The organism is Actinocorallia sp. API 0066 (genome assembly GCF_020991275.1).
GTDB lineage: Bacteria > Actinomycetota > Actinomycetes > Streptosporangiales > Streptosporangiaceae > Actinocorallia.
Genome location: NZ_JAJLQY010000002.1, coordinates 340,812 through 397,099, shown reverse-complemented (window position 1 = coordinate 397,099; position 56,288 = coordinate 340,812). Strand labels below are relative to the sequence as shown.

Sequence of the window (56,288 nt, the reverse complement as noted above, 5' to 3'; positions counted from 1 at the left end):
CTGAGGACGGCGAGGCAGGTGCCGGTACCGGCGGGGAGGACAAAAAAGAGGCGGTCGTCGAGTTCGATGACGGCCTGGTTCACGCGTTCGGCCGAGTAGTGCTCGGCGGCGCCGCGGGCCAGGCTGTGGAAGCCCGAGGAGAGGGCCGCGAGGAACTGGGCGTCCTCGGGCGCGAGGTTGCGCGACGCGGCCATGACGAGGCCGTCCCGGGAGAGCAGCAGCGCGTGGTGCACGGGGACGACCCGGTCCACCAGGTCGTCGAGCAGCCAGTTCAGGTCGCTGGTCATGGTCTCTCCCGTTCGTCGGTCGGTGCGTCGGGCTGCTCGTCACGGCCCATCGTCCAGCCGTACTGGAGCGAGGACATGAGGGCGCGGCTCGACTCGGGATCGGGCTCTTCGAAGTAGTCGTCCTCGGGCGCCTGCGACGGCACGGGGGTGCGCAGCTGCGGGGCCATGCTCTGCTGCCTGCGGCGGCGTGGGAGCCGTCCGCCCTGCTCGGGCGGGAGGTCGGGTTCGAAGCGGTGGTCGGCGGCGCGCGGCGGCGCGGTCAGCTGCGGCTGGGGCCGCTCGGGCGCGGCGGCGAGGGCGGGCGCCGGGGCCGCCGTCGCGCGGTACGGGGCCGCGTCCACCTGGCGCCGGGGCTGCGTGTCCTGCACGATCAGGCCCGTCGGGATGAGCACGACGGCGGTGGTGCCGCCGTAGGCGGACGGCTGGAGCGACACCCTGATGCCGTGCCGTGCCGCGAGCCGCCCGACGACGAACAGGCCGAGCCGGTCGGAGTCGGCGAGGTCGAATTCGGGTGGTTCGGCGAGCCTGCGGTTGAGTTCGGCGAGCTGGTCGGGGTAGAGGCCGAGGCCGCGGTCGATGACCTCGACGGCGAGGCCGTTCGCGACGGTCTCGGCTTTGACGACCACCTCCGTGCCGGGCGGCGAGAACACCGTCGCGTTCTCGATGAGCTCGGCCAGCAGGTGGATGACGTCCGCGACGACACCGCCCGTGATCGCCGACGACCGGGCGACGACGGGTTCGACACGCGTGTAGTCCTCGACCTCGCCGATGGCGGCGCGGACGATGTCCTCGATCGGTACGGGGTGGTCGAAAGCGCGCACGGTCGGCTCCCCGGACAGGATCACCAGACCCTCGGCGTGCCGCCGCATCCGGGTCGTCAGGTGGTCGAGCTTGAACAGGTCGTCGAGTTCCTCGGGGCTGGAGGCGCGCCGCTCCATCATGTCGAGCAGTTGGAGCTGACGCTGGAGCAGGCCCTGGCTGCGCCACGACAGGTTCACGAACACCTTGCCGATGCTCTGCCGCAGCTTCGCCTCGCCGATCGCGACCTCGACCGCGGTGTGCTGGACCGTCCCGAACGCCTCCGCGACCGACACGACCTCCTGCGTCCTCGGCGTGCCCGGCAGGCGCGCTTCGGCGACGGACCTGTCGATGTTCTCGCCGCGCCGCAGCCGGGCGACGACGTCGGGCAGCCGCTCGTCGGCCAGGGTGTGCGCCGCCTTCTCCAGGCCCCGCAGGTCGGCCGTCATGCTCCGGGCGAACCTGACCGACAGCAGCAGCGACGCGATGACCGCGAGCAGGCCGATGCCGCCCGCCGCCCAGAAGCGGACCATGATCTGCCGGCCGATCGGCTCGACCTCGGCGTTGAGCAGCGCGCTGACCTCACCGATGTTGAGGTACCACGCCTGCGAGGCGACGCCGACCGTCTGCTGCCACTCGGCGACCGTCGGGCCGCCCTTCACGTTGACGCCGCCGATGACGATCTTCTGTTCCAGCTCGGTCAGGCTCGCGTACTCGGGCGACCGGGCGAACTCGTCGGCCTTGGCGCGCATCGGGCCGTCCAGGGAGGTCACGCCGAGCCGGAAGAACTTCCCACGGCTGTCGGCCCATCCGCTGAACGCCTGGCGCTGGACGGAGTCGAGCCGCCCGTTCTGCGGCAGGCTCTCCAGCAGCGACGTCTGCCGGAGCATGAGGTCGAAGGAGCTGAGCTGGTCCAGGACGGCGTTGCTGTTGCGGTAGACGTCGATGTCGTCGATGCTCACCATGACGCCGAGCAGCTGGAGCACGGTGTCCACGATGCTGCTGTAGCCGATGATGATCTCGATCTCGCTGGTCTGGCCGACGCCGAGGCGCAGCGTGGACAGCACGACGAGCGAGTCGTCCAGTGCGCGGGCACGGGTCTTGGTGACCTCGTCCATCGCGTCCTGGGTGTCGGGCGCGAACGCCTTGGCGCGGAAGGCGGCGACCATCGTGTCGGTGTAGGCGCTCTTCTCGGTGAAGTCCGGCCCGTTGACGGCGGCGGCGGCGCGTTCGCTCTGGATCGCCTCGACGACCTTGGAGGCGGGGTCGCCCAGGTTGTCGTACTGGGTCTGGAAGTCGAACCTTCGCAGGGCGTCGTTCAGCGTCGTCGTCGCGGCGAAGGCGTACAGCACGATCAGCGAGAAGAGGGGAAGGACCAGCACCAGGGCGAGCCGTCCGCTGACCGGAAGGACCCGCGGTCTGCGCACGCCTTTCCCGGCGCGCACGGGCTTGGCGGGCTTCCCGCCTCTGGCCGATGAACGTCTACCGCGCACGGCGCACCCCGTCCTCCTCGGTTTGGAGCGTCATTCTCGTATGAGGCAACGTAGTTATCGGACCGGGTCGGCGACCATCAGCCTGCCCGACTTGGGATGGAATCGAATGCAAACTTAGATCTCGCTCCGCGTCAAGCGAGCCGGTCGACCAGTCCCCACGCGAGGGCCGTTTCCACGTCGAGGGACGCGCCGGTCAGCGCCAGGTGCAGCGTCCGCCACCGGCCGATCCGGCGGGGCAGGCTCACCGTGCCGCCCGCGCCCGGGATCAGGCCCATCGCCACCTCCGGCAGCCGGAACGTCGTTCCCGGGGACGCGACGACGGCGCCCGCGAACGCCGGAAGCTCGACGCCCGCGCCGACGCACGTGCCGTGCACCCGCACCGTGACGCGCTCGCGCAGCCGGTGCAGCGGGAGGGCGGCGCCCGCACGGGTGCGGATGAAGTGCGCGGTGGCGAGGTCGGGCGCGGTGCCGAACTCGGCGAGGTCGCCGCCCGCGCAGAAGACGGGGCCCGCGCCGTCCAGCAGGACCCGCCGGATGGACGTGTCGTGTCCGGGCAGGGAGAGCGCCTCCACCAGGGCGTCGCGCACCTGGCGGCCGTAGGCGTTGCGCCGCTCCGGCCGGTTCAGGGTGACGTGCAGGAGCTCGCCGTCACGGCTGAGCAGGACGGGTTCGGCCACCTCGGCCGGAGGTTCGGCCGGGCCGCGCCCGGCCAGCCAGGACGCGAACTCGCCGCCGCCGAGCAGCGTCGAGTAGGCGAACGACTCAAGGTCGAGCGCCTGCGGCACGTCGAGCCTGACGCCCGCGCGCAGCACCGCGCCCAGCACGGACGCCGCCTGGGGCCGCGCCGCCGCCTTCTCGTGCAGTTCCGCCAGCGCCTCCGGTGGATCCGCGACGCCCACGTAGGGCCTGGGCAGCGCCCGCCCGGACCGCGCCAGCGTGACGTCGAGGTGCGGGGCGAGCACCCGCGCCGCTTCGAGCGGCTGCGCCGTGGCCACCAGCCCGACGAGGATCCCCTCGTACGCGGCGAGCCGCTCGACCGCGCGCCCGAGCACGCCCGCGCCCCGCACCCCGCCCAGATCCACCCCGACCACACCCGGAAACCCGTTCTCGCCCACCGCGAGTTCCTTCACCGCACCCTCGGCCAGCTCCTTCACCGACACCACCGCCACCGCGCTCACGACACCTCCCCAAACCCAAGATCACCGCTGGTCCCGAGTGTAACCCGGCCGCGACCCCGACGGGCCCGGCCTGTGGATAACCCGGTTAGCCTCAGGTCAGGAGGGTGTTGTGGAGGATTTTGCGGACCTGCGGGCCTGGGCGGCGAGCGGCGTCGTGCCGCTCACCGGACGGGCCGGGGAGCCCCCGCTCGTGCCCCCGGGATCGGCGGCGCTGACCGCCGAGCGGCTCGGCGCGCGGTTCACGGCGGCGACGGGCGTCGTCGTGGCCGGGGCGCGGCTGCTCGGCGAACGGGCGGCGGTCACCGGGCGCGGGCGGCGCGGCGACGTCTCGGTGGGCGGGAGCTGTCGGCTGCTGCCCACGCGCGACGGGTGGGCGGCGGTGTCGTGCGCGCGGGACGACGATCCGGCGCTGCTGGGCGCGCTCGCCTTCGCGGAGCCGGATGAGGGGGTGTGGACGGCGGTCGGGCGCTGGCTGCGCGACCACACCGGGGCGGAACTCGCGGAACGGGCGGCGCTGCTCGGCGTCGCGGCGGGTCCCGTCCGGCGGCCGGACGTGCCGCGTCTCCCCGAGCCCGGAGCGCCACGGCCGGTCGCGGGGCTGCTGGTGGTGGACTTCTCCGCGCTGTGGGCGGGGCCGCTGTGCGCGTGTCTGCTCGGACTCGCCGGTGCCCGCGTGGTGAAGGTGGAGACGCCCACCAGGCCGGACGGCGCCCGTCGAGGGAACCCCGCCTTCTACGACCTCCTGCACGCGGGCCACGCGTCGGTCGTCCTCGATCCGGAGACTCCCGACGGGAGGCGGGCGCTCGCCGCCCTGGTGGAGGCCGCCGACATCGTCATCGAGGCGTCACGGCCGCGCGCGCTGGCACGCTGGGGGCTGGACGCGGAGGCCGCCGCAGCGTCGGGCACCACGTGGGTGTCGATCACCGCGCACGGCAGGGGGCTCGACCGCGTCGGGTTCGGCGACGACGTCGCCGCCTCGGCCGGGCTCGTCGCCCGTGACGCGCGCGGCCCGGTCTTCGTCGGCGACGCCCTGGCCGACCCGCTCACCGGGCTGACGGCCGCCGTCCTCGCCGCCTCCACACCACCGGACGGGACGGGAGTCCTGTGGGACGTGTCCATGACGGACGTCGTCGCGGCCACCCTTCCGTGCGTTGCTGAGGGCGTGAGCCTTCGCGTCGAGGGAGAGCCCGGTAGGTGGACGATCCCCACGCCGTCCGGTGCGCTTCCCGTCTCGCCGCCGACCCCGCGCACCGCCGTCCCCGGCCCGGCGTCTCCGTCCGGCGCCGACACCGTGGCCGTCCTCCGCTCGCTCGGGGTCTCACCGCCCTGAACTGCGGCGGGCGTAGGGTGACCGGATGGGCGGTGTGCTGTTCCGGGACGCCGAGGTCGACGGGACGAGGCGGGTCGACGTACGGGTCGCTCAAGGGGTCGTCCTCGAAGTCGGGCCGGGGCTCGCGCGCGCGGGCGAGGACGAGGTCGTCGCCTGTGCGGGCCGGGCTCTGCTTCCTGGCCTGTGCGACCACCATGTGCACCTGCTGGCGCTCGCGGCGGCTGGCAGGTCGGTGCGCTGCGGCCCGCCCGAGGTGCGCGACGCGGCGGCGCTGAAGACGGCGCTGCGGGCCGCCGCGCCGGGCTCCGACGGCTGGATCAGGGGCGTCGGGTACGCCGAGTCCGTCGCGGGCCTGCTCGACGCCGGGGGCCTTGACGCGTTCCGTGCCGACGTGCCCGTCCGGGTGCAGCACCGCAGCGGCGCCCTGTGGATCCTCAACACGGCCGCCGTCCGCGCTGCCGGGCTCGTGGCGGGCGACGACCCCGGGATCGAGCGGGACGGCGCCGGAGAGCCCACGGGCCGGCTGTGGCGGGCGGACGGCTGGCTGCGCTCCAGGCTGCCCGACGCCGACGACGGTTCGGCGCTCGCCAAGGTGGGCGGCTCCCTTACGCGCTACGGAATCACCTCGGTCACCGACGCGACACCCGACCTCGCGTCCGGGGCCGTCGCCAGGCTCGCGCAGGCACGCGCCTCAGGGGCGCTGCCACAACACGTCAGGCTGCTCGGGGCGCGGGAGCCGCTGCCCGAGGGCATGAGCGCGGGCCCCGAGAAGATCGTCATCGCCGACTCGGCTCTGCCGACACCGGAGGAACTCGCCACGAGGATCGCGGCGGCGCACGAGGCGGGCCGCCCGGTGGCCGTCCACTGCGTGACGTATGCGGCGCTCGTCCTTCTCCTCATCGCCTTCGACACGACCGGGGTGCGCGTAGGAGACAGGATCGAGCACGCCGCGCTCGTCCCCGCCGACCTCCTCGACCGGATCAGGCGGCTCGGCCTACGGGTCGTCACCCAGCCCGGATTCCTCGCCGACCGGGGCGACGACTACCTACGCGACGTCCCTCCTACGGACCACCCCGATCTCTACCGCTGCGCCACCCTCCTTGAGGCCGGAATCCCTGTGGCGCTGTCTAGTGACGCCCCCTACGGGCCGCTCGATCCGTGGCTCGTCATGCACGCCGCCGTCCGGAGGCGCGCCCGCTCCGGCGCCGTCGTCGGGCCCGCCGAGCGGATCCCCGCACGCCGCGCCCTGGACGCCTACCTGGCGCCCGCTGACGATCCGGGCGGGCCGGCGCGCCGGATCGTCCCCGGGCTGCCCGCCGATCTCGTGCTGCTGCGCGCGCCGCTCGCCGACGCGCTCGCCGCGCTTCCCGACAACCCGGTGGTGGGTGCCTGGTTCGCCGGACCAACCCCGACGTGCGGGACTTTGGCACCTTTTCACTAGGGTCGGGAATCAGGCGCGGTCAGTCTTCGATTACTACGGAGACGACAAGGACGGAAGGTGCGACATGGCCGGAATACCGGAGATAGTCACTATGGAGCGGCTGGACACGTTCCTCTTCCGAGGCACCGCGACGCCGACCCGGCACACCCGCGTGTTCGGCGGCGAGGTGGCCGCCCAGGCCCTCATGGCGGCGGGCCGGACCGTTCCGGCCGACCGGCTCGTCCACTCCCTCCACGCCTATTTCCTGCGCCCCGGAGACCCCGCGGCGCCGCTCGTCTACCAGGTGGACCCGATCCGTGACGGCGGCAGCTTCACCACCCGGCGGACGGTCGCCGTCCAGCACGGCAAGCCGATCTTCCACCTGTCGGCGTCGTTCCACCGGCCCGAGGAGGGGTTCTCCCATCAGCCCGCCAAGACCGACAGGCCCGAGCCCGAAGAGCTGCCGTCCGACCGCGAGGTGCTGTCGGCGGCGGACACCGCGACCCGCGAGTGGTTCGCCACGGTGCACGGGGACAGCCCGCTGGAGATCAGGTTCGCCGCCGAACTGCCCAGGTTCGCCGCGCTGCGCGGCGAGAGCGCGCCGCCCGTCCAGCGGTTCTGGTTCAGGACCCGCGAGGCGCTGCCCGACGACCCGCTGCTGCATGCCTGCGCCGTCGCCTACGCCTCCGACCTCCTGCTGTTGAGCAGCTCCGTCGCGCCGCACGCCACGACGCTCGACAGCGGCGGCCTCCAGTTCGCCAGCCTCGACCACACGCTGTGGCTGCACGCCACGCCGCGCGCCGACGACTGGGTCTTCTACGACCAGGAGGGGCTGTGGGCGGGCGGCGCCCGCGCGCTGTGCCGGGGCTCGCTGACGGACCGTTCCCACCGGCTCATAGGCAGCGTCGTGCAGGAGGGGCTCATCCGGCCCCTCCGGTAAGTCGCGGACCGGCCGCGATCATGCGGCTAAGGTCCCCGGTAGAACGTCCGCGTACGAAAGGAACCTCATGGCGCTCGGCTGGAAGCTCGTCTTCGACGCCGCGGATCCGCACCACCAGGCCGTCTTCTGGGCGGACGCGCTCGGCTACGAGGTCGAGGACAACAGCCCGCTCATCGAGCACCTGCTGAAGTCCGGCGCGATCCCGCCGGACCTCACCGTCGAGTTCGCCGGGCGGCTCTTCTTCCGGGACGCCGCGGCCGTCCGGCACCCCGACGACCCGTTCGACCCGGTGAGCGGGACGGGCTACGGCCGCCGCCTGCTGTTCAACCGGGTGCCCGAGCCCAAGACGGGCAAGAACCGGCTCCACGTGGACGTCCACGCGCCGGAGGGCGAGCGGGACGCCGTGGTCGACCGGCTCGTGGGGCGGGGGGCCACGGTGCTCAGGCGGGTCGCCGAGCCCGCGGGTTCCTGGACCGTCATGGCCGACCCCGAGGGCAACGAGTTCTGCGTGTCCTGACCCCTGCGGCGGGAGCCCTCGGGTGAGGGCCCCCGCCGCGCCCGAGTGACGGGCAAGGAGGCGCCGTTCAGGCGGCCTCCCAGCTCAGAAGAAGTGGCTGTCTCCCAGCCCGGTGAAGGCGTCCTGGTCGTGGCATCCCGGCAGCGGCGGGAAGACGAAGTCGCAGCCGGGGCCCCCGGAGACGGCGGTGGCGGCCGTCGGCGCCGTCGCGGGAGCCGCGTGGGCGGCGGCGGGCAGGCCGAGCCAGACGCCCGCCGCGACGATGACCCCTACCGTCGTCCGGCGACCGAGACGTACATTACCCATCGCAGAACCTCCATTACAGAGAGTAACCGATGGATGGAGTATGTCACGTGCTTCCGAATTGTCGCGGCGGGGCCCCCGGACAGCGGTGGACCCCTTCCCAGGGGAAGGGGCCGTCGAGTGATCGTCAGGGAAACGCGGGCTCACCAGTAGTAGTAGCCCCAGCTGTCCCCGTACCACCAATCGTCGAAGTCGCAGTAACCTCCCCATCCGTCGCACCAGTACGGGCCGCCGCCCGCAGGAGCCGTCACGGGTGCGGTCGAAGCGGTCGTAGCGGACGCGTTCGCCGCCGGCGCCGCCACGAGGACCCCGCCGACCAGTGCTCCCGCGACCATGAGCCCGCGAGCGAAGCTCGAAGCACTCATCACGAACCCTCCTCACTTGGAGTGACCATCACCTCCACTGTCACATGACAGACCGTGATCAACTCAAGGGATTGCGCCCACCCAAACCCTTCTGTCGCCTCCATTTGGCATAAACCACGAAAAGCGCCTATTCCCGAGATTCAGCCCTTGCGCTCCGCCAACCCAACCGACCCACGCCCCGGACGGGCGAACGCGGCCCAGATTCTGTCGGGCCGGTTCCGGGCCTTCTGCCGCCCGCAAAGCGGTGTTAGCGTCGCGCACATGCGACGGCAACCCTCACTGCGCGGCAGGCGCGTCCTCATCACCGGTGCGGCCCGCGGGATCGGCGCGGCCCTCGCCCGACGGCTGCACGGGCGCGGCGCGCGCGTACTGCTCACCGGGCTGGAACCGGAACTCCTCGCCGAGGTGGCCGCCGACTGCGGCGACGCCCCCTACCGGCCCGCCGACGTCGCCTCACGCGCCGATCTCGCCGAGGCCGTCGCCGACCTCGCCGGGCCCGTCGGCGGGCTCGACGTTGTGGTGGCGAACGCCGGGATCGCCAGACAGTGGGCCGTCGCCGAGGGCGACCCCGCGGTCCTGGAGACGACGCTCCGGGTCAACGTGATGGGCACCGTCCACACGCTGCAGGCGGCCGTGCCGCATCTCTCCCACCCCCGTGGTTACGCCCTTCTCGTCTCCTCTCTCGCCGCCGCCGTCCACGCGCCCCTCCTGGGCGCCTACAGCGCGTCCAAGGCCGCCGTCGAGGCGCTGGGCAACACCCTGCGCCAGGAACTCGCCCCGACCGGCGCCCGGGTGGGCGTCGCGTACTTCGCCGAACTCGACACCGACATGACCCACCGGGGCTTCGGCACCGAGGCCGCCTCGCTGCTGCGCACCCCGACCTCCTTCATCAGCGGCGTCACCCCCTTGTCCGTCGGCATCGACGCCCTGGAGCACGGCATCGCCTGGCGCGCCCGCCGCGTCTGCGCCCCCCGCTGGGTGGGCCCGCTGCTCCCCTTCCGCGCGATCGCCCAACGCGTCCTCGAAGTCTCACTCCCCGCGACGCTCCCCCACGCCGTGGCCCTCGCCACCACCGAGGACGCACCCTTCACCACCCCCCAACCCACCGACGACCCCGCCCCCCTCCCCTAACCCCGCTCAAGTCCACCGGGCCCCTCAGCCAGCCCCCACTCAGCCCAACGAGCCCCTCAGCTAGCCCACTCGCCACCCCAACGAGCCCTCAGCTAGCCCCCGCGCCAGCCCGACGGACCCTCAGCGGATCGCGGGAGGCGCTCCGGTCGTGGGGCAGAGGGCTTTGAGGGTCAGAGGGCTTTGAGGAAGGTGGCGGCCAGGGGGGCGGCGGTGCGGCCGCCGTCGCCGCCGGACGGGACGAGGACGGCGAAGGCGAGGTCGCCCCGGTAGCCGACGAACCAGGCGTGGGCGGCGCCGGTGGCGTCGTACTCGGCGGTGCCGGTCTTGCCGTGGGTGCCCGGCGGCAGCCCCGCCGACGCGGCGGTGCCGGAGGTGACGACGGCCGCCATCAGCGGGCGGAGCACGGACACGACGGCGGCCGGGAGTGGCCGCGGGTCGGGGACGTCCTCGCCGGCCTGGGCGTAGGCGCCCACGGGGAACATGACGGGCGAGCGCCACGTGCCGTTCGCGACGGCCGCCGCGACCGCCGCCATGGTGAGCGGCGACACCAGGACCCGGCCCTGCCCGATGGCCGCCTCGGCGAGGTCGGCGGTGCCGGACGGCGCGGGGAAGCTCGGCCGGGCGGCGTTGAACGCGAACGGCCGGTTGAAGGCGAACAGTTCGGCCGCGTCCGTCATCCCCGCCGCCTGTGCCCGGTTCACCCCGAGGTCGGCGAACGTCGTGTTGCAGGACCTGGCGAACGCCGTCCGCAGCGTTGTGGTGCCGAGGTCCAGCCCGTCGTGGTTGGTGATGGTGCGCTGCCCGATGAGCTTGCTCGCGGGGCAGGAGACCGAGGAGGACGGCGACAGCCCGGACGACGCGAGCGCGGCGGCCGTGACGATCTTGAAGGTGGAGCCGGGCGGATAGGCGCCCTGCGTGACTGCCTGGCTGCTGACACCGTCGGCCAGGGCGAGGACCGCGCCCGTCGAGGGGCGCAGCGCGACCAGCGCCGTCGGTTTGGGCGCCTCCTTCACCACCTTGTCGGCGGCGGCCTGCGCCTTGGCGTCCAGCGTCGTCTGGAGCTTGGGCGCTTTCGGCTCGCTGAACACCTTGATGGGCGTCCCGTCGAGGAAGACGCCCCAGCCCGTCGCGCCCGACCCCGTCTGGTACTGGCCGCGCAGCCTGTCCACGTACTGCGTGACGGACGACGTGGGCGAGATCGGCGAGCCGTCGGCGTAGACGGCGTTGCCCGTCGGCGCCTCCGTCTCCCGCAGCTGTAGGGCGCCGCCCCGCGCCAGTTCGGGGGCGAGCGTCGCCGGGCCCCACACGACCCGCCAGTGCCGCTCCACGACCCGCAGGCGCAGGCTCGACTCCACGGCCCACTCCCCCGGCGGCAGCTCGCGTACCGCCGTGAAGTCCGCCTTCGCCTCCTGCTCCCCGACGCGCACCACCGGGCGGGTGCTGAGGTTCAGCGACCTCACCTGGAGCGCCTTGCTGAACTCCCGGTGCTGGGTCACGAAGTCGCTCGGCGGGTGCGCGACGAGCGTCCGCATCGCGTCGAAATCCCCGGCCCGCCAGTAGGCGAAGTACTCGGCCGCGACGTCCCGTGGATCGCCCTTCACCCGCAGATGCAGGTACAGACCGCCGCCCGCGCCCGCGAGCAGCGCCGTCCCGAGGATGATCGCCAGCCAGCGCACGCCACGCCTCCAGATCTGAGAAGTTCAGCTGAGGCAATCTAGGACATCGCACCCGTTTCACGACAGGGATCTTGAACTTCTCCTTTCCCGATCGGGCTTTTCCGCCGCCTTCGGGCCCTGCAATACGATGGCGGGAGCAGACGCCCACGGAGGGGATGGAATGTCGGGGAACGTACGGCCGATCACGCTCATCGGGGACCCGGTCCTCCATCGGCCGCTCAAGGAGGTGACGGAGTTCGACGACGCGCTGCGCCAGCTCGCCGACGACATGTTCGCGAGCATGTACGCGGCCAACGGCGTCGGGCTCGCCGCCAACCAGATCGGCGTCGACCTGCGGATCTTCGTCTACGACTGCGTCGACGACCACGGCGAGCAGCACAAGGGCGTCGTGGTGAACCCGACGGTCGAGTTCCCCGACCGCGACCGCACCCTCGACAACGACTCCGAGGGCTGCCTCTCGGTGCCGGGGCCCTACGCCGACGTCGCCCGTGTCGACCACGTGCACTGCCACGGGTTCGACCTCGACGGCGACCCCGTCTCGCTGCACGGCACCGGGCAGCTCGCCCGCTGCTTCCAGCACGAGACCGACCACCTCAACGGGAAGCTCTACGTCGACCGGATCCCGGCGAAGGCGCGCAAGCAGGTGCTGCGCGAGTACGAGGCGCGCAAGGCCGAGGCCGCCGCCTCCTCCTGACCCGCCCCGCGCCGCGCGCCGCGCCAGGCGGAACGCGCGGGCGGGCGTGACGGCTCTTCATCCGGGTGAGAGGGTCTCGCGCAACAGCCGAGTGAGGCCCTCCACCCTGGTCAGTGACTCCTGGTAGAGGCCGCGTGCCTCCTCCAGCTGTTCCAGTGCGGTGCTGATCGGCACGTCGTCGTCGCCGAGCAGGATCTCGGCGAACAGCACCTCCGTCGCGGCGAGCACGCCGGTGGCCGCGCCCCGGGTGACGCCGCCCTTCATCTCGGTGAGCTGGCGCACCGTCCGCATCAGCCGTTTGAGCACCATCGTGGGGTGCTGGCCCGGCGGCGCCACCGAGCGGTACCCCGCGTCGAACCGCTTCCAGTCGCGGTACATGCCGCCGGGCCCGGCGAGCTGCTCGACCGTGGCCAGCAGCCGCCCGACGGCGTACGCCGCGTCGCCGTGCGCCTGGGCTTCCTCGCCGGGGCGCAGCACCGCCAGCGCCCGCCGCACCGCGCCCGGCTCCATGTTGTTCGCCTCGTGCCTCATCGTGATCCCCTCTCGTGTCGGTCGCGCCCATCCTCGCCCCCACCCACCAGGACAAATCCCACCGAACACCATTCTGTGGATAAGTTTTTTTCGCGACCGGATCACGGCCGGGCGCACGGCGTCACCCTGCCGCCCGCCCGCGCCGGAACGCGCGGAAACACGACGGCCGGGGCGGGGCCGCGACGCACGTCCGGCTAGGGTGTGGCGACGGTTCGGGCAGCGGGAAGCGGAGGTCAGGCGTGGTCGAGTTCGGCGATGCGATGGTGGAGTTCTGGCGCGAGTACCACCTGTGCACGTTGACGACGCTGCGGCCCGACGGCACCGCGCACGTCGTCCCGGTCGGGGTGACGCTCGACCCCGAGGCCGGGCTCGCCCGGATCATCTGCGACGGCGGGTCGCGCAAGGCCCGCAACGCCGCGCTGCCGGGCGCGCGCGCCGTCGTCTGCCAGGTGGACAAGGGCCGCTACACCACGCTGGAGGGCACCGCGACGGTGCGCCGTGAGCCGGAGGCGGTGGCCGAGGCCGTCCGGCGCTACACCGAGCGCTACCGGACGCCGCGCGAGAACCCGAACCGGGTGGTCATCGAGATCAGGATCGACCGGGTGATCGGCAGCGTGAAGTGACCGTCCACTTCATCGGCGCGGGCCCCGGCGCGGCCGACCTCGTCACCGTCAGGGCGCAGCGGATCATCGAGCGGGCGCCGGTCTGCCTGTACGCGGGGGCTCTCGTGCCCGCCGAGCTGCTCGACGGGTGTCCGCCCGGCGCGCGCAAGGTGGACACCGCGAACCTCGATCTCGACGCGATCCTCGCCGAGCTGACCGCCGCGCACGCGGCGGGGCACGACGTGGCGCGGCTGCACTCGGGCGATCCGTCGGTGTTCAGCGCGATGGCCGAACAGATGCGCCGCCTCGACGCGGCGGGCATCCCCTACGAGGTCGTGCCCGGCGTTCCGGCGTTCGCGGCGGCGGCGGCCTCGCTGCGTCGTGAGCTGACCGTTCCCGGCGTCGGGCAGACGGTCGTCCTGACGCGGACCGCCGCGCGCGCGACCCCCATGCCCGAAGGCGAGGACTTGCCTTCGCTGGCCCGTAGCCGCAGCACGATGGTGCTGCACCTGGCCGTGCAGCGGATCGACGAGGTGGTCGCCGACCTGGTGCCGTCCTACGGCGCGGACTGCCCGGCCGCCGTCGTCGCCTACGCGTCGCGGCCCGACGAGATCGTGCTGCGCGGCGCCCTCGCCGACCTGCCCGGCCTCGTGCGCGACGCGGGCGTCCGCCGCACCGCCGTCATCATCGTGGGCCGGGTGCTGGCCGCCGAGGGCTTCCCCGACAGCCACCTGTACTCCACTACCCGCGTCCGCCACTGACCGCTCCCGGTGGCCCGCCTACCGCGCGCGCCTGATTGGGTTGGGCCATGAGATCCGTGCTCGTGCTGGGCGGGACGGGCGAGGCCAGGAGGCTGGCTGACGCCCTGTCGGCCGTCCCCCGCCTTCGGACGGTCTCCTCTCTGGCCGGGCGGGTGGCGCGACCTGCGCTGCCCTCGGGCGAGGTCAGAACGGGCGGCTTCGGAGGCCCCGAAGGGCTCGCCGCGTGGCTGGCCGCCGAGCGGATCGACCTGCTCGTGGACGCCACCCATCCGTTCGCCTCCGGTATGACGGCCTCCGCCGCCGAGGCGGCCTCCCGTACGGGCGTCCCCCTCCTCGTGCTGCGCAGGCCCGGCTGGGAGCCGGTGCCCGGCGACCGGTGGCGGTGGGCGTCCGACGTCGCCGAGGCGGCCCGCGCGCTTCCGGGGCTCGGCCACCGGGTGTTCCTGACCACCGGCCGTCAGACCATCAGCGCGTTCGCCCACCTCGACGACCTGTGGTTCCTCGCGAGGTCGGTCGATCCTCCAGCACCGCCCCTGCCCCGCAACCTACGGACGGTCCTGGATCGCGGCCCCTTCACCCTCGACGGGGAACTCGGCCTCATGCGTGAGCACGCCATCGACGTCCTCGTCACGAAGGACAGCGGCGGGCCCATGACGTCGGCCAAGCTCGCCGCAGCGCGCGCGCTGGGCGTGCCCGTCCTCCTGGTCCGGCGCCCACCGCTGCCCGAGGGCGTCGCGGTGGTCTCCACGACGGAGGCCGCCGTCGCCTGGGTCCGCGACCGCACCCCTCAGGCGGGGTAGCGGCGCGGCGTGTAGACGACGGTACGGCCCGCCCGCTCGACGGCCCTGGTGGTCGACGAACCGATGATCACGAGGGTGCGCATGTCCACGTCGGCCGGGGCGAACTCTGCGAGCGTCGTCACGGTCAGGCGCTCCTGCGCGCCGCCCACGTCCCTGCCGAGCACCACGGGCGTCTCCGGCGCGCGGTGTTCGAGGAACAGCGCGCGCGCTTTCTCGATCTGCTCACGCCGCGTCTTGGACGCCGGGTTGTAGAGCGCGACGACAAGGTCGGCCCTGGCGGCGGCGGTCAGCCGTTCGGCGACGACGTCCCAGGGCTTGAGGATGTCCGACAGCGAGATCACGCAGAAGTCGTGCCCGAGCGGCGCCCCGGCCCGCGCCGCGACGGCCTGCGCGGCGGTGAGGCCCGGCAGGACGCGCACCGGCACCCCGGCGAACCGATCCCGCTCGGCGACCTCCAGGACGGCGCTGGCCATCGCGAACACGCCGGGGTCGCCCGAGGACACGACGGCGACCCGCGCGCCCTCCAGGGCCAGTTCCAGCGCGTGCGCGGCGCGTTCCGCCTCGACCCGGTTGTCGGTCGGGAAGCGGCGCTGCCTGGGGTTGGGCGGCACCCGGTCCAGGTACGGGCCGTAGCCGACGAGGGTGTCGGCGGCGGCGAGCGCGTCCTGGGCCTCGGGTGTCAGCCAGGGCCGTCCGGCGGGCCCGAGGCCGACGACGACGACCTCGCCGCCGCCCTTGGCCGCCCTGGACGGCGTCAGTTCCTGCCGCACCGGGACGTGCGCGTTCATCGGGCTCGGTAGCAGGGCCAGCGAGAAGTAGGGCGCGGAAGCCGGATCGACGTCTGCGAGCCGCTCGATCCGCTCGGATCCGGTCGTGGCGCGCTCCACATACCAGGCTTCGTCGAGCCGTCCCGCGGCCTCCAGGGCGGCGCGCACCTTCGGGAACGTCCTGCCGAGCTTCAGGACGGCCACCGCGTCGCTGCCAGCCAGGTGGCCCGCCAGCGTCTCCTCCGGAAGGGTGCCGGGCAGGACCGTCAGGGTCTCCTCGCCCTCCACGAGCGGACGGCCCAGCGCCGCCGAAGCACCGCTGACCGACGTGACGCCGGGGACGACCTCGGCCTCGTACCTGTCGGCGAGCCGCTTGTGCAGGTGCATGTACGAGCCGTAGAAGAGCGGATCCCCTTCGGCGAGGACCACGACGTCGCGTCCCGCGTCCAGGTGCGCGGCGAGCCTTGCCGCGCACTCCTCGTAGAACTCCTCCAGCGCGCCCCGGTAGCCGCCGGGGTGGTCGGTCGTCTCCGTCGTCACCGGGTACAGCAGGAGTTCCTCGACCTGGCCCGGACGCAGGTAGGGGGCCGCTACCGACCTCGCGATAGAGCGGCCGTGCCGCGCCGCGTGGTAGGCGATGACCTCGGCCGCGCCGATAAGGCGGGCCGCCTTGACCGTCACCAGTTCGGGGTCTCCAGGGCCGAGCCCGACCCCGTAGAGCTTGCCGGTGCGCATCACTCCTCCTCGCTGGCGATGGCGTTGACGGCGGCGACGGCCATGGCGCTGCCGCCACGACGGCCGTGCACGACGACGTAAGGCAGGCCGCTCGCTGCGAGCGCCTCCTTGGACTCGGCGGCACCGATGAACCCGACCGGCACGCCGATGACCAGGGCCGGTGTGCCAGCACCTGCGGCGACCAGCTCAAGCAGCCGGAACAGGGCGGTGGGGGCGTTGCCGACGGCGACGACCGCGCCGTCGAGGCGGTCGCGCCACAGCTCCAGCGCGGCGGCGCTGCGGGTCGTCGCCAGCGCGGCGGCGAGGCCGGGAACACGGGGGTCGTCGAGGGTGCAGACGATCTCGTTCGCTACCGGCAGACGTCGGCGGGTGATCCCTGAGGCGACCATCTTGGCGTCGCACAGGATCGGCGCCCCGCCGAGCAGCGCCGCGCGGCCCGCCGCGACGCCGCCGGGCGACCACGCGACGTCCCGCACCAGGTCGGTCATCCCGCAGGTGTGGATCATGCGGACCACGACGCGGGCGACGTCGTCGGGCAGTCCCGCGAGGTCGGCCTCGGCGCGGATCGTCGCGAACGAGCGCCGGTAGATCTCCGCGCCGTCGCGGATGTACTCCATCAGTTCAGTCCCTTCGTGCCGCCCGGACGGCGGAGGCCGCCGCCACGAGCGAGGACAGTACCCGTCCCTCACCCACGCGGTAGCCGCCCCCCGTCGCCACGACGTCCACGACCTGCCCCTCCGGCCTTCCGCAGCGCCGTTCACAGCCCGACCAGTGCACCCGGCCCTCCCCCGGCACCATCACGGCCACGGCGTCGGCCCGCACGTCGGCCAGCGCCTTGGCGCATCCGGGACGGCCCGTGCACGCCGTCACCCCGGCGAGCGCGTCGCGCCCGGCGGTGACGAACCCGTGCGCGGCCAGCCTTGCGACGGTTTCGGGGCCCCCCGTCACGACGACGCTCCTCCACGGCGTCACGACGATCCCGTCCCACTCCGTGAGCAGCCCGACCTGCTCGGCCGACAGCCTTCCGAGCGGCGCCCCGGCCACCACCACGCCGTCCGCCACGAGCCCCAGCCTTGCCGCGCTCTCCTGCCAGCCCGTGCGCGAAGCACCCTGTGGCGGCTCGCCTTCGAACCCGCCCGCCTCCAGCGCCGCGATGACGGCGGGGACGGCTTCGGGCAGCTCGGTGAGCCGCCAGGCCGACGAGCCCATATCGGCCCTGACCAGGAGGAAAGACTCAGCCGCCGCGAGCAGCACCGCGACCACACCGGACGCCGCGACGCGCAGACCCGTCTCCACGCCCGCCAGACGGACCGTGAAGCGGTCGGGGCCGACGGCGCGGGCGGCGACGTCGGCGCGCGGCGGCAGGTCGCCACGGCCGTCGTCGAGCGCGAACAGGAACCGTCCCGGCAGCGCCGCCAGCGCCGGACGGGCGCACAGCGCCGCGTCGAGGGCGCCGACGAGCGGGCGGACGTCGGCCAGGCCGCGCCCGTCGAGGCCGCTCAGCGGGGAGGCCATGATGTTGCGGACCCGCTCGTGCGTCGCGGACGGCAGCAGCCCGGCCGCCGCCAGCGCCGCCGCGAGGCCGCCGACGCGGGCCGGATCGACGCCGCGCAGTTGGACGTTGGCGCGCGAGGTCAGCTCCAGGCCGCCGGAGCCGAACCCCTCGGCCGCCCGCCCCAGCGCCGCCACCTGCGCCGACGTGGCGCGCCCGCCGGGCAGCCGGACCCGGACCAGCGCGCCGTCCGCCGCCTGGTGCGGGCGCAGCGCGCCGGGGCAGGCGTCGGGTCTGTCGCGTCCGGTGCTCACGCGGCCATGGTGCCACTTCACCGCGAACCAGGCGCAACCGGTAGTGTCAGGGACGACGAGGCGCGCGAGGAAATCCGGTGCGAATCCGGTGCTGTCCCGCAACTGTGACCAGGTCCTCTGGGAGCCAGACACTCCGGCCCGTCGCCCGACCGTCGACCGGGGCGCGGACCCCGAGGGAGGACCCGTCGCCCATGAGCGATCCCGTCGTCGTGCTGCTCTCGACGTCCGATACCGACCTGCTCAGCGCGCGCGCTTCCGGCGCCGCCTACCGGCTCGGTAACCCATCACGTCTCTCGGCGGCCGACCTTCCCGCGCTGACCGAGGGCGCCGCTCTCGTCGTCGTCAGGCTGCTCGGCGGACGGCGGGCGTGGGAGGAGGGCCTCGACGCGCTCCTGGCGGGCGGACTCCCCGTGGTGGTCCTGGGCGGCGAGCAGGCCGCCGACGCGGAACTGATGGAGCTGTCCACGGTGCCGTCGGGCGTCGCGGCGCAGGCGCACACCTACCTGGCGCACGGCGGCGCGGGCAACCTGGGCGAGCTGTACAGGTTCCTTTCCGACACCGTCCTGTTGACCGGCTACGGGTTCGAGCCTCCTCAGGAGGCTCCGGTGTGGGGGCTCCTGGAGCGGGAGGCGCGCACCGAAAGCGGGCCCGTCACAGCGGTCCTGTACTACCGGGCCCACCACGTCGCCGGGAACACGGCGTTCGTGGAGACCCTCTGCCAGGCGATCGAAGACAAGGGCGGCAGGGCGCTGCCCGTCTACTGCGCCTCCCTGCGCGCCGCTCCCGAGGACCTCCTCGCGACGCTCGGCACCGCCGACGCCCTCGTCGTCACCGTCCTCGCGGCGGGCGGCACCCGTCCCGGCGCCGTCTCGGCGGGCGGCGACGACGAACTGTGGGACGTCGGCGCGCTCGCCGCCCTCGACGTGCCGATCCTCCAGGGCCTGTGCCTCACCTCCAGCCGCGCCGAGTGGGCGGCCAACGACGACGGCCTGTCGCCGCTGGACGCCGCCTCCCAGGTCGCCATCCCCGAGTTCGACGGACGGATCATCACCGTCCCGTTCTCGTTCAAGGAGATCGACGAGGACGGCCTGACCGTCTACGTCGCCGACCCCGAGCGGGCGTCCCGCGTCGCGGGCATCGCGCACAGGCACGCGCTCCTGCGGCACGTTCCACCGCACGAGAAGCGGGTCGCGCTGATGCTGTCGGCCTACCCGACCAAGCACTCGCGGATAGGCAACGCCGTCGGCCTGGACACGCCCCGCAGCGTCGTCAGGCTCCTCAAGGCCCTCGGTGAAGCCGGATACCGCGTAGGCGAGATCCCGGGCGTTGCCGAGCAGGATGGCGACGCGCTCATGCACGCCCTCATCGCCGCCGGAGGCCAGGACGAGGACTGGCTGACCGAGGAGGTCCTGGCCGCCAACCCCGTCCGTATCTCCGGCGCGGACTACAAGGCGTTCTTCCAGACCCTGCCTGCGGACCTGCAGGCGTCCGTCATCGAGCACTGGGGAGAGGCGCCCGGCAGCCTCTTCACCGACAAGGGCGACATCGTGCTCGCCGCGCTGGAAGCGGAGAACGTCGTCGTCATCGTGCAGCCGCCGCGCGGCTTCGGCGAGAACCCCATCGCGATCTACCACGACCCGGACCTCCCGCCGAGCCACCACTACCTGGCCGCCTACCGCTGGCTCCAGGACGTGTTCGGGGCGCACGCCGTCGTCCACGTGGGCAAGCACGGCAACCTGGAGTGGCTGCCCGGAAAGGGCGCGGGCCTGTCCGCCGAGTGCGGCCCGGACGCCGCCCTGGGCGACCTGCCGCTCATCTACCCCTTCCTCGTGAACGACCCGGGTGAGGGCACCCAGGCGAAGCGGCGCGCGCACGCCGTCCTCGTAGACCACCTCGTCCCGCCGATGGCCAGGGCCGACGGCTACGGCGACATCGCCCGCCTCGAACAGCTCCTCGACGAGCACGCGGGCATCGCCGCGATGGACCCGGCCAAGCTCCCGGCCGTCCGCGCCCAGATCTGGACGCTGATCCGCGCCGCGAAGCTCGACCACGACCTGGGGCTTGAGGACCGGCCACACGACGCCGAGTTCGACGACTTCCTGCTGCACGTGGACGGCTGGCTCTGCGAGATCAAAGACGTGCAGATCCGCGACGGCCTGCACGTCCTCGGGGAGGCGCCCGAAGGCGAGGCGCGCGCGAACCTCGTCCTGGCGATCCTGCGCGCACGGCAGATGTGGGCGGGCAGGCAGTCGCTGCCCGGCCTGCGCGAGGCGCTGGGGCTGGCCGAGGACGGCAGCGCGGGCCGCGCCGAGACCGACGCCGCCGAGGAGCTCGCGGGACGGCTCGTGCGGGCCGCCGACGCCGACGGCTGGCGCGACCCGGCCGCCGCCGTCAGGGAGGTCCTGGGCCGCGACGACGAGGCCGTCACCGCCGTGCTGCGCTTCGCCGCCGACGAGGTGGTGCCGCGCCTGGCCCGTACCACCGACGAGATGACGCACGTCCTGCACGCCCTCGCCGGGGGCTACATCCCTGCGGGCCCCTCGGGTTCTCCGCTACGCGGCCTCGTGAACGTGCTCCCGACGGGCCGCAACTTCTACTCCGTCGACCCCAAGGCCGTGCCCAGCCGCCTCGCGTGGGCGACCGGGCAGGCCATGGCCGACTCCCTCCTCGACCGCTACCGCGAGGAGCACGGGCAGTGGCCCACCAGCGTCGGCCTGTCGGTGTGGGGCACGAGCGCCATGCGGACGGCAGGGGACGACATCGCCGAGGTGCTCGCGCTGCTCGGCGTCCGCCCCGTCTGGGACGACGCCTCGCGCCGCGTCACCGGCCTTGAGGCCGTGCCGCTCGCGGAGCTGGGCAGGCCGCGCATCGACGTCACCGTGCGGATCTCCGGCTTCTTCCGGGACGCCTTCCCGCACGTCGTGGCGATGCTGGACGACGCCGTCCGGCTCGTCGCCGAACTGGACGAACCGGACGAGGACAACCACGTGCGCGCCCACGTCCGCCGCGACCTGGCCGAGCACGGCGACGGGCGGCGCGCGACGCTGCGCGTCTTCGGGTCGCGTCCCGGCGCGTACGGGGCGGGCCTGCTGCCGCTCATCGACAGCCGCAACTGGCGGGACGAGAAGGACCTCGCCGAGGTGTACGCGGTGTGGGGCGGCTTCGCCTACGGCCGTGGCCTGGACGGGGTGCCCGCGCGCGCTGACATGGAGGCCGCCTACCGGCGGATCGCGGTGGCCGCGAAGAACGTGGACACCCGCGAGCACGACATCGCCGACTCCGACGACTACTTCCAGTACCACGGCGGCATGGTCGCGACGGTCAAGGCGCTGACCGGCCGCGCCCCCGCCGCGTACGTCGGCGACAGCACCCGGCCGGACGCGATCAGGACCCGCTCGCTCACCGAGGAGACGGCCCGGATCTTCCGGGCCCGGGTGGTGAACCCGCGCTGGCTCGCCGCGATGCGCAGGCACGGGTACAAGGGCGCGTTCGAACTGGCGGCCACAGTCGACTATCTCTTCGGCTATGACGCTACTACCGGAGTGGTAGCCGACTGGATGTACGACCAACTCGGCAAGACGTACATTCTGGACCCGGAAAACCGCGCTTTCCTCGAGCAGTCGAACCCGTGGGCCCTTCACGGTATGGCCGAGCGGCTTCTTGAGGCGGCGAACCGGGGCATGTGGGCCGAACCGGACCCCGAGGTCATCGCGGGCGTCCGCCAGGCGTTCCTCGACACCGAGGGTGACTTGGAGTCGGGCATGGAGTGACCGGAATCCGGTTAAGGTCTCTGTGTGACGGATCAACTCCGAGGAGGCGTCACGCATGAAGATCGAACTCGGTGTGACGGCCGCCGCCGCCCTGGTCGGCTGGGCCTTCCGGGACGTCCCGGGCTCGCTCGGGGCGCTCGATCCAGGCCCGCGCGTGCTGCGCTCCCCGCACTACCGCGACGGCAGGTTCCACAACCTCCACGAGGCCGATCCGTCGCTGCCCGAGCCCGGTTCCGCCGTCCGCGAGTACGTGCGGGGCGAGCAGCGCACGCCGCTCGCCCCGATCCCGGTGGTGCGGCCCCGGTTCGGGGCGCCGGAGCCGCTCACCGTCCACTGGCTCGGGCACGGCACGTCGCTGGTGGACATCGAGGGCCGCCGGATCCTCTTCGACCCCGTGTTCTCCGAACGCTGCTCACCCAGCTCCCGGATCGGCCCCAGGCGGGTGCACCCGATGCCGGTGGCCGTCCGGGATCTGCCCCGCCTCGACGCCATCGCCATCACGCACGACCACTACGACCACCTGGACACCGCCTCGGTGCGGGCCCTCATCCGCGCCCAGGACGCCCCCTTCGTCGTGCCGCTGGGCGTCGGGGCCCATCTGGAGCGGTGGGGGGCGCCACGCGAGCGGATCATCGAACTCGACTGGGACGAGACGGCCGTCGTCGCCGGGCTGCGCGTCACCGCGACGGGCGCGCACCACTTCTCCGGCCGGGGCCTGCGCCGCAACCCCACACTGTGGTGCTCCTACGTGGTGGCCGGATCGGAGAAACGCGTCTTCTACAGCGGCGATTCGGGCTACTTCGAGGGGTATGCCACGATCGGCGCGGCGCACGGCCCGTTCGACGTCACGCTCATCCAGGTCGGCGCCTACAGCGCGTCCTGGCCCGACATCCACATGACGCCGGAGGAGGGCGTCACCGCGCACCGCGACCTGGGCGGCCACCTCATGGTCCCGGTGCACTGGGGCACCTTCGTGCTCGCCCCGCACGCGTGGAACGACCCGCCCAACCGGGTCAAGGCCGAGGCGAAGCTGCACGCGGTACGGCTCGCCATCCCCCGTCCCGGCGAGCGCGTCGACGTCAACGCGCCGCCCGAACCGGACGGCTGGTGGGAACCGTTGGCTTGAAGAGCCTCAGCCCCTGCCGACGCTCGGCGCGGGCTCCCCGGCGCCCCGCCCGGTGATGTCCCGCACCAGCAGGCAGCCGAGCGCGCCCACCAGCACGACGATCACCGGGAACACCATCGTCGGCTTCACCGCCGTCACGAACGCGCGCTCGAACACCTCCGCCGCCAGGCGCTGCACCTCCGGCGGCGCGCCCGCCGGGCCGCTGTGCTGGCCCACGCCCAGCTCAAGACCGGCGCGCGCCGCGCCCGCGAAGCCCTCGACGAACTCCGCGCGGTCGCCCTCGGGCACCTGCCCCGCGACGGCGCGCGCCTCGTCGGCCAGCGCCACCGCCATCCGGTTCTGCAGGATCGCGCCCGCCGTGGCGTTGCCGAGCACGGAGCCGAGCTGCCGCAGCGTGTTGTTGACGCCCGAGGCGGCCCCGGCCTGGGCGGGCGACACCGAACGCATCGCCTCGGTGGACATCGGCGCGAACACACACCCGATGCCGATGCCCGCCACGATGAACGGCCCCAGGAACACCGTCCAGGGGCTGTGCGGGCCGATCACCACGATCAGCCACGCCATGCCGATCGCGTAGACCGTCAGGCCGAACATGAGGATGCGCTTGCCGCCGAGCCGGTCCGACAGCCGCCCCGCGTACGGCGCGATGATCATCGACATGACCGACGACGGCGCCAGCACCAGCCCCGCCTGGATCGCCGAGTAGCCCAGCACCGACTGGAGGTAGATGGAGATGGGCAGGAACAACCCGATCATGCCGATGGACACGGCGACGCCGACAAGGCCGAGCACCGTGAAGTTGCGATTACGGAACAGCTCGAACGGCAGAAGCGGCGCGTTGTCCTGCCGTCGCCACTGCTGCCACGCGAAGACGGCGAGCACCGCCGCCGACACCGCGAACGACGTCAGGATCCAGGCGTTCCAGTCATAGCGCTGCCCCTCGGTGAGCGCGAAGACAAAAAAGAACAGCCCGACCGAGGCGAGCGCGACACCCGTCCAGTCCAGCGGGGTGCGCGCGGTGTGCCGCACGTCGGGGATCACCGCGAACGCCAGCACCAGCACCACAACGCCGATCGGCACGTTGACAAAAAAGATCCACCGCCAGTCCAGCGCGCTCACCAGCAGGCCGCCGACGGTCGGGCCCGCGATCGTCGCCAGGCCCGCGACGGACCCCCAGATGCCCATCGCGGTGCCGCGCCGGTCCGCCGGGAACGTCGCGATGATCAGCGCCATCGTCTGCGGCATCAGCAGGGCGGCGCCGAGCCCCTGCAGCACGCGCGCCGCGATGAGCTGCCACGCCTCCTGCGAGACGCCGCACAGCAGCGACGCGACGGTGAAGACGGCCACGCCGGTGACAAACATGGGCCGCTGCCCGCGCAGGTCGCCCAACCGGCCACAGGTGATGAGGAGGACGGCCAGGATCAGCACATAGCCGTTGACCACCCACAGGACCTCGTCGAACGAAGCGTCCAGGTGCGACAGCATGTTGGGGATCGCGATGTTGACGATGGTCAGGTCGAGCAGCGTCATGAAGAAGCCGAGCGACAGCGTCAACAGGATCGCCCAGGGGTTGCCGCGCCAGCGGCCGAGGAGCGAGGTCACGCCGGAAGACGATACGGCACCGTGCCGGGCCCGTCCGGAGCACCGAACGGACGCCCCCTCAGGGCCGCCAGAACGGCCAGGGCAGCCGCCGCTCGGCATCCGCCGCGACGCGAAGCAGCGTCGCCTCCTCCCCGTGCCGCGCGACCAGCTGGAGCCCGACCGGAAGGCCGTCCGCGGTGAACCCCGCCGGAACAGTGATCGCCGGATGCCCGCTCAGATTGAACGCCCACGTCAGAGCCACATTCATCCGCTCGCCCGGCCCATCGTGCCCGTGTGGTGGATACGGCACCGTCGGCGTCACCAGCACGTCGGCGGCCCGGAAGAAGTCCGCGAGCCGCCCGTCATTGACGCCCCGCACCGGGGCGGCGGAGGGGTGCGGGGAGGCGGCACCTTGTTCCGGGGTCGCTTGCCCGTCGGCCCTGACAGCCGGACTCGCGGGCGGCACCGGCGGAGGGGCCGGGGCGGCGGAGGGTCGGGAGCGTAGGGCGGTCCAGGTGGAGGCGGGGTCGGTGAGGCGCAGTGGGGTGGGGTGCAGGTCGAGGGTGTCGGAGAGGGCTTCGGCGGCGGCGCGGGCGACGGCGGCCACCTCCGGGTCGCAGTGGGCGAAGCCGAGGGTGGTGGACCATCCGGCGCGCAGGCGGCGCGGGAAGGGGTCGAGGGCGGTGCGGGTGTCCGCGAGCGCGTCGAATGCGGCCGCGACGTCGGCGACGGTCCTGGCGATCGGGCCGGGCGCGGTGAGCCCCGCCCGGTCGCGCGGCGCGAGCCTGCCCGTGGTGAGCTTCAGCCCGACGACACCGCACCACGCCGCCGGGATGCGCACCGACCCGGCGCCGTCGCTCCCGGTCGCCAGCGGCACGATCCCCGCCGCGACGGCCGCCGCCGACCCGGCCGATGACCCGCCCGCCGTCACCTCCGCACACCACGGGTTCCGCGTCGCCCCGTTCGCCGTCCACCCCCACGTCTGCCACGAGGTCCCCTTGCCCGGCACCGACGTCAACCCGATCGGCACACACCCCGCCGCCACCATCCGCCGAGTCTGCTCCGCCCCCAACCCCTCCACCGCCTTCACCCCGATCGGCACCCCCGCGAGAACCCCCGAAGGCACCTCCCCACCCCGCCCCACCGCATCCCCCCACACCTCAACAAACGCCAACACCCTCGGATCCCGCTCCCCCAACACCCGCAACGCCGCCCCCACCACCTCTTCCACCGAAACCACCCGCCCCCGAACCAACCCCCCGATCTCCACCCCGCTCAACCCCAGATACTCCTCAACCTCCACCCCGACCCCCTCCCGTCGTCCCCGCCCACCCTGCCCCACCACCCCTCCCCGCCGCACCCCAATTTCCCCGGCGCCAACCCACACCCGCACTCGCCTCCTGACCCAACACACCACCCAGGCCACCCTCACTCACCCCGAGCACATCCCCACTTCACGGGCCCGCCGCTCCCACCGCACCCTTGGCTTCCCCCGCACGATCGCAGCCCGACCCGACCGCGCACGGGCGCGTTTGATGTGCCCCGCTGATTCCGGACAGCTCCTTTTGCGGTCGATTTGAGCCGCCCCGAAGGTTCGAGAGTGGCGGAGGGGGTTTTGCGGTCGGGTGGTTGTGGATTGGGGGGCGGGTTTTGTCGGGGTGGGTGGTTACGATCGGGGGATGGTGGATCTTCTGGGGTATCGGCGGCGGGTTGTCGGGTGTGTGGTGGGCGGAGCGGTGGGGGACGCGGTCGGGGCGGCGGTGGAGTTCCTGTCGCTGCGGCGGATTCGGGAGGTTTATGGCCCAAGTGGGGTTCGAGGGCCGGTAGGGGCTTATGGGGTGGACGGGGCGGCTATCACGGACGACACGCAGATGGCGTTGTTCGCGCTGGAGGGGCTGGTGCGGGCGGGTGCGGACGGGGATGTGGTGGAGGAGGTGTTCCGGGCGCATCGGCGGTGGTACGCGACGCAGGTGCTCCACGCACCCGTGGTCGGTGTGGCGGCGCTGCCGGGGGCGGGGAGCGTCGAGATCGACGGCGGGCTCGCGTTGCAAGGGTGGCTCTATGCGCAGCGGGCGCCGGGGAACGCCTGCCTGTCCGGCCTGCGGTCGGGGCGCCGGGGGACGCGGGAGCTGCCCGCCAATCCGGACTCGAAGGGGTGCGGGGCCGTCATGCGGGCGGCGCCGTTCGGGCTGGTGCCCGCCTGGGACGCCGCGCGCGCCTTCACGCTCGCCGCCGAGTGCGGGGCGCAGACACACGGGCACCCGACCGGGCATCTGGCGGCCGGCGCGCTCGCCGCGATCGTCCGCGGCCTGCTCGACGGCCTCGACGTCGCCGAAGCCGTGCGACGCGCACTCGTCCTCCTGGAGACGCCCGGCGGAGAGGAGACGCATCAGGCGCTTACGCGGGCGGTAGCCGAAGCGAGCAAGGGAAGCCCATCCGCGGAGCTGCTGGAAGGGCTCGGTGAAGGGTGGATCGCCGAGGAGGCCCTTGCGATGTCCGTCTACTGCGCGCTCGTCCACGAGGACGATCCGGAGGCGGCGCTGCTCCTGGCCGTCAACCACTCGGGCGACAGTGACTCGACGGGGGCCATCACCGGGAACCTTCTGGGCGCCGTCCACGGGGTCTCCGCGTTCCCCGCCTCCTGGGTCTCCGTCCTGGAGGGGAGGGAGGCGATCGAGCGGCTCGCCGGGGAGTTCACCGCGCGCTTCACATCCTGAGAGTCCCGGACCTCCCGAGCGGGTACATCTCGCCCGCCATTGGATGAGCCGGACACCCCCCTGGAGGCGCACCCCCATGTTCATGGCACTGCTGTCGGACGCGGCGAGAGACGATCTGCACCGCGTGGGAACGAGCGTCTACCACCGCCGCGGGCAGGATCTCGCGCGCGCCGGGACGGCCCTGGACGCCGTCCACGTGATCGACTCCGGCTGGGTCAAGCTGTGGGCGCCCCGCGATGGCGCCGAGCAGATCCTCGACCTCATGGGCCCCGGCGCGCTCCTGGGCGACGTGGAGTTCACCGGCGACCGCCCGCACCTGTGCCACGTCACCGCGCTCACCGACGTGCGCGCCACCGCCGTCTCGCGCGACGCCTTCGCCGCGCTCGCCGAGGACCACCCGGAGATCTACCGGGCGCTCGCCCGTTCCATCACCGCGCGCTTCCGCGACGAGTACGCGCTGCTCACCGCCCACCAGGCCCGGCAGCGCCTCGGCGTCCTCCTGGGCCGCCTGGCCGACCGCTACGGCCGCACCACCCCCGACGGCCTGGTCCACGTCGCCGTCCCCCTGACCCGCACCCTCCTCGCCCGCTGGGCCCGCCTCACCACCGCCGCCAGCGGCCGCATCGTCACCCGCTCCTTCGGCTCCGACGTCCAGTTCCGAGCCGAGGGCCTCCTCCTCCGCCGAGAATCCCTCACCACCCCCGAAGAAGACCTCTAACCCCCGGCCACCACCACCCCCGAACACCACCACCACCGATCACGCACCACAAGCCCCTGCCCCGCCCCACGAACGACCGCCGCGCTCAGACGCGCCCGCAACCGCGTCGCACAGACACGCACGCGTCACGGTAGGCAAACACGCGTTGCGGTAGGCGAGCACGCATCGCGGTGAGCGCGCACACGTCGCCGTGAGCGGGCGCACGTCGCGGTAAGCGGGCACGCATCGCGGTGGGCGGGTGCGCGTTGGGGTGGGGGTGGGGGTTATTGGGGGGTGAGCGGGCGTACGTCGCGGTGAGCGGGCGTACGTCGCGGTGAGCGGGCGTACGTCGCGGTGAGCGCGCACGCATCGCGGTGAGCGGGTACACGTCGCGGTAGGCAGGCGCACGTCGCGCTGATCGGGCGCGCATCGCTGTGAGCGCGCACGCATCGCTGTGAGCGGGCGCACGTCGCCGTGGGCGGGCGGGTGTTGGGGTGGGTGGGTGGGGAATTGGGGGGTTATTGGGGGCGGAGGCGGGTTCGGGCGGTGGGGGTGAGGGGGCGGTAGGAGCCGGAGGCGTCTCGGTAGTAGGCGGTGCCTTGGTCTGGGATGGCTTCGGTGCGGAGGCGGGTGGTGAGGAGACGGGCGTAGGGGCTCGCGTCGATCTCGTCGACGACGCGGATGAGGTCGGGGCCGCGGTCGGGGAAGGCGGCGGTGAAGTCGGCGGCCGTGACGGGGGCGCGGAGGGTGACGGCGGCGGCGAGCAGGTCGTGGCGGCCCGCCGGGATGGCGTAGGCGACGGCCAGGTCAACGCCGGGGACGTCGCCGATGCGGTCCCGGATGATGCCGCACGGGACGGGTCCGGCGGCCGTACGGGCGATCTCGGCGGTCCGGCCGACCATCCAGTGGTCGCCGTCGGCGTCCCGCTGGAACAGGTCGCCCGTCGTGATCCAGGAGTCGCCCGGCGCGAACACACCGCGCAGCAGGTCGGGCGCCGTACCGCCCTCGGCCAGCAAGATGCCCGTCTCGCCGGGCCCGCACTCGACGGCGAACCCGTCAGAACCAGGCACGAGTTCCAAACGTTCCAGGTCGTACTTCGCGATCCGGACCGGTGCGCTGCCCGGCAGCGACCGCCCGACCGCGCCCGGCTTCTTGCCCGTCAGGTTCACCATGATCGCCTCGCCCTCGGTGCTGGCGTAGAACTCCAGCACCCGGGCGGGCGCGAGGCGCGTCTCCAGACGACGCCACAGGCCGCGCGGCATACCCGAGCCGATGAACAGCCGGACGGAGTGGTGCCGCTCCCCCGGGTGCGGGGGCGCCTCGACCAGGCCGTGCAGAAGGGTCCACGTGTAGGACGCGACGGTGACGCCGTAGCGCCGCGCCTCGTCCCAGAACGTCGCCGGGTCGTAGCCGCTGGCCAGCGCCAGCCGGGAGCCGCCCGCGACGGCGCCGCCGAGCGACATGAGCAGCGCCGACGGGTGCGAGATGGGCGCGAGGCTGTACACGGTGTCGGCGGGCGACAGCGCGGCCGACGAGGCGGTGCCGAAGGCCGACAGCGCCCACCGCCGGTTCGTGATGCGGATCGCCTTGGTGTGCCTTCCGTCGCCGCTGAACAGGATGAAAGCGAGGTCGCCCGCACGGCCCGGGTTGGGCCGGTACCAGCCGGGCACCTCGACGAGGTCGGTGTCCATCCGGTCGAGGTCGGCGGCCGCGTGGTCGGCCGCCTCGGGGTCGGGGCCTCGGTCGGAGCCGCCGAGCAGGAACACCTCGGCGCCCTCGACGAGCCGCGCGTGCACCGGGTCGGCGACGACCCTGCGCACCTGGCCGAGCTCGATCTCGCGCGGCAGGTCGCCGTCCGGGCGCAGCATCACCGCGACGGCGCCGAGCCGGCTCAGCGCCGCGACCAGCGCCAGCGCACTGGGCCGGTTGCTCATGAGGACGCCGACGTGCTCACCCTGACGGATCCCGATCGACAGCAGGCCCCGCACCACGGCGTCGATCCTGCGTTCGGCGGCCGCGCGCGTGTGGGCCCTGTCCTCGTAGAGGAACAGCACCTCGTCCGGATTGCGCCGCGCCTGCTCGTCCAGGAGCAGGCCGAACGACATGCGGGTGTCGGGTTCGATGCGCTCCAGCCGGCGCAGCCGGGGCAGCAGCTCGGCCGCCTCCTCGCCCAGCCCGACCAGCCCGTGGACGGCGCTGGCGACGGCCCCCGCCGCCGACCTGACGGCCCCGGAGCCGACCTGCACGGCGAGTTCGAGGCCGTAGCCCATCTTGCCGCGCATGCCCTGTTCCTCGTCCTTCACCGGACCTATCTCTTGAGGGATCATTCCCTGGCCGGAACGCCAGTGGATCCAGCCCGCCACGACGGGCCACGTCGTGCCCGCGGCGTGAGATCCTGCGACCAGGCCGAAGTGACCGGTCCGCTGGGTCGCCTCGTACACCTCCGCGCGCGGCGCCGCCCGCACGATGCCGCGCACCATCGCGGTCGGCGCGATCTCGTCCACCTCGCCGACGAACGCGAGGACGGGGCAGCTGATGTCGGCGAGCGAGCTGAGGCGTCCGCCGATGACAAAGCCGCCGCGCAACATCCGGTTGTGCGCGACGAACTGGCGCAGGAACTCCGCGAGCGCGGGGCCGGGCCACGCCACCCAGCCCTCGCCCTGCATGAACCTGCGCTGCCGCTCGCGCGGCGCGAGGACCTCGCGGTCGTGCAGTTGGAGCAGGAACTCAAGGCGGTTGCGCACCGACTTGGTGGGGCTGAGGATCTGGAAGCCGTTGCGGGTCACCCAGCCGGGGATGGAGAGGTTCGGCAACTGGCCGAGCAGGTCGACGACGGGCCTGCGCGGGAACCAGGCGGGGACGCCGAACGGGTTGGCCGCGTCGAGGTCGGCGGGGCTGCCGAAGGTGACGAGCGACTCGATGCCCTGGCTGCGGCGGTACGCGGCGGTCTGGTAGGCGAACATGCCGCCCTGGGAGTATCCGGCGAGATGCACGTCCCGTCCGGTGATCTCCTGGATCCTGTCGATCGCGTCGCTGATGGCCAGCACGTGGTCGCTGATGTCGCGCTGGAGGCCGCCCGGCTCGTCCTCGGGATGCCCGAAGTCGACGACCCACGGGTCCACGCCGAGGTCGTGCAGGACGCCGACGGCGCTCGCGGTCGGCGCGATGTCGTAGATCTCGGCGGTCAGCATCAGCGGCGGCACGAGGAGCACGACCGGCCGGTCCCCGAGCGTCTCGGGGAAGTAGCGCCGGAGCTTGTACACGGGCTGCTCGGCGACGATCTCGTGGGGCGACGCCTGCTCATCGGTTCTCAACCCCCCGAAGCGGGCTACCTCCAACGCGTTCTGCGCGGTGGCGGTCAGACCGCGGGCGAGCCGCGTGCCGAAGCGGGCGAGGTCCTTGGGCGCCGGTGCCTTGAACAGGGACGTCACACCGGCCATCGTCGTCGCTCGACCCCTTCGCGGTCAACGCCCCTGACCGCGCGTTAGCGACGCCCGTCACATCACGGTGCGGACGCACACCGTCACGGAGCAGCAGGGGAAGCGGTAAGCAGTTATTTACATCACATGTGGGTAGGCAGCACGGGAACGGCGTGCGAGCATCGCCCTACCCCGGCCGAGGAGACCCCCCATGGAGCCCGTGACGTTGGTGATCGAACGGCACCCGCACGCGAGCCTGCGCGCCCGCGCGGTCCGCGCGGGCGCCCGTGCCGCGGCCCGCCGACTGCTGCCGCGCGTCCCCGGCGGGCCCATCGACTTCCGGCGCGCCGCCGCGATCGACCAGTTCGCCGGACGCGTCCCGCCGCCACGAGGCACCCGGGTACAGCGGATCAAGCTCGAAGGGTTCGCCGCCGAGTGGGTGCACGGACGCGGCGTCGGAGCAGACCGATCCAAGGTGATCCTCTACTTCCACGGCGGAGGCTGGATCTCGTGCGGGCTCAACACGCACCGTCGGATGGTCGCGCGGTTCTCCGAGGCCGCCGGCGTCCCCGCGCTCTCCGTGGACTACCGGATGCTGCCCGAGGTGACGTTCGCGGAAGAGGCGTTGGACTGCGTCGCCGCTTACAAGTGGCTGCTCGACCAGGGCGTCCGGCCCGAGGACGTCATCTTCTCCGGCGACTCGGCGGGCGGCTACATGACGTTCGCGGCGAGCCTGCTCGCCCGCGCCGAAGGGCTCCCCATGCCCGCCGGGCTCATCGCGCTGTCCCCCATGGTCGACATGGACCTCACCGCCAAGGCCGCGCACCCCGCCGCCGCCCTCGACGCGTTCAGCGTCATGCCGCTCCTCGACCGCTTCATCACCCAGATCCTCGACGGGCTCGACCCCGGAGACCCCTCCGTCTCCCCCGTCAACGCCGACCTGACCGGGCTGCCTCCCACCTACATCTGCTGCAGCTCCAGCGAGGTGCTGGTGAGCGACGCCGAAGTGATGGCCAGGCGACTCGCGTCCCACGGCGTCCCCACGACACTCCAGACGTGGGCGCACCAACTGCACGTCTTCCAGATGTTCGGCCCCCTCCTGCCGGAGTCCAGGGCCTCCATCGACGCCTACGGCGACTGGGTGCGCACCGCGCTCGGCCGGGCCGCCGCGAAGAAGGAGACCGCCGCGTGAACCAGATCTTCGACGACCTGCGCGCCGAGTACGCGGCGCTCGACTCCCTCGTCAGCGGGCTCACCCCCGCGCAGTGGGAACTGCCCACACCCGCGCCGGGCTGGACGATCGCCCACCAGGTCGCGCACCTCGCCTGGACGGACGCCCAAGCCCTGCGCTCGGCCACCGACCCCGAAGGGTTCCTCGCCGACCTCGCGCACGCCACCCCCGACCTCATCGAACGCGGCGCCGACCCCGCCCAGTACCTGCCCGGCACCCCCCTCGACGCGTGGCGCGAAGCCCGCGAGGCCGCGCTCGCCGCGCTGCGGGCCGTGCCGCCCGGCGAACGCATCCCCTGGTTCGGGCCGCCCATGGCCGCGCCCAGCATGGCCACCGCGCGGCTCATGGAGACCTGGGCCCACGGACTCGACATCGCCGACACCCTCGGCGTCACCGTCGCGCCCACCCACCGGCTCAAGCACGTCGCGCACATCGCCGTCCGGGCCCGCGACTACGCGTTCTCCGTACACGGGCTGCCCGCGCCCGCCGAACCCTTCCACGTCGTGCTGACCGGGCCGTCCGGGGAGCAGTGGACGTGGGGGCCGAGCACCGCCGCGCAGCGCGTCACCGGGCCCGCGCACGACTTCTGCCTCCTCGCCGTGCGCCGCCGCCACCGCGACGACCTCCGCGTCGTCGCGTCCGGACCCGACGCCAACACATGGCTCGACGTCATCCAGGCGTACGCCGGACCACCCGGCGAAGGCCGCACCCCGGCCCGCGCCGGGGCCGCCGAAACGAGTACGCACTAGCCCGCGGGTTCCTGTAGGGTTATCCGTGTCGCCAAGGGGAACCGGCCGGAAACGGCACTGAAACCCGAGGCAGGCACGCGGAAGTGGCTCAGTGGTAGAGCATCACCTTGCCAAGGTGAGGGTCGCGGGTTCGAATCCCGTCTTCCGCTCGGAGAGGCCATCGCCTCGCGGTGGAGTGGCCGAGAGGCGAGGCAACGGCCTGCAAAGCCGTGTACACGGGTTCAAATCCCGTCTCCACCTCCACGGACGATTAGCTCAGCGGGAGAGCGCTTCCCTGACACGGAAGAGGTCACTGGTTCAATCCCAGTATCGTCCACGAGCCGGCTGCGGCTGTTCGTTCCTCGCTTCGCTCGGAACTTCCCGGTGGCCGCTATCGTCTGTCGGGGGGACGACCCCCCGAGCCCCCCGATGTGGGGGCTTCGCCCCCACGCCCCCGGTTTCCGGTCTGGGGGTTTCTGCATTTCACGGATGAGTTTCTCCTTTTCCGTGTGTTTCCTTGAGCCGTTGCGCTGACGCGGCCGCTTCGGGAGCGTTTTTCCTGCCCTGGGGTCTAAGGCACTCGTCCGCTCTCGCGACGGTTCTCCTGTGTGGGAAGCACGGCTCTCCCGTGTTGGGGCGCATGGCTCTTTGTGGCTTGTGGGGGCCGGGTGAGGGGGCGGGTTTTAGGTTATTGGGGGTCGGTGGGGGGGCGGCCGAAGAGTTTTTCGATGCTTCGGCGTTCGCGTTTGGTGGGGCGGCCGGTGCCTCGGTCTCGGATGCCGATGGGGGCGGTCATCTCTCGGGGGGGTGGGGGTGGTGACTTGTCTTCGTAGCACTCGACTGCGACGGGGGCTCCTACGCGCTTGGTGATCAGCCTTTTTACGATGACGACGCGTTCCCGGCCGTCGGCGCGCACCCTTACTTCGTCGCCCACGCGGACCGCCTGTGCTGGTTTGGCCCGTGCTCCGTTCACTCGGACGTGCCCGCCACGGCAGGCGTCGCCGGCCGCCGACCGGGTCCGTGACAGTCGAACCGACCAAACCCAACTGTCCACCCGAACGCTCCCCGCGCCCTCAACGCCCATGTCCCAACCCTAGCCAGCCCCCACCTCCACCCCAACCCGCGTGTGGACGGCTCCCGCCCCCTGACGCCGTGGGGTTGGTTCTGGGTGGGGCGGGCGGGTAGGGGTGGATCTGACAGGGGGCGATACGGCGGCGAAGGGGTGGGCGGTGTTGGGGGTGGCGGTGATCTTTGGGGTGGTGGTCATCAGCTCGGTGGTGAGCTGGCCGTTCAGCGTGTTCTTTGACGTCGAGCGGTGAGTGCGGTGCCGGGGGCGGCGCGGCGGCTGCTGCCGTTGGTCGGGCCTGCGCTTGTCGTCGGGGTGGTGTGCGCGCTGGTGCTCGTGGGGGTGAGCGCGGCGGCGCACCTTGTGGAGGAGGTGCTGTGGGGGCCTCGGGCTTGGTGGTGGACGGTCGTGGTACTGACGGCGGGTGGGCTGCTGACCGGGCTGATCGTCCGGTATGTGCCGGGGCACGCGGGCCATGACCCGGCGACGGAAGGGCTGGTGGGGAACGCGCCGCTGCCGCTCAAGGCGGTGCCGGGCCTACTGGCCGCGCTGTTCGTGACGCTCGCGTTCGGGGTGAGTCTGGGGCCGGAGGCGCCGACGATCGGGGCGAACGTCGCGCTGGCGGCGGCGCTCGGCGTCAGAGTGATGCCCAGGGTGCCGGGCACGGTGTGGGTGGCGCTGGCCCTGGCGGGCACGATCGGGGCCATGTTCGGCACGCCCGTGGCTGCGGCGCTGATGCTGTCGGAGATTCCCGCGCGGAACCCGCAGGAGCCGCTGTGGGACCGGATGGTGGCCCCGGTGGTGGCGGCCGCGGCGGGGGCGCTCACCGTGCACTTCCTCGAACCGGGGATGGCGTTCGCGCTCGACGTCCCGCCGTACGTGAAGGCGCATGCGGGCGATCTCGTCACCGCCGCGGTGATCGCCGCCGTCGGGTGTCTGCTCGGTATGGCCATGGTCTACCTGCTGCCGCGCTTCCACCGGGTCGCCCACACGGTGCGGAACCCGGTGGTGCTGCTGACGCTCGGCGGCCTCGTGCTGGGCGTCCTCGGCGTGATAGGCGGCCGGATCACCCTGTTCAAGGGGCTCGACGAGATGCAGGAGCTGGCGCGGGACCCGGCGGCGTATCCAGCGGGGCAGCTCGCGCTCATCATCGTGGTGAAGACGGCGGCGCTGCTGGTCGCGGCGGCGGTGGGGTTCCGGGGCGGGCGGATCTTCCCGAGCGCGTTCATCGGGGTGGCGCTCGGGCTGCTCGCGGCGGCGCTGCCGTGGCCGGACGTCCCGCTGGCGCTCGCGGTGTCGGCGGGCGCGATGGGCGTGTGCGTGGCGGTGTCGCGGAGCGGGTGGCTGAGCCTGTTCCTCGGGGTGGTGCTGGGCGGGAGCGTCGCGCTGGTGCCGGTGCTGTGCGTGGCGATCCTGCCCGCGTGGCTCATCGCGACGGGACGTCCCGAGATGCGGGTGGCGCCGGAGGCCGCCGCGACAGGACGAGCGTGAGGACGGAGGTGACGATCACCAGGTCGAAGACCATCTGCACGGTGGTGAGGACCTTGGCCCAGGTGGCGACGGGCACGATGTCGCCGTAGCCGACGGTGCACAGCGTCGAGACGCTGAAGTACAGGGCGTCGAGCCGGGTGGTGAGCCCGGTGAACTCGTGTGCCCGCGCGTAGTAGAGCAGCGCGAAGAAGACGACGACGAGGTCCACGATGCTGAGCAGCAGCGCGATCTGCTCGGCGGCCGGGCGCCTGCCGTGCGCGACCCTGCGGGCCTGGCGCAGCAGGATCGCGGTGACGACGCTGAGCGACAGGAACAGCAGGACGCCGCGCGCCGCGTACCCGGACGACACGTCGCTCTGCCGCACCGGGATCGCGAAGAACACCACGGCCCCGCCGACGAAGGCCGCGAGCGCCTCACCCCACACCACGAGCCTGCGCAGCGGCGTCCTGTCTTCCCCCATGGGCGCACCTCCCACAGCAGGAGGTACCGGGCGGCGGGCCCGCCGCGCGCGGGGCCACGCGCGCGGGGCGGGCAAAGATCAGCGTGCCTTGACCGACTCCAGGGCCAGCGCGAGCAGGACGACGTCACGGGGCTCGTCGAGCTTGCGGCCGGTGACCTGCTCCAGGCGGCGCAGCCGGTTGAGGACGGTGTTGCGGTGGCAGTACAGCCGCCGGGCCGCCTCGGCGGTGGAGCCGACCTCCAGCCAGCAGGCGAGCGTGTCGAGCAGCGCGGAGGACTCGTGTGACGGCAGCGCGAGCACCTCGGTCATGATCTGGCGGCGGAGCAGTTCGGCGAGGTCGGGCGCCGCCTTGACGAACGAGCGCAGCAGGTGGTCGTCCAGGGCGACGACGCCGCGTTCCTCGGAGCGGCGCCCGGCGAGCGCGGTGTCGGCGAGGCGGCGGGCGAACGGCAGGGAGGCGAGGCCGCTGACGGCGGGGCTGAGCCCGACCGGGCCCTGGACCGCCGCCTCCAGCGCGGCGGCGACCTTGCCGAGGTCGTCGCAGCGCAGCGCGACGACGGCGATGTCGCCGTCGTGCCCGGCCGACCAGACGACGCGGCAGCCCGCCATGAGGTCGGGTTGGCGGACGCCGCGCCTGGGCCGCGCGTACCGGGTGACGGCGACGGCGTACGAGCCGTTCTCCTCAAGGCCGAGGGTGTCGCGGATGGCGTCGATGAGGGGCTGTTCGGGCGCGGGCGTCTCCAGGAGTTCGCCGAGCAGGAGGCGGGCCCGCTCGTCGGCGAAGCGCGCCTGGTCGGCCTGGGCCTCGCGGTAGGCGTCGGCGGCGACGTCGGCCTGGCGTTCGATGCCGGCCCAGATGTGCATGCTGCTGCGCATGAGGAGGTCGAGCTGTTCGGGCGCGTCCCGCCTGATGACCCGGACGAGCTCGTCCCAGACGAGTTGGACGGCGAGGTGGTAGGACTTGATCACCTCGTCCAGCGGGACGCCCTGGGCGGCCCGGCGACGGCCGGTGCGCGCGGCCTGGAGCAGCTCGCGGCGTTCGGGTCCGGGTTCGGGGATGCTGGCCAGGCCGTAGGCGAGGCCGAGGCGCACGGATTCGAGCTGCTCGGCCTCGGGCACCAGCCGGGCGGAGACCGGGCACTGCGTCCTGATCCGCTGCAGCAGCCGCGCCTCAAGATCGGCGGTGTCGTCGGCGAGCCGCCGCGCCGCCAGGCCCACGACTTCCTTGTGGGTGTGGTTTCGCTCGATGAGTCCGAGTGCGCCCATGTGTGCCCTCCCTGAAACGGGACCTCAGCTTGCCCAGGGTCTTCACGAACGCGCAAGGGGTGATCGCGGCCATTTCTGGCGACGGTGGCCTCCCGGCTCGTCCGCGCACCCTACCCGACCTGCCCTGATGCCTCTTTGACGGCCCGTGTGAGCCCGTCCCGCAAGGTCCAAGACCAGGGATTCACCTGTGGCGACCGCACAATGCGGGAACGGTCCAGTGGGGTCAGGCGCCCCCGGGCGCCGCGAGATCTTGTGACGATGCTCGAAAGCCGTCCCGGATCAGGACCCCCACCCGGGGACAAACCCCTAAACGCACACCACACGTGATGGAACCCCCATTTCCGGCGTCATAAACGTCATACGTATGAGCCATTCCGTGTTCATCACCACTTCGTGCGGATCTTCCCTCCCGTCAGACCTTTTTGAGATCTTGGGTTTTGCCCGAACATGACCCGCTTCGTCCAAAATTCCCCCGCTTTGGCCGGGTCATGAGGGCAGAAGGGAAGACTCGTGAAGCGAGTCCTCACGGTGGCGGCCTGCGCCGCCGCCCTCGCCCCGCTCGCCCTGACCGTCACCGCCTCCGCCGCCTCGGCCACCCCGCCCGGCATCCCCAGCCTGACGACGGCCCGCAACCAGCTCAACGCGCTCACCGTGGCCAACGAGGGCAGCTCCTCCGGCTACAACCGCAACCTGTTCCCGCACTGGATCACCATCTCCGGCACCTGCAACACCCGCGAGACCGTGCTCAAGCGGGACGGGACGAACGTCGTCACCAACTCCGCGTGCGCCGCCACCTCGGGTAGCTGGTACAGCCCGTACGACGGCGCCACCTGGACCGCCGCCTCCGACGTGGACATCGACCACATGGTCCCGCTGGCCGAGGCGTGGCGCTCCGGCGCGTCCTCCTGGACCACCGCCAAGCGCCAGCAGTTCGCCAACGACCTCAGCCGCCCGCAGCTGTGGGCCGTGACCGACAACGTCAACCAGTCCAAGGGCGACAAGGACCCGGCCGCCTGGAAGCCCCCGCGCACCGCGTTCTACTGCACGTACGCCAAGTCCTGGATCGCGACGAAGCACTACTGGGGCCTCACCCTCCAGAGCACCGAGAAGACCGCGCTCAACACGATGCTGAACGCCTGCTAGTCATACGTAACACGTAGCGTGTCCGCGCCCCCACGCGGAGATGAATTAAGACGGCCCGGGGTGTACCACCCCGGGCCGTCCGGATGAAGCGGTTACTTGCCGCCCGCCTCCACGGTGACGGGGTCGGGCTTGTAGGACTCGCCCTTGGTGTCGCCGCCCACCTTGGCCAGCGCCTTCTTGATGTAGTCGTTGGTGTAGGGCAGGCCCTCGGGCTGCTTGGTGATGACGGTGTCGCCGTCGGCGTTCTTGGTGCCGAGCGCCAGGTCGACGGTCCGCTTCCAGTCGCCGCCGTTGACCACGCCGATGCCCTCGGGCGACGGCCAGATCAGCTTGTTGGTCTCGACCGTCTGCCACAGCTGGTGGCTCGCCCCGAGCTTGGAGCCCTTGGCGACGACGAGGTCACGGCACTCCTCGGGGTTGTCGCGGCAGTAGATCCAGCCCTTGATCGTGCCGGTGAGGAACTTGACGGTCGTCTCCTGGTAGCCGGTGTCGTTCAGCCGCTCGGTGGACGCCCACACCGCGTCCTGGAGCATCGCGGTGCCGACCTCGTTCCAGTCCAGGACGGTGAAGTCCGACGGCTGGTACAGCTTCTTGGTCTTCGGGTTCTCCGCTTCCAGGAGCTGCGCGTACTCGTTGTAGGACATGGCCTGGGCCGCGTCGATGTCGCCGCGCAGCAGCGCCTGCATGTCGAACTGCTGCTGGACGAGCGTGACGTCCTTGCCCGGGTCCAGGCCCGCCTTGGTCAGCGCGGCGAACAGCTCGAACTCGTTGCCGAAGCCCCAGTTGCCGACCTTCTTGCCCTTGAGGTCGGCGGGCGTCTTGATGCCGCTGTCGGCGAACGCCACCTGGTAGGTGCCGGACCGCTGGAAGATCTGCGCGACGTTGGTGATCGCCGCGCCCTGCTCGCGGGACGCGAGGGCCTTGGGCACCCAGGAGACGGCGTAGTCGGCGCGGCCCTGGGCGAGGACGGTCTGCGGGACGATGTCCACGCCGCCCTCCAGGATCTCGACGTCCAGGCCCTCTTCCTTGTAGAAGCCCTTGTCCACGGCCGCGATGTAGCCCGCGAACTGGGCCTGCACGAACCACTGGAGCTGGAGCTTGATCTTGGTCGGCGTGGTCGTGTCGCCGCCGTCGGCGGGGTCGTCGGCGGTGCCGCAGCCCGCCAGCAGCAGCGCCGCGGCGAACACACCGGTGAGGATCTTCTTCACTGGTTTACTTCCTCCGGGGGATATGAGGGGGGATGGGAGGTCCGTGGGGCGGGATCAGGAGGACGCGCGCCGCCAGGGCGTCGCGAGCCGTTCCAGCAGGAGCGCCGCCGCGTAGAACAGCAGCCCGAGCGCGCACGCGCCGACGACGAACGCCCAGGCCCTGGGGTAGGCCGTGTTGGACGCGGCGGCGGTGATGCGCGAGCCGAGGCCGTTCTGCAGGCCGCCGAAGTACTCGGAGACGACGGCGGCGATGACGCCGAGGGAGGACGCCTGCCGCAGCCCGGTGAAGAAGAACGGGGCGGCGCCGGGCAGCCGGACGAGCCGGTTGAACGCCCAGGGCGAGGCGGCGTAGGAGTCCATCAGCTCGGTGTGCGTCGGGTCGACCTCGCGCAGGCCGCGCAGCGTGTTCAGGAAGATCGGGAAGAACACGACGAGGGCGACGATGGCGCGGCGCGGGATGCTGCTCGTGGATTCGAACATGTTGTTCAGGATCGGCGCGAGCGCGATGATCGGCAGCGCGTTGGCGGCCGCGACGACCGGCGCGGACACCTCGCCGAGCAGCCCGAACCTGCTGGCCAGCAGGGCGGCGCCGAGCGCGAGGAGGGTTCCGGCGACGAGCCCGACGAGCACGTTCATGCCGCTGGCCGAGCCGGTCCGCACGATGACGTCGAAGGAGCGCAGGAACTCCTGGAAGATCGCGGACGGCGCGGGCAGCACGAACGGCGCGACCCTGCCGACCCGGACGAAGACCTCCCAGGCGAGCAGCGCGGCGACGCCGACGATCACGGGCGCGGCCAGCGCGCGGGCCCTCACTTCTGCTCCGCCTGGACGGGCACGGACGGGCCGCGCAGCGCGCGCCGCACCTCGGTGACGGCGGCGAAGAACTCGGGCGACTGCCTGACCTCCTCGGTCCGCGCGCCGAGCGACACCGGCACGATCTCGGTGAGCCGTCCGGGCCGCGCGGTCATGACGGCGACCCGGTCGGAGAGGAACACGGCCTCGTCGATCGAGTGGGTGACGAACACGACGGTCGTCCCGGTCTCGTCGCAGATCCGGAGCAGTTCGCCTTGTAGCCGTTCCCTTGTCATCTCGTCCAGGGCGCCGAAGGGCTCGTCCATGAGCAGCAGGGGCGGGCCGTCGGCCAGCGCGCGCGCTATCGACACCCGCTGCTGCATGCCGCCCGAGAGCTGGGCCGGGTAGTGCCCGGCGAACTCCGCGAGCCCGACCAGGTCGAGCATGGCCGCCGCGCGCCGCCGTCGCTCGCCCTTGCCGACGCCGCGCAGCTCCAGCGGCAGCTCCACGTTGCGCTGGACGGTGCGCCAGTCGAACAGCCCGGCCTTCTGGAAGACCATGCCGTAGGAGCGGTCCTTGCGGGCGGCGGAGGCGGGCTTGCCCGCTACGGTGACGCTGCCCGTCGTCGGGGGCGCGAGGTCGGCGATGAGGCGCAGCAGGGTGCTCTTGCCGCAGCCGGACGGGCCGATGAGCGAGACGAACTCCCCGGCCGCGACGGACAGGTCGGCGGCCGCGATCGCGGTGACCTCGCCGGGCCGTCCCGCGTTGAAGACCTTCGTGACGCCGGAAAGTTCGATCATGGTGTCGCTCCCCTCGCGGCGAGGCGCTGGGCGAGCGTCAGCAGACCGGTGACGGTCAGGCCGAGCAGCGCGGCGCCGAGCATCGCGGTGTAGACCTTGGCCGGGTCGGTGGTGGCCTCCCGGGAGTATTCGATGACGAGGCGGCCGATCCCGCCGCGGGTGCCGGTGGAGATCTCCCCGACGACGGCGCCGACGACGGCCGCCGCCCCGGCGAGCTTCAGCGCGGGGAACAGGTACGGCAGCGAGGCGGGCAGCCGCAGCTTGACGAGCGTCGCCCACCAGGACGCCGAGTAGCTGTCCATCAGCTCAAGGGCCTCCGGCGTCGGCGACTGCAACCCCCGCAGCAGCCCCACCGCGACCGGGAAGAACGCCAGATAGGCGGCGATGACGGACACCGTCCCCCACTGCGGCATGATCGCGCCGCCCCACCCGGCGATCGCGGGCGCGAGCGCCACCAGCGGGACGGTCTGCGACAGCACGACGTACGGCAGCAGGCCGCGTTCGGCGAACCCGAACCGCTGCATCAGCACCGCGAGCAGCCCGCCGACGACGACCCCGGCCAGCAGCCCGACCGCGACGATGCCGAGCGTCGTCAGGCAGGCCGACAGGAGCACCTCCCAGATGGGCGCGCCGCCGCGCAGCTCGGGCTGGCCGAGCCGGGCCAGCACCGTCCACAGGTGCGGCATCGCCTGGTCGTCCGAGCGCGGCAGGAACCGCACGCCCGCGACCGAGACGCCCTCGTCGGGGGCGAGTGCCTTGTAGAGCTCCCAGGCCCCGGCGGCGAGCGCCGCCAGGGCCAGGGAGCCGAGCGCGCGTCTCACAGATGCTTCACCGCTGGGATGATCTGCTCGCCGTAGGCCGCGAGGGTGTTCTCCTTGTCGTCGTGCTGGAGGTAGACGGCGAACTGGTGGACGCCGAGGTCGGCCAGTTCCTTCAGCCGCTCCAGATGGGCTTCGACCGGCCCGAGCAGGCAGAACCTGTCGACGATCTCGTCGGGCACGAAGTCGGTGTGGCTGTTGCCCGCCCTGCCGTGCTCGGCGTAGTCGTAGCCCTTGCGGCCCTTGATGTAGTCGGTGAGCGCCTGGGGCACTCCCCCGCCGTCCGTGCCGTACCTCTCGACGATGTCAGCGACGTGGTTGCCCACCATGCCGCCGAACCAGCGGGTCTGCTCACGCTGGTGCGCCACGTCGTCGCCCACGTAGGCGGGGGCGGCGACGCAGAAGGTGATCGCCTCAGGGTCGCGGCCCGCCTGCGCGGCCGCCTCCTTCACCGCGCGGATCGTCCAGGCGGTGATGTCGGGGTCGGCGAGCTGGAGGATGAACCCGTCGCCCACCTCCCCCGCGACGGCCAGGGCGCGCGGCCCATACCCGGCGACCCACATGGGCAGCGACCCGCCCTGGACCCACGGGAAGTGGATCTCCTGGCCGCGCACGTCCGCGACGCGTCCCTCGGCCATGTCGCGGATCGCGACGGTGGACGCGCGCAGTTCGGCGATCGTCGTCGGCTTGAGGCCGAGCGTGCGGACGGCCGAGTCACCACGGCCGATCCCGCAGACGGTTCGATTCCCGTACATCTCGTTCAGCGTCGCGAAATGCGAGGCGGTGACGGACCAGTCGCGGGTCTTCGGGTTGGTCACCATCGGCCCGACGACGATCCGCTCGGTGCGGTCGAGGATCTGGCTGTAGATGACGAACGGCTCCTGCCACAGCAGGTGCGAGTCGAAGCTCCAGACGTGGCTGAAGCCCGCCCGCTCGGCCTTCACCGCGAGATCCACGACGGCCGGCGCCGGCGGGTCGAGCTGGAAGACGACTCCGATGTCCAATGGTGTTCCCCCCTCGATAGGTGTGCGGCCTAGGCCAGGTACTGGGACAGGCCGCGGCGCAGGTACTGCCCGTGTCCCTTGCGCCCGCCGTAGACGCCGTCCGCAAGCAGGACGCTGCCCCTGCTGATGACGGTGTCGACCTTCCCGGCGATCTCGTAGCCCTCGAACGCGGAGTGGTCCATGTTCATGTGGTGGGTCTCGACGCTGATGCGGGTGCGGCCGTTCGGGTCGTAGACGACGATGTCGGCGTCCGAGCCGGGCGCGATGACGCCCTTGCGCGGGTAGAGGCCGAACATCCGGGCCGGGGTGGTGGCGATCGTCTCCACCCAGCGCTCAAGGCTGAGCTGGCCGTCCACGACGCCCTGGTAGAGCAGGTCCACGCGGTGCTCGACGCCGCCGATCCCGTTGGGGATCTTGGAGAAGTCGCCGACGCCCAGCTCCTTCTGGTCCTTGAAGCAGAACGGGCAGTGGTCGGTGGACACGACCGACAGGTCGTTGGTGCGCAGGCCGCGCCACAGGTCACGGCCGTGTGACTCGTGCTTGGAGCGCAGCGGCGTCGAGCACACCCACTTGGCGCCCTCGAAGCCGGGCGCGCCGAGCTGGTCCTCCAGCGTCAGGTACAGGTACTGCGGGCACGTCTCGGCGAACACGTTGCGTCCGGCGTCGCGCGCCTCGGCGACCCGCGCCAGCGCGCCGCTGGCCGACAGGTGGACGATGTACAGCGGGGTGTCGCGGGCGACCTCGGCCAGGTAGATGGCGCGGCTCGTCGCCTCGGCCTCCAGCGCGGCCGGACGGGTGATGCCGTGGTGGATCGGGTCGGTCTCGCCGCGCGCGAGCGCCTGCGCCACGAGGACGTCGATCGCGATGCCGTTCTCGGCGTGCATCATGATCATGGCGCCGTTCTCGCGGGCCTTCTGCATGGCCCGGAGGATCTGGCCGTCGTCGCTGTAGAAGACGCCCGGATAGGCCATGAACAGCTTGAAGCTGGAGATGCCCTCCTCGGCGACGAGCGCGTCCATCGCCTTGAGCGAGTCGTCGTCCACGCCGCCGATGATCTGGTGGAAGGCGTAGTCGACGTGGCAGTTCCCGGCGGCCTTGGCGTGCCAGGCGGCGAGCCCGTCCTGGACGCGCTCGCCGGTCCGCTGCACGGCGAAGTCGATGATCGTGGTGGTGCCGCCCCAGGCCGCGGCCCGCGTGCCCGTCTCGAACGTGTCGCTCGCGAACGTCCCGCCGAACGGCAGCTCCATGTGGGTGTGCGCGTCCACCCCGCCCGGGATGACGTACTTGCCCGTCGCGTCCACGATCTTGTCGGCCGTGGTGATCGCGCCCGGCACGGTGAGCGACACGATCCGCTCGCCGTCCACGAGCACGTCGGCGTCCACGGCGCCGGACGGACCGATCACTTTGCCGCCCTTGACCAGGAGTGTGGTCATACGTATTGCCTCCTCGGATACGTGCGCGGACGCTACGGAGCGGTCAGGTCGCCGTAGGCGTCCGGGCGGCGGTCGCGGTAGAAGGCCCAGCGGTCGCGCACTTCGGCGAGCAGGCCCAGGTCCAGGTCGCGGACGATCAGTTCGGCCTCGTGGCCGTCGCCGACGTCGCCGACGAACTTGCCCTCGGGGTCGACGAAGTAGGACGTGCCGTAGAAGTCGTTCTCGCCCAGGTCCTCGACGCCGACCCGGTTGATCGCGCCGACGTAGTACTCGTTCGCGACGGCCGAGGCGGGCTGCTCCAGCTTCCACAGGTACGAGGACAGGCCCCGGCTGGTGGCCGACGGGTTGAAGACGATCTGGGCGCCGTTCAGGCCCAGCGCGCGCCACCCCTCGGGGAAGTGCCGGTCGTAGCAGATGTAGACGCCGACCTTGCCGACCGCAGTGTCGAACACCGGGTAGCCGAGGTTGCCGGGCCGGAAGTAGAACTTCTCCCAGAAGCCCTTCACCTGCGGGATGTGCGTCTTGCGGTACTTGCCCAGGTAGGAACCGTCGGCGTCCACCACGGCGGCGGTGTTGTACAGCACGCCGGGCTGCTCCTGCTCGTACATCGGCAGGACCATCACCATGCCGAGCTCGGCGGCCAGCGCCTGGAAGCGCTCGGTGGTCGGGCCCGGGACCGACTCGGCGTACTCGTAGTAGGCCGGGTCCTGCACCTGGCAGAAGTAGGGCCCGTAGAACAGTTCCTGGAAACAGATGACCTTGGCGCCCTGGGCGGCGGCCTGGCGCGCGTACTCCTCGTGCGCCTTGATCATGGATTCCTTGTCGCCCGTCCAGTTCGTCTGGACCAGGGCCGCACGGATGACTTCGGACATCACTCTCCCCTTATCGAAGCCGTAATAGCGGTTATCCCATGCCCCTTAAGAGTTCGGAAGCTATGGCCGCAATGGGACACCCGGATTTCCCACACGTTCCGGAGGTGTTAATGACGCCATCCCGGACTCTCCGGTAATGGAGGGACGAACAACTCAGGCCGGGGATAAATGGCTTCGATTAGGAGGAACCGCTAAACGCGGGCGAGCAGCGCGTCGCAGTGCCCGACCAGCCGGGCCCGCAGGGGTTCGGCACGGGCCGCGAAGTCACGCTGGAAGGCCGCGTACTCGGCGCGTCCCTCGGCCGTCTCGACCGCGACGGGCGGGTAGCCGAGCGCCGCCATGTCGTACGGGCTGGCCCGCATGTCCACCGCGCGGATCTCCCTGGCCAGCGCGAAGCAGTCCGCGACGAGTTCGGCGGGGATCAGCGGCGAGAGCTTGTAGGCCCACTTGTAGAGGTCCATGTTCGCGTGCAGGCAGCCGGGCTGCTCCTGGTCGCGCTGGCCCTCGCGGGTCGGCTGCACGACGTTCAGGGGCCGCGCGGGCGGGGTGAAGAAGCGGAAGGCGTCGAAGTGGCTGCACCGCACCCCCCTGCGGTCCACCACGGCGGCGACCTCCTCGGGCGGCAGCCGCAGCGGCCAGGCCGCGTGCCTGACCTCGTCCTGCTCCAGCCGGTAGACCATCGCCCACTCGTGCATCCCGAAGCAGCCCAGGTGCGCGGGACGGGAGGCCGTCGCCGCGAGCAGGTCCCGGATCCAGCCGATGGCGGCGGCCCGCTTGGGCAGCAGCGTGTCCAGATCCAGGGTCGCGCCCTCAGGGGTGTCCTTGTAAGCGGGACCGAAATCCCTGGCCCCGGCCAGGACGACGCCCGCGCCGGGGTGCCAGCCCATCAGCCGACCGGGACGGTGCCCGTAGTACGTGAAGAGGAAGTCCTCCACGGGATGGGCGCGCCCCGCCCGCCGTCCGGCCAGGTAGCCGCCGATCATCCCTTCCAGCCGGGCCCGGTGCGCCTGCTTTCGGGCACGCCAGAGGGGGGTTTCGAGAACGAGAGCCATGCTCCGCATCGTAGGAGACCCTGCACGGCGCGTTCGCACCTGGTAAAACGAATGCATGAGCAGCTGCACGTGCACGCGCGGTCACCGCCGGCGTTGAACGGCGCGGTCGCGGACCGAAATCGGGCGAGGAGCGTAGATGATCCTGCGGGCCTTCAACGGGATGCCTGCCCAGTGGCTACCGGGCGTCGAGTGGCGCGCGGCCGAGCCCGGCGGCGGGCTTGAGGTGGCGTCGCTGCCGGACGGCGAGGTGGCGGTGCGCAACGCGCGCCACCCCGACAGCCCGGCGCTGATCTTCAGCGCCGACGAGCTCACCGCGTTCGTCGAGGGCGCCAGGGACGGCGTGTTCGACGACATCGCGCGGGACCTCCCGGAACGGGACCACAGCGAGGGGCCCGACGAGGCGCTGCGCTCGGCCTGAGCCAGCCGCCACGGCCGGGACCGAGGTCCCGCCGCAGACTCCGCGCGCGCCCGCCCCGCCCTCCCCGGCGCGAGCGGGTGCGCGCGGGACCCCACTCCCTGACGGGCGTGGCGGGCCGCGCTCACCGGCCCCTGACCGGGCGGACACGCGGCCCCGCGCGCGGGGCCGTGCCCGGCCCGGGGTTAGGCTCGCGGCATGACCTTCCTCGACCCGGCGGTCAGCGCCTACGTGCTCGACCACTGCACCCCGGCCGACGACGTCCTCCAGGACCTCGCCGACGAGACCCAGCGGGTGCTGCCCGACTTCGCGGGGATGCAGGTCTCCCTGGACGAGGGCCGGTTCCTGTCCCTCCTGGTCGGGCTCTCCGGGGCGCGCGACGCCCTGGAGGTCGGCGTCTTCACCGGCTACTCCTCGATCTGCATCGCGCGGGAGCTTCCCCCGGACGGCAGGCTGCTGGCCCTGGACGTCAGCGAGGAGTTCACGTCCATCGCGCGCCCGCACTGGGCGCGGGCGGGGGTCGCGGAGCGGATCGAGCTGAGGATCGGCCCCGCGCTCGCATCCCTCGCGGAGCTGCCCGAGACGCCGTCGTTCGACTTCGCTTTCATCGACGCGGACAAGACCGCCTACCCGGACTACTACGAGGCGATCCTCCCCCGGCTGCGTCCGGGCGGCCTCGTCGTGCTGGACAACGTGCTGCGCGAGGGCCGTGTTGTGGACCCGACCGCCCGCGAACCCGCCGACCTCGCCATCAAGGCCCTCAACGACACGATCGCCGCCGACCCCCGCGTCACCTCGGTCATGCTGCCCGTCCGCGACGGCGTCACCCTCGCCCGCAAGCTGTCGTAGTACTAAGAGCTCCCTCAATACGCGACGGCCGGGCCGAGACATGCTCGGACCGGCCGTGGAGTCGTGTGGTCTTAAGGGTGGTCGCGGTGGTCGCCGCGGCGTAGGTGGGCGAGCCAGGGGCCGAGGAGCGTGTCGGTGTCCAGGCCCGCGGCGCGTAGTCGGGCGATGGCCCGGTCGGCGCGCAGCCAGTCGGGCTCGCGGGTGACGGCGGGCGCGGGCCGGTCCGGCAGCATCCGCCGGGCCAGCAGCACAAGCCCGGTCGCCAGCAGGACGACGACCATGAAGAGCACCGGAAGCACCGTGCTCTCGGTGATCGGCATGCCGGCGGCGGTCATCCGTTGCCGACTTCCTGCTGGCGGGGGACGAAGTCCTCGGTCTCGACGGGGCCGCGTTCGGCGTCGCGGACGAGCACGTCCTCCAGCGCGGTGCGCACGGTGGCGAGGCCGTCGACGAGGCGGTCGTGCGCCCGGCTCAGCTCCGCGATCCGGGCGCCGACCTCGGCGTCGAGCGACTTGCCGACCCGTTCCTCCAGCTCCATCGCGCGCTGCCGGGCCTCGCCGAGGACGCGTTCGGCCTCGACGGTCGCGGCGGCGAGCCGTTCGCGCGCCTCCGCGGCCATCAGGTCGGCCAGCTCCCGCGCGCCGAGCAGGGTGCGTTCCGCCTGTCCCGCCGCCTCGGCGCGGCGCTGGTCGGCGCACTCGGCGGCCAGCCGCAGCATCCGGGTGACGGCGCCCTCCGAGGGCGCGACGGACGCGCCGCCTGCCGTCTCGGTGCGGGCGCGCAGCTCGCGGCGCACCTCGAACACAAAATCGTCGACCTCACGCCGGGAATATCCGAAAAGTCGGATGCCGAATCCCGGTTCCTCACGAACTGCCATGAGCCGGAGGCTAGGCACCCGTGAGCACGCCCGCCGGTCGGACGTGCGGGGGGACCGGAATCTTTGCCGACTCCCGGTCTCGTCACGGGAAACGACATAGGATTCACCGCAAGCGACGCCGCCGACACGGACGGAACCCCGCCGACCCATGCCCACCACGAGGCTCTACCAGGCCGTCCTGCGCGATCCCGGCCCCACCCTCGCCAAGCGCCTCCGCCGGGCGTTCAGCACGTGGCTCGCCGGACTCGGCTTCCCCGACATCCCGATCAGCCCGCACTACGCGGCGACGTCCGGCGGCGTCCGCGCCCGGATGGACGCGCTGCGCGGCTGCGGCAGGTTCACCCTGGAGGACGGGCGGCTGCGCACCCGCGTCACCTACGCCCAGACGGTCGAGCGGATGACGGGCTGGGTCGTCGTCACCGTCGAGCAGTACGCGGGCGAACCCACCGAGGCGTTCGCGCCCGGGTTCCTGCCCGCCTACCTGGCCACCGAGCGCATCACCGACGGCGGCGTGCAACTGCCCGCGCAGGCCGAGGAGCACGACGAGGACGGCACCGTCTACCTGCTGGCCGATCTCGCCGAGCGCAACCGCAGGGTGCCGGTCGTGGTGGTCGCGGTGGAGGGGCGCGGCAGCGCGTCGGGACGTGCCAACGCCGAGTACCTGGCCGAGCGGGTCGCCGGGGTCGCCCAGGTCGTCTGGCTGGCCGACCTGCGCGCGCAGGACCGTTTCAACGACTGCGTCGGAGGCGACCTCGCCGTCTACGGCGGCGGCATCCGCACCTACCTCGCGGGCTTCAAGCCGGTCGAGGAGGAGGCCGACAGGCACCGGGTGATGGGCGGCAAGATGGTCCGCGCCGAGGGACCGCCCGCGCTGGACCGTGCCGCCGGGTACATCATCGGCGAGACGGCCGGCATGAAGCTGCCCGACGAACTGCGCGAGCCCTACCGGGTCGTCGGGCGGATCGTGCAGGGCGACGCGGAGCCCGAGGCGCTGCACGAGGCGGCCAGGCCGCAGCCGGTCCGGTCGGCGTTCATCGACCACGAGCTGTACCGCAAGATGATGGACCTCGCCAAGGCGTCGGCGGTGCGCGCGCCCGTCCCCGCGCCGCCCAAGTCGCGCCCGCCGGTGCCCGCGCCGCGCGCGCCCGAGCCGGAGCCGGAGCCGGAACCCGGGCCCGCCGAGCCGCCGCCGGGCGTCGATCTGGACGTGCTGGCCAGGGGCGTCGCCGACCGGGTCGCCGACCGGCTCGCGGGCCTCGCCGACACCGTCGCGCAGACGGTGAGCGGCAGGCTGCACGGCGAGCTGGAGAGCATGCTCGACCTCGTCACCTCCGATCCGCAGGAGCTGGCCCGGCACATGCGGACGATGAACAGCCACGTGGAGAGCCTGACCCGCGAGCTCAGCGAGGCCCGCGCGGGCCGGGAGCGGGCCGACTCCGGCAGGGCCGAGGCCGAGTCGGAGTCCTCCCGGCTGGAGGACGAGATCGAGCGGCTCGTCGCCCAGCAGCGCTGGCTGGAGCAGGACCTCGCCGAGGCGACCGCGCGGGAGCGGCGCCTGGCCGTCCGGGTGCGGCGGCTGGAGACGGAGCTGGCCAAGGCCGCCGGGCCGGTCGAGATCGCCGACGAGACCCCGGAGTCGCCCGCCTCGCTGGTGGACGCGCTGCACTTCGCCGAGTCGCTCACCCACGTCGTCATCGGCGAGACCATGCACGAGGCGGGCCTGCTGGACCTCGCGCACCCGACGCTGCGGCGGGTGTGGGCGGGCAAGGCGTGGGACGCGCTGTGCGCCCTGGACGAGTACGCGCGGGCCCGCTCGGCGGGCGGGTTCCAGGGCGGGTTCCGCGACTGGTGCCTCGCCGAGACGGGAGGCCGCCGCGTCATCTCGGCGAACCTCCTGGCGATGAAGGAGTCCGACTCCGTCACCGGCCGCGACAAGTTCTCCGCCGTCCGTACCTTCGCCGTCCCCCCCGAGGTCGACCCGTCCGGCCGCGTCTTTATGCCCGCCCACATCAAACTCCGCAAAGCGGGCACCCCCGCCCCCCGCATCCACTTCCTGGACGACGCGGGCGGCACCACCGGCCGAATCTGGGTCGGCTACGTAGGCGACCACCTCCCCAACACCAGGACCAACTGACGGGAGCGCAGGGTGGTTCGGCCCAGTTAGGCTGCCGGGATGACGACCCCGGAGACGGTGAACCGCGAACGGGTGGCGCACGGGCTTTCCCTTCTCGGGCAGGGGCTCGGGCCCTACGTGGACCGTCAGATGCGCAATCGGCGCGGGCCTGAGTGGCTCGCCGCGTTGGAGAAGGCGGACGCGTACCGGACGTCCCATCCGGTCGCGCACACGCTGGGTGATCCCGAGTTGCTGTTGCGGCTCGTGGTGGAGGAGCCGTTCTTCCACGAGATCATTCCGGCGCCCGGCGTGAAGGTGGCGCAGGTGTTGCGGTCGGTCGTGCACCGGGCCGGGCACGAGGGTGTGTTCAGCGACGGCGAGGCGGGGCAGGCGCTGCGCACGATGGCGCAGTTGCTGCGGCTCATCGGGGCGCGCAAGCTCGCGGTCGAGACGCAGCGGCTGGTGACGCCGGAGCCGCCGCCTCCGCCCCGCGAGGCGCGGACCACGGTGCCTCGACCACGGCTGCCGAAACTGCCGAAACTGCCGCGGCTGCCGAAGCTGCCGGGCGGCAAGGCGCGGTCGGGGGGCGGCGGCGCGCAGATCCGGCTGACGACGTTCCTGGTGGCCGGGCTGGCGGTGTTGGCGGCGTTCCAGGTGCTCGGCTCCCGTGACTCCCCCGACGACCCGTACGAGGGCGCCTGGGCGTCCCGCGAGGTGGGCGCGGAACTCGTCCGCGAGAACGCCGTGACGCTGCCGGACAGACACCATCTTGTGCTGCTGGAGGCGACGCCGAAGGAGAAGCCGTTCCGGGGCGACGTGTACTACCAGGCGGGCTCCCTGCACGCGTCCGACCGTCGGCTGGCGGTGCTGCCGAAGGACGGCCCGGCGGGGTACGCGCGCTGCCGGGACGCGCGCGAGCACGTGTCCCGGGCCGACGGCGACGTCCTCACCAAGGGCGCGCGGCTGTGCGTCGTCACCGACACCGGGGCCGTCGCGCTGCTGACGGTCACCGAGCGCCGCACCGAGCCGGACCGCTCCCTCACCTTCGCGCTCCGCGTCTGGAAGGGCCCACGGCCGGACTGAGCGGCGTCAGGCGTCAGGCGTCGGGCCAGAAGGCGGCGTAGAGGGTGTCGTCGCGGGCGACCGACCAGCCCGCGCGGCGCAGGTGGGCCAGGACGGCGTTGACGTGCTCGGCCGTGAGGTGTTCGCGGCCGGACGGCCAGTCGCGTTCGATCGGGCCGAAGCGCTCGCGGAACGCGGCGTCCGCCCAGGGGCCGCGCACGGTCGGCACCGGGCGCCAGCCGGAGTCGCCGAAGCACGGGTGCTCGTCGACGTCGAAGGGCTGGTCGTCGGCGGGGCGGACGGCCTGCCACAGGTCGCTGGTGGAGCGGGCGCGCAGGTGGTCGACGTCGACGTCCTCGTGGGCGCGGCAGACGAGTTCGACGTAGTAGTCGAGGCAGCGGCGCCTGTCGTCCACGGGGAGGCCGAACGCGCGGGCCTCGCCGTAGGTGCGGGCGCTGAAGGCGGCGTCCAGGGTGCGCACGCCCTCCTCGGCCTCCGCGTAGTCCATGAGGTAGAGGTCGGTGCCGTGCACGCCGAGCGCGAGTTCCGTCCGGGCGGCGGGCGTGCCCGACATTTCCGGCGGACGGTAGTCGGCCTTGTCGCCGGGGAAGAGGGGTTCGCCCTCGTAGACGCCGAGCAGCCTTCCCGAGCCGCGCGGCCGGGCGAGGCGGCGCGGCGGGGTGCCGGGCAGCCACGAGCCCTCGGCCCCGCAGCTGTACAGGGTGACGTTGCCGCCCGAGCCGTAGAACGCGACGCCCCAGCCGCGCTCCAGCCAGCCGTCCACGGTGGTGAGCAGGTGGACCCGCCCGGACGGGCTGGTGAGCCCCGCCGCGCGCCAGGCGTCCAGCGCCCACTCGCGGGCGAGATCCTCCCCGACGACCCGGACGGGGCGCGGCGGGCCGGGCGGCAGGGGGTGGGTCGCCAGTTCCAGGAGGGGGGACATGGCCACTCCTTCACCGTTCTGGTTTCTGGAGGCGGGATCGGGCGGCTCGGCGGCGGTGGGCGGGCCGGGCTCTGGCGGGTGCGGCGGCTGCTCGATATTCTGTTCTATCGCATGGATGTTCGGTCGCGCCACATCCGGAGGCCGACGTCCACCTGTTCCATGAGGTCGAGTCCGGAGATCTCGGTCAGCGGGAACCACGCGGCGCGGTCGGTGGAGTTGTCCGTCTCGTGGCGGAGTGTGCCGCCGGTGCGCTCCACCTCGTACAGGACGCGCAGGCCGTGGAAGTCGACGACCCTGCCGTCCCAGGAGCGGGTCGGCAGGTGGAAGGAGTGGACGCCGAGCAGTCCCGTGATCCTGCCGGTGTAGCCGGTCTCCTCGGTGAGTTCGCGGAGCACCGCGACGGCGGGGTCCTCGCCGTGTTCGAGGCCGCCGCCGGGCAGGATCCAGCGGGGGACGTCACCGCCGATGAACCGGGCGAGCAGGATCGCGTCCTGCTCGACGACCACGGCGTAGGCCGCCACCCTCAGCCGCTTTTCTATGGGTTTGTCCACGGTTCCAGTGAACCAGGGCGGCCGGGTGGAATGCCCGGCCGCCCACGATCATCCTGCTGTCACTGCCAGGTGTTGCTGACGGTGTGGGACGAGCCGGAGCCCGTGCTGAAGGAGCGGTTCCCGCCGCCCTCCCACGTCACGTTCCCGTTGGCGTCCTTGCGGATGTACTTGTACTCGATGGACGTGCTCTTCGGCACGATCGTGAGCCTGCTCCAGACGGGGTAGGAGGCCGCCGAAAGCGGGATCGCGTGCGCGGGGTTCCACGCGCCGAGAGCGGCGATGTTGCCCACGACGTACACGTTCTGGCCGAAGGACGTCGTCGCGTTGACGTTGAACGTGAGCGCCGTGGCGTTCGCGTTGGCGAGGTTCCAGCTGTTGCTCAGCGTGGTGCCGCTGGTCCCCGTGGTGTAGGTGCGGTTGGGGTTGCTCTCCCAGGTGACGGTGCCGCCCGCGGTCTTCTTGATGAACTTGTACTCGATCGCGGTGTTGGCCGGGAGTGCTACCGAGCCCGTCCACACCGGGTATCCGGCGGCGGAGAGCTTGACGGCCGCGCCGGTGTTCCACGAGCCGAGGGCCGCGACGTTGCCGACCACGTAGACGTCCTCACCCGGAACGGTCTGGGTGTAGACGTTGAAGGTGTCGGTGACGGTCGCGGGGTTCGTCGGGTCGGTCGGGGTCGGGGTCGGCTCGGTCGGGGTGGGGGTCGGGGTGGTGGGGGTCGGCGTCGGTGTCGGGTCGCCGCCGAGCTTGGCGTTCGCGTGGATGGCCACCGCGTTGTTCGCGGGGATAGTGACGGTCGCCTGCCCACCCGAGACCGTCACCGGGGTGCCGGCGCACTGCGTGCCGTTGACGCCGCCGGTGATGACGTCGCAGTAGGTGCCGTCCGTGAGGCCGGTCGTGTAGGTCGCGGTGGAGCCGCTGCCGGAGTCGTTGATGCCGATCCAGCCACGGTCGCCGCGGCTGAACGCGATGACGTTGGCGTTGGTCACGGTGAAGTTCGAGACGGAGCCGACCGACTTGGCGGTGTTCGCCCAGCCGACCATGCCCTTGACGCCCGTCGTCTGGCTGAGGCAGTTCCATCCCGAGCCGCACACCGCGTCGTTGACGTACCCGTTGCCGTTGTGCGGCGGCGACTGGCCGTTCACCGAGTAGGTGAAGCTGTCGTAGACCGACGGCTTCCCGTGCGGGTAGGCGAGGACGAAGTAGTTCGCCAGCACGTAGTCCGTGCCGTTCTTGTAGGACAGGACAACGCCGTCGCGCTCCAGGTCGTGGTTGGTGACCATGGCGAAGACGTTGGCGCTCGGCGCGTCCTTGTTCCAGTTCGGCACGTTCGCGAGGTTGGAGATCGAGCCCTGGAAGGCCGAGCGGATGCCCTTGGCGTAGGCGAAGTCGAGGACGTCGCCGTTGCCGATGAAGGCGGCGGCCTGGAGGGCGGGGTTGCTGGCCCCGTCGAAGATCTCCTGGGCGACGTACGGCCGCTTGTTCTCCGCGGTCGTGTTGTTCACCTTGGCGAGGATCGCGGCGAAGTCGCTCTTCTTGATGTGCTTGACGGCGTCCACCCGGAAGCCGTCTACCCCGAGGCCGACGAGGTCGTTGAGATAGGCGGCGATCTTGTTGCGCACGCTCTCGTCGCCGGTGCGCAGGTCGGCCAGGCTGAGCAGCTCACACCCGGTGACCTGCTCCTCGTTGTTCCAGTCGTTGATCCCACCGGAGGTGGTGCAGCCGCTTCCGGGGTGGTGGAAGTCGTTGTAGCCGTAGGGCACGGCCGGGTAGCTGTAGCCCGTAGGGCTGAAGCTGGTGCCGTCGTAGCCGGTCGTGTGGGAGTTGTTGGTGCCCGCCATGTGGTTGACGACGGCGTCGATGTAGACGCGCACGCCGGCGTTGTGGCACGCCTGGACCATCGCGGCGAACTCGGCGCGGGTGCCGAGCCTGCTCTCCAGCTTGTAGGAGACGGGCTGGTACACCTCCCACCAGGGGTGCGCTCCGTCGCTGCTGCTGGGCAGTTTGACGGACTCCTGCGGCGGCGCGACCTGGACCGCGCCGTACCCGGCCGGGCCGAGGTGGTTGGTGCAGGCGGCGGCGACGGAGTCCCAGTTCCACTCCCACAGGTTCGCCGTCACCTCGCTGTCGTTCAGGGTGACCGCCGCGTTGGCGGGCGCGCCGCCGCCGAACACCGCGACGGGGACCACCGCGCCCGCGGCCAGCGCCACGGCGGCGCCGATCTCGCGCCAGCGGAGTCCGCGTTTTCTTGCGTGCATACGGGGATGCCTCCTCAGGAAGGCCGATCGGATGGGGGTGGGACGGCCGTCCACTGGAGCGAGAATGAATCACCGATGAAAACAAGTCAAGATTCTTGCGCAAAAACAATGAAACCTTCCAGAAACCAGCAACTCTCACCTCGTTAACCCCCGCTAACGCGACCGCCCCCACCTGCCCGGAAGGGGCGGATGGGGGCGTCGGGGCGGCGCGGTCAGCCGAAGGTGCGCTTGAGCTTCGCGGTGCCGTGGTCGGTCGTGTACGAGACGGCCTTGCGTTCGGTCGAGTTGCGGTTGAGGCGGTTGGTGAGGAAGTGCCAGTCCATCCGGGTCCGGGCGGGCGTCACCTCGACGACGCCGTAGCCGTGGTCGTCCAGGTTGGTCCAGCGGACGTGCCGGTTCGTCACGGCGATGG

General features: G+C 72.3%; 51 protein-coding genes, 3 tRNA genes and 1 riboswitch (2 of these 55 cut by a window edge). Of the genes, 24 read left to right on the top strand and 30 right to left on the bottom strand.

Annotated features, from left to right (window positions below):
- The 3 genes from LO762_RS06510 to LO762_RS33390 all read right to left on the bottom strand — a co-directional run.
- Positions 1-287, bottom strand: partial view of a roadblock/LC7 domain-containing protein gene (locus LO762_RS06510; RefSeq protein WP_230613281.1) — the 5' portion only. The gene continues 100 nt to the left of window position 1, outside the view; the window shows 287 of its 387 coding nt (coding positions 1-287); its start codon is at positions 285-287; the stop codon falls past the left edge of the window.
- Positions 284-2,512 carry an ATP-binding protein gene (locus tag LO762_RS06505; protein ID WP_230613280.1) on the bottom strand — a complete coding sequence of 743 codons (2,229 nt, stop codon included), beginning with the start codon at positions 2,510-2,512 and terminating at the stop codon, positions 284-286. The genes LO762_RS06510 and LO762_RS06505 overlap by 4 nt, the downstream gene beginning before the upstream one ends.
- 197 nt (positions 2,513-2,709) lie before the next feature.
- On the bottom strand, positions 2,710-3,756 hold the full coding sequence (locus LO762_RS33390; protein ID WP_230613279.1) for an enoyl-CoA hydratase/isomerase family protein: 1,047 nt from the start codon (positions 3,754-3,756) through the stop codon (positions 2,710-2,712).
- A 109-nt stretch (positions 3,757-3,865) separates the two neighbouring features.
- Here LO762_RS33390 and LO762_RS33385 point away from each other — a divergent pair, with 109 nt between their 5' ends.
- The 4 genes from LO762_RS33385 to LO762_RS06480 all read left to right on the top strand — a co-directional run bounded on the left by LO762_RS33385 (position 3,866) and on the right by LO762_RS06480 (position 7,963).
- Complete coding sequence (locus tag LO762_RS33385; RefSeq protein ID WP_230613278.1) at positions 3,866-5,086, top strand: CoA transferase; 1,221 nt, start codon at positions 3,866-3,868, stop codon at positions 5,084-5,086.
- Between the two features lie 25 nt (positions 5,087-5,111).
- Positions 5,112-6,527 (top strand): amidohydrolase family protein, encoded by a 1,416-nt coding sequence (locus LO762_RS06490; protein ID WP_230613277.1) that lies wholly within the window; start codon positions 5,112-5,114, stop codon positions 6,525-6,527.
- 91 nt (positions 6,528-6,618) lie between these two features.
- Positions 6,619-7,446 (top strand): acyl-CoA thioesterase II, encoded by an 828-nt coding sequence (locus tag LO762_RS06485; protein WP_230613276.1) that lies wholly within the window; start codon positions 6,619-6,621, stop codon positions 7,444-7,446.
- Between the two features lie 67 nt (positions 7,447-7,513).
- A complete protein-coding gene (locus LO762_RS06480; RefSeq protein WP_230613275.1) occupies positions 7,514-7,963 on the top strand; it encodes a VOC family protein in 450 nt (149 codons plus the stop codon).
- An 84-nt stretch (positions 7,964-8,047) separates the two neighbouring features.
- Here the strand turns inward: LO762_RS06480 and LO762_RS06475 are convergent, their stop codons facing one another.
- Positions 8,048-8,269: a hypothetical protein gene (locus tag LO762_RS06475; protein ID WP_230613274.1), complete on the bottom strand. Its 222-nt coding sequence runs from the start codon at positions 8,267-8,269 to the stop codon at positions 8,048-8,050.
- 140 nt (positions 8,270-8,409) lie between these two features.
- Positions 8,410-8,631 carry a hypothetical protein gene (locus tag LO762_RS06470; protein ID WP_230613273.1) on the bottom strand — a complete coding sequence of 74 codons (222 nt, stop codon included), beginning with the start codon at positions 8,629-8,631 and terminating at the stop codon, positions 8,410-8,412.
- Between the two features lie 261 nt (positions 8,632-8,892).
- Between LO762_RS06470 and LO762_RS06465 the strand changes: the two genes are divergently transcribed.
- Positions 8,893-9,762 (top strand): SDR family NAD(P)-dependent oxidoreductase, encoded by an 870-nt coding sequence (locus LO762_RS06465; RefSeq protein ID WP_230613272.1) that lies wholly within the window; start codon positions 8,893-8,895, stop codon positions 9,760-9,762.
- A gap of 170 nt (positions 9,763-9,932) precedes the next feature.
- On the opposite strand, the gene LO762_RS06460 is transcribed toward LO762_RS06465, so the two are convergent.
- Positions 9,933-11,438, bottom strand: coding sequence for a penicillin-binding transpeptidase domain-containing protein (locus tag LO762_RS06460; RefSeq protein WP_230613271.1), 1,506 nt, complete (start codon positions 11,436-11,438; stop codon positions 9,933-9,935).
- A gap of 160 nt (positions 11,439-11,598) precedes the next feature.
- Here LO762_RS06460 and def point away from each other — a divergent pair, with 160 nt between their 5' ends.
- Entirely contained in the window at positions 11,599-12,132 is a 534-nt protein-coding gene (gene def, locus LO762_RS06455; RefSeq protein WP_230613270.1) for a peptide deformylase, read from the top strand.
- A gap of 57 nt (positions 12,133-12,189) precedes the next feature.
- Here the strand turns inward: def and LO762_RS06450 are convergent, their stop codons facing one another.
- The gene (locus LO762_RS06450; RefSeq protein WP_230613269.1) at positions 12,190-12,663 is read right to left on the bottom strand and encodes a hypothetical protein; all 474 of its coding nucleotides are present in this window, start codon (positions 12,661-12,663) and stop codon (positions 12,190-12,192) included.
- A gap of 260 nt (positions 12,664-12,923) precedes the next feature.
- Between LO762_RS06450 and LO762_RS06445 the strand changes: the two genes are divergently transcribed.
- From LO762_RS06445 to LO762_RS06435, 3 genes are read left to right on the top strand one after another with little or no spacing between them, the layout of a single operon-like run.
- On the top strand, positions 12,924-13,286 hold the full coding sequence (locus tag LO762_RS06445; protein ID WP_230613597.1) for a pyridoxamine 5'-phosphate oxidase family protein: 363 nt from the start codon (positions 12,924-12,926) through the stop codon (positions 13,284-13,286).
- Positions 13,283-14,026: a precorrin-4 C(11)-methyltransferase gene (gene cobM, locus LO762_RS06440; RefSeq protein WP_230613268.1), complete on the top strand. Its 744-nt coding sequence runs from the start codon at positions 13,283-13,285 to the stop codon at positions 14,024-14,026. Before LO762_RS06445 ends, cobM begins: the two co-directional genes overlap by 4 nt.
- A 47-nt stretch (positions 14,027-14,073) precedes the next feature.
- Positions 14,074-14,826 carry a cobalt-precorrin-6A reductase gene (locus tag LO762_RS06435; RefSeq protein WP_230613267.1) on the top strand — a complete coding sequence of 251 codons (753 nt, stop codon included), beginning with the start codon at positions 14,074-14,076 and terminating at the stop codon, positions 14,824-14,826.
- On the opposite strand, the gene LO762_RS06430 is transcribed toward LO762_RS06435, so the two are convergent.
- Genes LO762_RS06430 through cobG form a run of 3 tightly spaced genes read right to left on the bottom strand, consistent with a single transcriptional unit; the run spans position 14,814 to position 18,134 of the window.
- Complete coding sequence (locus tag LO762_RS06430; protein ID WP_230613266.1) at positions 14,814-16,328, bottom strand: precorrin-2 C(20)-methyltransferase; 1,515 nt, start codon at positions 16,326-16,328, stop codon at positions 14,814-14,816. The genes LO762_RS06435 and LO762_RS06430 overlap by 13 nt on opposite strands.
- Complete coding sequence (locus LO762_RS06425; protein WP_230613595.1) at positions 16,328-16,948, bottom strand: precorrin-8X methylmutase; 621 nt, start codon at positions 16,946-16,948, stop codon at positions 16,328-16,330. Before LO762_RS06425 ends, LO762_RS06430 begins: the two co-directional genes overlap by 1 nt.
- 1 nt (position 16,949) lies before the next feature.
- On the bottom strand, positions 16,950-18,134 hold the full coding sequence (gene cobG, locus LO762_RS06420; RefSeq protein WP_230613265.1) for a precorrin-3B synthase: 1,185 nt from the start codon (positions 18,132-18,134) through the stop codon (positions 16,950-16,952).
- A gap of 66 nt (positions 18,135-18,200) precedes the next feature.
- Positions 18,201-18,268: riboswitch (cobalamin riboswitch) on the top strand.
- A 57-nt stretch (positions 18,269-18,325) separates the two neighbouring features.
- Between cobG and cobN the strand changes: the two genes are divergently transcribed.
- Positions 18,326-21,904: a cobaltochelatase subunit CobN gene (gene cobN / locus LO762_RS06415; RefSeq protein WP_230613264.1), complete on the top strand. Its 3,579-nt coding sequence runs from the start codon at positions 18,326-18,328 to the stop codon at positions 21,902-21,904.
- Between the two features lie 55 nt (positions 21,905-21,959).
- Positions 21,960-23,030, top strand: a complete 1,071-nt coding sequence (locus LO762_RS06410) for an MBL fold metallo-hydrolase (RefSeq protein WP_230613263.1) — start codon at positions 21,960-21,962, stop codon at positions 23,028-23,030.
- 6 nt (positions 23,031-23,036) lie between these two features.
- On the opposite strand, the gene LO762_RS06405 is transcribed toward LO762_RS06410, so the two are convergent.
- A complete protein-coding gene (locus LO762_RS06405; protein WP_230613262.1) occupies positions 23,037-24,632 on the bottom strand; it encodes a DHA2 family efflux MFS transporter permease subunit in 1,596 nt (531 codons plus the stop codon).
- A gap of 58 nt (positions 24,633-24,690) precedes the next feature.
- The gene (locus LO762_RS33055; protein ID WP_308103441.1) at positions 24,691-25,737 is read right to left on the bottom strand and encodes an amidase; all 1,047 of its coding nucleotides are present in this window, start codon (positions 25,735-25,737) and stop codon (positions 24,691-24,693) included.
- 553 nt (positions 25,738-26,290) lie between these two features.
- Between LO762_RS33055 and LO762_RS06390 the strand changes: the two genes are divergently transcribed.
- The gene (locus LO762_RS06390; RefSeq protein ID WP_230613261.1) at positions 26,291-27,328 is read left to right on the top strand and encodes an ADP-ribosylglycohydrolase family protein; all 1,038 of its coding nucleotides are present in this window, start codon (positions 26,291-26,293) and stop codon (positions 27,326-27,328) included.
- Positions 27,329-27,404: 76 nt separating this feature from the next.
- A complete protein-coding gene (locus LO762_RS06385; RefSeq protein ID WP_230613260.1) occupies positions 27,405-28,046 on the top strand; it encodes a Crp/Fnr family transcriptional regulator in 642 nt (213 codons plus the stop codon).
- A gap of 497 nt (positions 28,047-28,543) precedes the next feature.
- On the opposite strand, the gene LO762_RS06380 is transcribed toward LO762_RS06385, so the two are convergent.
- Entirely contained in the window at positions 28,544-31,456 is a 2,913-nt protein-coding gene (locus LO762_RS06380; RefSeq protein WP_230613259.1) for an AMP-binding protein, read from the bottom strand.
- Positions 31,457-31,655: 199 nt separating this feature from the next.
- Between LO762_RS06380 and LO762_RS06375 the strand changes: the two genes are divergently transcribed.
- The 5 genes from LO762_RS06375 to LO762_RS06355 all read left to right on the top strand — a co-directional run bounded on the left by LO762_RS06375 (position 31,656) and on the right by LO762_RS06355 (position 33,740).
- A complete protein-coding gene (locus LO762_RS06375; protein WP_230613258.1) occupies positions 31,656-32,636 on the top strand; it encodes an alpha/beta hydrolase in 981 nt (326 codons plus the stop codon).
- A complete protein-coding gene (locus tag LO762_RS06370; protein ID WP_230613257.1) occupies positions 32,633-33,424 on the top strand; it encodes a TIGR03084 family metal-binding protein in 792 nt (263 codons plus the stop codon). Before LO762_RS06375 ends, LO762_RS06370 begins: the two co-directional genes overlap by 4 nt.
- Positions 33,425-33,501: 77 nt before the next feature.
- Positions 33,502-33,573: transfer RNA gene (locus LO762_RS06365), tRNA-Gly, on the top strand.
- Positions 33,574-33,593: 20 nt separating this feature from the next.
- Positions 33,594-33,667 (top strand) — tRNA-Cys (locus LO762_RS06360).
- Position 33,668: 1 nt separating this feature from the next.
- A tRNA-Val gene (locus tag LO762_RS06355) sits at positions 33,669-33,740 on the top strand.
- A 351-nt stretch (positions 33,741-34,091) separates the two neighbouring features.
- Here the strand turns inward: LO762_RS06355 and LO762_RS06350 are convergent.
- Positions 34,092-34,487: an RNA-binding S4 domain-containing protein gene (locus LO762_RS06350; protein WP_230613256.1), complete on the bottom strand. Its 396-nt coding sequence runs from the start codon at positions 34,485-34,487 to the stop codon at positions 34,092-34,094.
- 231 nt (positions 34,488-34,718) lie between these two features.
- Here LO762_RS06350 and LO762_RS06345 point away from each other — a divergent pair, with 231 nt between their 5' ends.
- Entirely contained in the window at positions 34,719-35,960 is a 1,242-nt protein-coding gene (locus tag LO762_RS06345; RefSeq protein ID WP_230613255.1) for an ion channel protein, read from the top strand.
- Here the strand turns inward: LO762_RS06345 and LO762_RS06340 are convergent.
- Both LO762_RS06340 and LO762_RS06335 read right to left on the bottom strand, forming a co-directional pair.
- Positions 35,896-36,420: a potassium channel family protein gene (locus LO762_RS06340; RefSeq protein ID WP_230613254.1), complete on the bottom strand. Its 525-nt coding sequence runs from the start codon at positions 36,418-36,420 to the stop codon at positions 35,896-35,898. The two genes, LO762_RS06345 and LO762_RS06340, sit on opposite strands and share 65 nt — an antisense overlap.
- Before the next feature lie 78 nt (positions 36,421-36,498).
- Positions 36,499-37,686 (bottom strand): CdaR family transcriptional regulator, encoded by a 1,188-nt coding sequence (locus tag LO762_RS06335; protein ID WP_230613253.1) that lies wholly within the window; start codon positions 37,684-37,686, stop codon positions 36,499-36,501.
- A 510-nt stretch (positions 37,687-38,196) separates the two neighbouring features.
- Here LO762_RS06335 and LO762_RS06330 point away from each other — a divergent pair.
- Positions 38,197-38,829: an HNH endonuclease family protein gene (locus LO762_RS06330; RefSeq protein WP_230613252.1), complete on the top strand. Its 633-nt coding sequence runs from the start codon at positions 38,197-38,199 to the stop codon at positions 38,827-38,829.
- A 92-nt stretch (positions 38,830-38,921) separates the two neighbouring features.
- Here the strand turns inward: LO762_RS06330 and LO762_RS06325 are convergent, their stop codons facing one another.
- The 8 genes from LO762_RS06325 to LO762_RS06290 form a co-directional block, all read right to left on the bottom strand.
- Positions 38,922-40,037 (bottom strand): ABC transporter substrate-binding protein, encoded by a 1,116-nt coding sequence (locus tag LO762_RS06325; RefSeq protein ID WP_230613251.1) that lies wholly within the window; start codon positions 40,035-40,037, stop codon positions 38,922-38,924.
- A gap of 54 nt (positions 40,038-40,091) precedes the next feature.
- Entirely contained in the window at positions 40,092-40,850 is a 759-nt protein-coding gene (locus LO762_RS06320) for an ABC transporter permease (protein WP_230613250.1), read from the bottom strand.
- Positions 40,847-41,629 carry an ABC transporter ATP-binding protein gene (locus LO762_RS06315; RefSeq protein WP_230613249.1) on the bottom strand — a complete coding sequence of 261 codons (783 nt, stop codon included), beginning with the start codon at positions 41,627-41,629 and terminating at the stop codon, positions 40,847-40,849. The genes LO762_RS06320 and LO762_RS06315 overlap by 4 nt, the downstream gene beginning before the upstream one ends.
- Positions 41,626-42,450, bottom strand: coding sequence for an ABC transporter permease (locus tag LO762_RS06310; RefSeq protein WP_230613248.1), 825 nt, complete (start codon positions 42,448-42,450; stop codon positions 41,626-41,628). The genes LO762_RS06315 and LO762_RS06310 overlap by 4 nt, the downstream gene beginning before the upstream one ends.
- Positions 42,447-43,451, bottom strand: a complete 1,005-nt coding sequence (locus LO762_RS06305; protein ID WP_230613247.1) for a TIGR03842 family LLM class F420-dependent oxidoreductase — start codon at positions 43,449-43,451, stop codon at positions 42,447-42,449. The genes LO762_RS06310 and LO762_RS06305 overlap by 4 nt, the downstream gene beginning before the upstream one ends.
- Positions 43,452-43,480: 29 nt before the next feature.
- Positions 43,481-44,884 (bottom strand): dihydropyrimidinase, encoded by a 1,404-nt coding sequence (gene hydA / locus LO762_RS06300; RefSeq protein WP_230613246.1) that lies wholly within the window; start codon positions 44,882-44,884, stop codon positions 43,481-43,483.
- A gap of 32 nt (positions 44,885-44,916) precedes the next feature.
- A complete protein-coding gene (locus LO762_RS06295) occupies positions 44,917-45,756 on the bottom strand; it encodes a nitrilase-related carbon-nitrogen hydrolase (protein ID WP_230613245.1) in 840 nt (279 codons plus the stop codon).
- 191 nt (positions 45,757-45,947) lie between these two features.
- Entirely contained in the window at positions 45,948-46,808 is an 861-nt protein-coding gene (locus tag LO762_RS06290; protein ID WP_308103438.1) for a 3-methyladenine DNA glycosylase, read from the bottom strand.
- Positions 46,809-46,944: 136 nt separating this feature from the next.
- Between LO762_RS06290 and LO762_RS06285 the strand changes: the two genes are divergently transcribed.
- Together LO762_RS06285 and LO762_RS06280 are read left to right on the top strand one after the other, a co-directional pair.
- Positions 46,945-47,226: a DUF397 domain-containing protein gene (locus LO762_RS06285; protein WP_230613243.1), complete on the top strand. Its 282-nt coding sequence runs from the start codon at positions 46,945-46,947 to the stop codon at positions 47,224-47,226.
- A gap of 195 nt (positions 47,227-47,421) precedes the next feature.
- Positions 47,422-48,072: an O-methyltransferase gene (locus LO762_RS06280; RefSeq protein ID WP_230613242.1), complete on the top strand. Its 651-nt coding sequence runs from the start codon at positions 47,422-47,424 to the stop codon at positions 48,070-48,072.
- 71 nt (positions 48,073-48,143) lie between these two features.
- Here the strand turns inward: LO762_RS06280 and LO762_RS06275 are convergent, their stop codons facing one another.
- Together LO762_RS06275 and LO762_RS06270 are read right to left on the bottom strand one after the other, a co-directional pair.
- Entirely contained in the window at positions 48,144-48,407 is a 264-nt protein-coding gene (locus LO762_RS06275) for a hypothetical protein (protein WP_230613241.1), read from the bottom strand.
- Complete coding sequence (locus LO762_RS06270; protein WP_230613240.1) at positions 48,404-48,949, bottom strand: hypothetical protein; 546 nt, start codon at positions 48,947-48,949, stop codon at positions 48,404-48,406. Before LO762_RS06270 ends, LO762_RS06275 begins: the two co-directional genes overlap by 4 nt.
- 148 nt (positions 48,950-49,097) lie before the next feature.
- On the opposite strand from LO762_RS06270, the gene LO762_RS06265 reads away from it, so the two are divergent.
- Positions 49,098-51,083: a hypothetical protein gene (locus tag LO762_RS06265; protein ID WP_230613239.1), complete on the top strand. Its 1,986-nt coding sequence runs from the start codon at positions 49,098-49,100 to the stop codon at positions 51,081-51,083.
- Between the two features lie 39 nt (positions 51,084-51,122).
- Positions 51,123-52,145 (top strand): Swt1 family HEPN domain-containing protein, encoded by a 1,023-nt coding sequence (locus LO762_RS06260; protein ID WP_230613238.1) that lies wholly within the window; start codon positions 51,123-51,125, stop codon positions 52,143-52,145.
- Between the two features lie 13 nt (positions 52,146-52,158).
- Here LO762_RS06260 and LO762_RS06255 read toward each other — a convergent pair whose 3' ends face one another.
- The 4 genes from LO762_RS06255 to LO762_RS06230 form a co-directional block, all read right to left on the bottom strand.
- The gene (locus tag LO762_RS06255) at positions 52,159-53,067 is read right to left on the bottom strand and encodes a hypothetical protein (protein ID WP_230613237.1); all 909 of its coding nucleotides are present in this window, start codon (positions 53,065-53,067) and stop codon (positions 52,159-52,161) included.
- Between the two features lie 104 nt (positions 53,068-53,171).
- Complete coding sequence (locus tag LO762_RS06250) at positions 53,172-53,618, bottom strand: NUDIX hydrolase (RefSeq protein WP_230613236.1); 447 nt, start codon at positions 53,616-53,618, stop codon at positions 53,172-53,174.
- A 59-nt stretch (positions 53,619-53,677) separates the two neighbouring features.
- Positions 53,678-55,876: a carbohydrate-binding module family 20 domain-containing protein gene (locus tag LO762_RS06235; protein ID WP_304523616.1), complete on the bottom strand. Its 2,199-nt coding sequence runs from the start codon at positions 55,874-55,876 to the stop codon at positions 53,678-53,680.
- A 212-nt stretch (positions 55,877-56,088) separates the two neighbouring features.
- Positions 56,089-56,288, bottom strand: partial view of an alkaline phosphatase gene (locus tag LO762_RS06230; protein ID WP_230613235.1) — the final stretch only. The gene runs 1,405 nt beyond the window's last position; only the last 200 of its 1,605 coding nucleotides appear in the window; its start codon lies off the right edge, out of view; it ends in the stop codon at positions 56,089-56,091.

Excerpts from the sequence above, each read along its gene's own strand:
- cobN (WP_230613264.1), top strand. The coding sequence starts at position 18,326 with ATGAGCGATCCCGTCGTCGTGCTGCTCTCGACGTCCGATACCGACCTG.
- LO762_RS06385 (WP_230613260.1), top strand. The coding sequence starts at position 27,405 with ATGTTCATGGCACTGCTGTCGGACGCGGCGAGAGACGATCTGCACCGC.
- LO762_RS06290 (WP_308103438.1), bottom strand. The coding sequence starts at position 46,808 with ATGGCTCTCGTTCTCGAAACCCCCCTCTGGCGTGCCCGAAAGCAGGCG.
- LO762_RS06255 (WP_230613237.1), bottom strand. The coding sequence starts at position 53,067 with ATGTCCCCCCTCCTGGAACTGGCGACCCACCCCCTGCCGCCCGGCCCG.
- LO762_RS06295 (WP_230613245.1), bottom strand. The coding sequence starts at position 45,756 with ATGTCCGAAGTCATCCGTGCGGCCCTGGTCCAGACGAACTGGACGGGC.
- LO762_RS06265 (WP_230613239.1), top strand. The coding sequence starts at position 49,098 with ATGCCCACCACGAGGCTCTACCAGGCCGTCCTGCGCGATCCCGGCCCC.
- LO762_RS06270 (WP_230613240.1), bottom strand. The coding sequence starts at position 48,949 with ATGGCAGTTCGTGAGGAACCGGGATTCGGCATCCGACTTTTCGGATAT.
- LO762_RS06350 (WP_230613256.1), bottom strand. The coding sequence starts at position 34,487 with ATGGGCGTTGAGGGCGCGGGGAGCGTTCGGGTGGACAGTTGGGTTTGG.
- LO762_RS06335 (WP_230613253.1), bottom strand. The coding sequence starts at position 37,686 with ATGGGCGCACTCGGACTCATCGAGCGAAACCACACCCACAAGGAAGTC.
- LO762_RS06315 (WP_230613249.1), bottom strand. The coding sequence starts at position 41,629 with ATGATCGAACTTTCCGGCGTCACGAAGGTCTTCAACGCGGGACGGCCC.
- LO762_RS06375 (WP_230613258.1), top strand. The coding sequence starts at position 31,656 with ATGGAGCCCGTGACGTTGGTGATCGAACGGCACCCGCACGCGAGCCTG.
- LO762_RS06390 (WP_230613261.1), top strand. The coding sequence starts at position 26,291 with ATGGTGGATCTTCTGGGGTATCGGCGGCGGGTTGTCGGGTGTGTGGTG.
- LO762_RS06435 (WP_230613267.1), top strand. The coding sequence starts at position 14,074 with ATGAGATCCGTGCTCGTGCTGGGCGGGACGGGCGAGGCCAGGAGGCTG.
- LO762_RS06450 (WP_230613269.1), bottom strand. The coding sequence starts at position 12,663 with ATGAGGCACGAGGCGAACAACATGGAGCCGGGCGCGGTGCGGCGGGCG.
- LO762_RS06430 (WP_230613266.1), bottom strand. The coding sequence starts at position 16,328 with ATGCGCACCGGCAAGCTCTACGGGGTCGGGCTCGGCCCTGGAGACCCC.
- LO762_RS06275 (WP_230613241.1), bottom strand. The coding sequence starts at position 48,407 with ATGACCGCCGCCGGCATGCCGATCACCGAGAGCACGGTGCTTCCGGTG.
- def (WP_230613270.1), top strand. The coding sequence starts at position 11,599 with ATGTCGGGGAACGTACGGCCGATCACGCTCATCGGGGACCCGGTCCTC.
- LO762_RS06470 (WP_230613273.1), bottom strand. The coding sequence starts at position 8,631 with ATGAGTGCTTCGAGCTTCGCTCGCGGGCTCATGGTCGCGGGAGCACTG.
- LO762_RS06280 (WP_230613242.1), top strand. The coding sequence starts at position 47,422 with ATGACCTTCCTCGACCCGGCGGTCAGCGCCTACGTGCTCGACCACTGC.
- LO762_RS06235 (WP_304523616.1), bottom strand. The coding sequence starts at position 55,876 with ATGCACGCAAGAAAACGCGGACTCCGCTGGCGCGAGATCGGCGCCGCC.
- LO762_RS06465 (WP_230613272.1), top strand. The coding sequence starts at position 8,893 with ATGCGACGGCAACCCTCACTGCGCGGCAGGCGCGTCCTCATCACCGGT.
- LO762_RS06490 (WP_230613277.1), top strand. The coding sequence starts at position 5,112 with ATGGGCGGTGTGCTGTTCCGGGACGCCGAGGTCGACGGGACGAGGCGG.
- LO762_RS06410 (WP_230613263.1), top strand. The coding sequence starts at position 21,960 with ATGAAGATCGAACTCGGTGTGACGGCCGCCGCCGCCCTGGTCGGCTGG.
- hydA (WP_230613246.1), bottom strand. The coding sequence starts at position 44,884 with ATGACCACACTCCTGGTCAAGGGCGGCAAAGTGATCGGTCCGTCCGGC.
- LO762_RS06445 (WP_230613597.1), top strand. The coding sequence starts at position 12,924 with ATGGTGGAGTTCTGGCGCGAGTACCACCTGTGCACGTTGACGACGCTG.
- LO762_RS06480 (WP_230613275.1), top strand. The coding sequence starts at position 7,514 with ATGGCGCTCGGCTGGAAGCTCGTCTTCGACGCCGCGGATCCGCACCAC.
- LO762_RS06340 (WP_230613254.1), bottom strand. The coding sequence starts at position 36,420 with ATGGGGGAAGACAGGACGCCGCTGCGCAGGCTCGTGGTGTGGGGTGAG.
- LO762_RS06260 (WP_230613238.1), top strand. The coding sequence starts at position 51,123 with ATGACGACCCCGGAGACGGTGAACCGCGAACGGGTGGCGCACGGGCTT.
- LO762_RS06475 (WP_230613274.1), bottom strand. The coding sequence starts at position 8,269 with ATGGGTAATGTACGTCTCGGTCGCCGGACGACGGTAGGGGTCATCGTC.
- LO762_RS06285 (WP_230613243.1), top strand. The coding sequence starts at position 46,945 with ATGATCCTGCGGGCCTTCAACGGGATGCCTGCCCAGTGGCTACCGGGC.
- LO762_RS06485 (WP_230613276.1), top strand. The coding sequence starts at position 6,619 with ATGGAGCGGCTGGACACGTTCCTCTTCCGAGGCACCGCGACGCCGACC.